Here is a 56,809-nt window from a genome sequence, read left to right as displayed (position 1 = left end):
CGCGCCGCCCGCGGCCTGTCCGTACCGGCGCTGCTGGCGGTCCTGTACGAGCGCGGTGTGCGCTCCGTACTCCTCGAAGGCGGCCCGACCCTGGCCGGCTCCTTCGTCGCCGCGGGCGCCGTCGACCAGGTCGTCGGCTATCTCGCCCCCGTCCTGCTCGGCGCCGGACCCCACGCGCTCGGCGAGGCCGGAATCACCACGATCGGCGACGCGTTGCGACTGCGGATGACGGAGTCCGTACGCGTCGGCGCGGATCTGCGGATCACCGCGACCCCGGCCGACGCCACCGAACCCCACGCCACAACCGCGCGGCCCACAGCCGCGCACGCCACAACCGACCACGCCACGAAGGAGATCTGAGTGTTCACCGGAATCGTCGAAGAGCTGGGTGAGGTCACCGCCGTCGACAACCTCGGCGACTCCTGTCGGTTCCGGCTGCGTGGCCCGTTGGTGACCGACGGCGCGAAACACGGCGACTCGATCGCCGTCAACGGCGTCTGCCTGACCGTCGTGGACCTCGCCGACGGCGAGTTCACCGCCGACGTGATGGCCGAGACCCTGAACCGCTCCAGCCTCGGCGCCCTGACGACCGGCTCCCGGGTCAACCTGGAGCGGCCCATGGCCCTCGGCGGCCGGCTCGGCGGGCACATCGTCCAGGGCCATGTCGACGGCAGGGGCGCCGTCGTGGAGCGCAAGCCCTCCGAGAACTGGGAGATCGTCAAGATCTCGCTCCCCGCCGAACTCACCCGCTACGTCGTGGAGAAGGGCTCCATCACCGTGGACGGCGTCAGCCTCACGGTGGTCGACGCGGGACCCGACTACTTCACCGTCAGCCTCATCCCCACCACCCTCGAAGCGACCACCCTCGGCATCAAGGGGCCCGGCGACCCGGTCAACCTCGAAGTCGACGTCATCGCGAAGTACGTCGAGCGGCTGCTCGGCGACCGAGCCGAGGAGTCCGCCCCGTGAACACCGTCTCGTGGCTGAACAGCGAGGCCTTCACCGCTTTCGGCCAGCACATCCTCTGGTCCGACATGATCGGCAACACCATCGGCCTGATCGCGCTCGCGCTCGGCTGGCGCCGCTCGATCTGGACCTGGCCCGCGCAGTTCGTCTCCGGCGTCATCCTCGTCGCCGCCTACGCCCAGGCCAACCTCAGCGGCGGCATCGGCAAGCAACTCCTCGTCATAGGCGTCGCGCTGTGGGGCTGGCGGCTGTGGCAGCGCGGCAGTCGGCAGGCCCAGGACGGGGCCATCGCCATCCGCTTCGCGAGCTGGCGCGAACGCGGTCTGCTCGCCGGCGGCACGGCCGTGGGCACCCTCGCCGTCGGCGGACTGTTCGTCGCCGTTCCCGAACTGTCCTGGAATCCCTGGCCCGACGCGTACATCTTCGTCGGCACGCTCGCCGCGATGATCGCGCAGGCGCGCGGGCTCGTGGAGTTCTGGTTCGCCTGGCTGCTGGTCGACGTGGTCGGCGTACCGCTCGCGTTCAACAGCGGACTCGCCTTCTCCGGTCTTGTGTACGTGATCTATCTCGCCCTCGTCCTGTGGGGGATGCGCGACTGGTGGCTGCGCTCGCGCCGTAGCACCACCGTGGCTCTGGAAGGAGCAGCAGCATGACCGCACTGCCCACCTGGTATTCCACCGACAACGTCGAGGACCTGGCCCTCGACCCGGTCGAGCAGGCCATCAGGGACATCGCAGCGGGCCGCCCCGTGGTGGTCGTCGACGACGAGGACCGCGAGAACGAGGGAGACCTGGTCATCGCGGCCGAGAAGGCCACCCCCGAGATCGTCGCCTTCATGATGAGCGAGTGCCGCGGACTGATCTGCGCCCCCATGGAGGGCGACGAACTCGACCGGCTCGAACTGCCGCAGATGGTCGACCACAACACCGAGTCCATGCGCACCGCCTTCACGGTCTCCGTCGACGCCGGGTCCGCCCACGGCGTCACCACCGGCATCTCGGCCGCCGACCGGGCCACCACCCTGCGGCTGCTGGCCGGCGGCGCCGCCCAGGCCGGCGACTTCGTCAGGCCGGGCCATGTCTTCCCGCTGCGCGCCCGGCCCGGCGGTGTGCTCGTACGCAACGGACACACCGAGGCGGCCGTCGACCTCGCCCGGCTCGCGGGACTGCGCCCGGCGGGCGCGATCGTGGAGATCGCAGGCGAGGACGGCGTGATGCTGCGCCTGCCCGAACTGATCCCGTTCGCGCGCAAGAACGGCCTGACGATCATCTCCATCGAGGACCTGGTCGCCTACCGCCGCACCTCGGAGCCGACCGTACGGCGCGAGGCGCAGGTCCGGCTGCCCACCGCCTTCGGCGAGTTCACCGCGTACGGCTACCGCTCCACGGTCGACGGCGTCGAGCATGTCGCCCTGGTGCACGGCGACATCGGCGACGGCGAGGACCTGCTCGTACGGGTCCACTCCGAATGCCTGACGGGTGACATCTTCAGCTCCCAGCGCTGCGACTGCGGCCCGCAGTTGCACGCCTCCATGGAGCGCGTCACCGAGGAGGGCCGCGGCGTCGTCGTCTATCTGCGCGGCCACGAAGGGCGTGGCATCGGGCTGCTGTCGAAGCTGCGCGCCTACGAACTCCAGGAGCAGGGCCGCGACACCCTCGACGCCAATCTGGAACTCGGCCTGCCCGCCGACGCACGCGACTACGCGGCGGGCGCGCAGATCCTCGACGACCTCGGCGTGCACAGCCTGCGGCTGATGACCAACAACCCGGAGAAGACGGCGGCGCTCGTCAGCCACGGCCTGACGGTCACCGGGCGCGAGCCGATGCCCGTACAGGCAGGCGAGCACAACCTCCGCTATCTGCGCACCAAGCGGGACCGGATGGGCCACGACCTGCCCTGGCTCGACCCCGCGGGCGCCGCCGCCTGCGGCAACCAGTAAGCACCGCGCGACCACTTACCACCACAGAAGAACCAGTAACCACCACCGAAGACAAGAGCACCGAGGAGAGACGTGAGCGGCAAGGGCGCACCCGAACTGAGTGTGAAGAACTGCGGCGATCTGCGAGTCGCCGTGATCGCTGCGCAGTGGCACGAGAAGGTCATGGACGGCCTCGTGGACGGCGCGCTGCGCGCCCTGCACGAGCTGGGCATCGACGAGCCGACGCTGCTGCGCGTCCCCGGCAGCTTCGAACTCCCCGTCGTGGCCAAGGTGCTGGCCGGCCGGGGGTACGACGCCGTCGTCGCCCTCGGCGTCGTCATCCGGGGCGGCACCCCGCACTTCGAGTACGTGTGCCAGGGCGTCACCCAGGGCCTCACCCAGGTCTCGGTCGACACCGGCGTCCCCATCGGCTTCGGCGTCCTCACCTGCGACACCGAGGAGCAGGCGCTGGACCGCGCCGGTATCGAGGGGTCCCGCGAGGACAAGGGGCACGAGGCGGTCACCGCCGCCGTCGCCACGGCCGCCACGCTGCGTACCGTCGCCGAACCCTGGCGTTAGGTCCCGGCGTCAGGACCTGGCGCCAGGACCCCTCCGTAAGCCGCGTAAAGTAAGCGTCACCATGCCGAAGAAGACGTTCGAGGAGCTCTTCACCGAGCTCCAGCACAAGGCCGCGACCGCCGACCCCGCCACCTCCCGCACCGCGGAGCTGGTGGGCAAAGGCGTACACGCCATCGGGAAGAAGGTCGTCGAAGAGGCGGCCGAGGTGTGGATGGCAGCGGAGTACGAGGGCAACGACGCCGCCGCCGAGGAAATCTCGCAGCTGCTGTACCACGTCCAGGTGATGATGGTCGCGCGCGGGATCTCCCTCGACGACGTCTACGCCCATCTCTGAGCACCGCCGCCACCGCACCCTCCCGCGTCCCCGCCACAGCCCCGTCGCCACCCCTTCGCACCAAAGGAAGCCGATCTCATGCTGCGCATCGCCATTCCCAACAAGGGTTCACTCTCCGGGCCTGCGTCGGCGATGCTCCATGAAGCCGGCTACCAGCAGCGCAAGGAATCCAAGGAACTCGTCCTCGTCGACCCGGAGAACGACGTCGAGTTCTTCTACCTCCGCCCCCGCGACATCGCGATCTACGTCAGCTCGGGCCGGCTCGACATCGGCATCACGGGCCGCGACCTGCTGCTGGACTCCGGCGCCGACGCCGAGGCGATCCTGCCGCTCGGCTTCGCCCGCTCCACCTTCCGCTACGCCGCCAAGCCCGGCACGGCGACCGGCCTCGCCGACTTCGGCGGGATGACCGTCGCGACCTCGTACGAGGGCATCGTCGCCAAGCACCTCGCGGACAACGGGGTGGACGCCGCCGTGATCCACCTCGACGGGGCCGTCGAGACCGCCATCGAGCTGGGCGTCGCGCAGGTCATCGCGGACGTGGTCGAGACCGGTACGTCGATGCGTAACGCCGGACTCGAAGTGATCGGCGAGCCGATCATGACCTCGGAGGCGGTCGTCATCCGCCGCACCGGCGCCGACGGAGACCAGCCCAAGGTGCGCCAGTTCCTGCGCAGGCTCCAGGGCGTCCTGGTGGCCCGCAGCTACGTGATGATGGACTACGACTGCCGCGCCGAGCACCTGGAGCGCGCCGTGGCCCTCACCCCCGGTCTTGAGTCACCGACCGTCTCCCCGCTGCACAACGAGGGCTGGGTCGCCGTCCGCGCGATGGTCCCCGCCAAGGAGGCACAGCGGATCATGGACGATCTGTACGAGCTGGGCGCCCGCGCCATCCTGACCACCGCCATCCACGCCTGCCGCCTGTGATGAGCGACCAGCCGGGGGCGCCCGCCCTGCCCGTCACGTTCCGGCCGACCCGCACCCGGGTCGTGCTGCTGAGCGTCGGTGTCGTCCTGTTCGCCGTGATCACGGCCGTCTCGCTGCTCCTGGACAAGGTGCGCCCCGCGGAACGGCTGAGCTTCATCGTCACGGCCGCGCTGTTCTGCGCCGTGCTCGCCGTGCTCAGCCGGCCCAAGGTCGTCGCCGACGAGACCGGCGTCACTGTCGTGAATCTCACCCGCACCCGGCGCCTCGCCTGGGCCGAGATCCTGCGGGTCAATCTGCGCCAGGGCGACCCGTGGGTCTTCCTCGACCTCAGCGACGGCAGCAGCATGCCGGCGCTGGGGATCCAGCCCGGGATCGCCAGGCAGCACGCCATCAGGGACGCCCGCGCCCTGCGCGCGCTCACCGAATCGCACGGCACGGGAACAGAGACCGGCTGAGCCCCTGACGCCCACGCCGCCGACTTGATTACTCTGTTGGCACGGGCGCCGAAGTGCGCCCCGCCCCGCACCCACGGCCGCGACCGGCCGGCGGGGCACCTGCGACCCGAGGAGTGACTCCCTCCAGCAATGGACGGATCGTCCGGTAGTACCTGCGCCGCCCCCTTCGAAGAGGCGGCGGCATGACCATCCCCCTTCTGCTGCTCGCCGCGGCACTCCTGCTGATCCTCGCCAACGGCTTCTTCGTGGCGGCGGAATTCGGCCTCGTCACCGTGGACCGGCCGGACGCCGAGCGTGCCGCCGCCGCCGGTGACCGGCGCGCCCTGACCGTCGTCAAGGCGCTGCGGGAACTCTCCTTCCAGCTCTCCGGCACCCAGCTGGGCATCACCATCACCTCGCTCGTCGTCGGCATGCTGGCCGAGCCCGCGCTCGCGAGCCTGCTCGACGGACCGCTCACGGCGACCGGGCTGCCCGAAGGGGCGGCGTCCGGGATCGCGGTGGTGATCGGCATGCTGCTCGCCTCCGCCGTGCAGATGGTGATCGGCGAGCTCGTACCCAAGAACTGGGCGGTCTCGCGACCGCTCCAGGTCGCCCGGTTCGTGGCCGGACCGCAGCATGTCTTCACCGCCACGTTCCGGCCGCTGATCTCCCTGCTCAACACGGTGGCCAACCGGCTCGTCCGGATGCTGGGCGTCGAGCCGACGGACGAGCTGGACTCGGCCCGTACGCCCGGCGAACTGGTCTCCCTGGCCCGCCACTCGGCCCAGGCGGGCACCCTCGAACAGGACACCGCCGACCTGTTCGTACGCACCCTCTCGCTCGGCGGGCTCACCGCCCAGCACGTGATGACCCCCCGGGTGAAGGTGAGCGCCCTGCAGTCCGACGCGACGGCGGCGGACGTCCTCAACCTCACCCGGGCCACCGGGCTCTCCCGCTTCCCCGTCTACCGCGAACGCATCGACGAGATCGTGGGCATGGTGCATCTCAAGGACGCGCTCGCCGTACCCGAGACCGAACGGCTGCGGACCCCGGCGGGCCGGATCGCGGTGCCCGCGCTGCTGGTGCCCGAGACACTGCCCGTGCAGCAGCTGCTCGCGCGGCTGCGCAGCGAGCAGCCGATAGCCGTCGTGGTCGACGAGTACGGCGGTACGGCCGGCGTCGTCACGCTGGAGGACATCATCGAGGAGCTGGTCGGCGAGGTGCGCGACGAGCACGACGCCGAGGGCGACGGGCGGCCCGAGCTGGCGCCCGCGCCGTCCGAGGACGGCAGCCCCGCCTGGGAGGCCTCCGGCAGCGCCCGGGTGCCCGTCCTGCGGCGGATCGGCCTCGACGTCCCCGACGGGCCGTACGAGACCCTGGCGGGCCTCGTCGCCGACCTGCTGGGCCGGATCCCCGCCCCCGGGGACCGCGCCGAGCTGCCCGGCTGGCGGCTGTCGGTACGCCAGGTCGACCGGTACCGCGCCGAGCGCGTCCGGCTGGTCCGTATCGGTGACGTGGCGGCCGACGCCCGTACCGAGAACGACGACGTACGCGCCACGGCGGGGAGTGTGCGATGAGCGCCCTGCAACTCCTCTTCGCCGTGCTGCTGGTCCTCGCCAACGGGTTCTTCGTGGGGGCCGAGTTCGCTCTCGTCTCGGTGCGCCGCAGCCAGATCGAGCCGCACGCGGCCCGTGGCTCGGCGCGTGCCCGGCAGGTGCTGCACGGGCTGGAACATCTGCCGCAGATGATGGCGGCGGCCCAGTTCGGCATCACGATCTGCTCCCTGACGCTCGGCGCCGTCGCCGAGCCGACGGTGGCGCGGATGCTGGAGCCGCTGTTCCACGCGGCCCGGCTGCCGGACGGTGTGGTGCACCCGCTGGGCTATGTCATCGCGCTGGCCCTGGTGGTCTCGCTGCATCTGGTCATCGGTGAGATGGTCCCCAAGAACCTCGCCATGGCGGCCCCCGAGAAGACCGCGCTGTGGCTCAGCCCCGGCCTGGTCGGCTTCGCCCGGCTCTGCCGTCCCGTCACCGCCGCGCTGGGCGCCTGCGCCCGGCTGGTGCTGCGGGCCTTCCGGGTCGAGCCGAGGGACGAGGTGGAGGCCGTCTTCACCAGCGAGCAGCTCAACCGGCTCGTCGAGGACTCGGGCCAGGCGGGACTGCTCGAACCTGAGGCGCAGGAACGCCTGGAGGACGCCCTGGAGCTGGGCAGCAGGCCCGTCACCGATGTGCTGCTCACCCGGGCGGGACTGATCACGGTCACCCCCGCGGTCACGCCACGGGAGATCGAGGAGCTGACGGTACGCACCGGCTACTCGCGCTTCCCGGTGTGCGCCGAGGGCAACGGCGCCTTCATGGGCTATCTGCACGTGAAGGACGTCCTGGACCTGGAGGAGCGGGAGCGCGCCGTGCCGCAGCACGTCTGGCGGCCGATGGCGACGCTGCGGGCCGAACTGCCGCTGGACGACGCCCTGACGGTGATGCGCCGCGCCGCCACGCACCTCGCGCAGGTCGCGGACGGCTCGGGCCGGGTGCTCGGCCTGGTCGCCCTGGAGGACGTCCTGGAGATGCTGGTCGGTGAGGTGCGCGACCCGTCGCACCGGGACGGCGAGCCGCAGCAGGCCGTCGTCAGCGAGCAGCGTGCCGACCAGCCCGGGCAGCGCGCCGACCAGAGCGAGCAGGTGCTGGCCGGCTGAGGTCTGGCGCCGTGTGGCCGTGGGTGCCCGCCGGGATCACAGTCCCGGCGGGTCCTGCGGCCGGTTGACCGGGCCGCGCCCGGACAGCACCTCGCCGTACGCCTGCATCAGGTCGGGCAGCCGCAGGGTGGCCAGGTCGTCGCGGGTGGGTGTGCCGGTGTAGCCGGAGAGCCGCAGGTCCCGGTAGGCGCAGCTCTTCTCGTACAGCGTGCGGATGAACCGGCCGTTGCCCAGCTCGTCGATCCAGGCCTGGTCGACGACATGGCCGCTGATGGAGCGCAGCTCGTCCACCGACTCCTCGTCCCACACGTCGCCGTTCTCCGCCGCCAGCACCTCGCCTATCGCGGTCAGTTCGAGCGGCCGGTAGCTGGGGAAGTCGACCCGGCTGGTGAAGCGGGAGGAGAGCCCGGGGTTGGTGGCGAGCAGCCGGTCCATGCCCTCCGGGTAGCCGGCGAGGATCACCACGAGATGGTCCCTGCTGTCCTCGGCGCGCTTGAGCAGCACCTGAAGGGCCTCGTCGCCGTACGCGTCGCCCTTGCTGTAGCCGGAGTTGGAGAGGCTGTACGCCTCGTCGACGAAGAGCACCCCGCCGATCGCCGAGTCGATCAGCTCGTTCGCCTTGACCGCGGTCTGGCCCAGGAACTCGCCGACCAGATCGGCCCGTTGGGCCTCCACCAGATGGTCGCCGCCGAGCAGGCCCAAGGCGTAGAAGACCCGGCCGATGATGCGGGCGACGGTGGTCTTGCCGGTGCCGGAGGGGCCCGAGAAGACAAAGTGACGTTTCGGCGGCTGTACGGGCAGTCCCTCGCCCGCCCGCAGCCGGGCCATGTTCAACTGCGCGGAGAGCGCCTTGACCTGGCGCTTCACCGGTTCGAGTCCGACCATCCGCTCCAGCTCCGCCAGTGCGTCGGCGAGCAGTTCCGGGTCGGTGGGGCCTTCGGGGAACCGTGGGGGAGCGGCGTGCCGGTTCGGCGGGCCCGTCTTCTCGCGTATGTCGTCGGGGGTGACGGCGGTGGGTCCCACGCCGCCGAGCGGGGGCTGGAGCGGCGGCGCCTCACCCCCGAACCGCGTGTCGCCGCCGAGCGGGTTGTCGGTGTCGCTCTGCGCCTCCACCACGTCCTGGCCGAAGCCGGCCAGCGCCACCGAGGCGAGTCCTGCCGGGTCGTCGGGGTCGGCCGGGTCGTACGAGGTCTCGTACCCGTCGGAGTCGTTGATCGCGGCGAGCCGGGCCGCCGTGTCCATGAAGGCGGGATCGAGCCGGTGCACCGCACGGTAGAGGGGTAAGGCCGCGGCGCTGCGGCCGGTGCCCTCATGGGCGCGGGCCAGCCAGTAGCGCAGCTCCTTGCGCTGCGGCTGCTCGCTGCGGCAGCGCATCAGCGCGGTCGCCAGCAGCGGCTCGGCCTGCCCGAACATGTCGAGTCTGACCCGGGCCATCCCGCCGAACAGCCCGGCCTCGGTGCCGAGCAGCGGGTCGTCGACGAGCGGTTCGGTGTGGCGGACCAACTGGTCCCAGTCCTTGACGAGATAGGCCCGGCAGGCGTGCAGGAAGCGCACCTGCGGATCGGCGTCCACGGGCGGCAGCCCGGCCAGCGCCCGGTCCAGCTCGGGGACATGGCGCCCGTCGAGCCAGTGCGACGCGTGGGCGAGCAGCAGGTCGCGCCCGCTCTCCAGCACCGGCTGCACCCACCAGCCGAGCCAGTACCAGGAGTTGAGGGTGCGCCGGTGCCGGGCGCGCTGTTCGCCGAAGCGGTCGCGGTTGCTGTACATGCGCAGCAATGCCGTCGTGGTGTCGACGCGCAGCGCGTGCAGTCCGAGCCAGCCGTCGGCCATCGCCGGATCGAGCCGGACGGCGGTTCTGAACTCTTCCTCCGCCTGCGGGTACGCGCCCATCGTGTACGCGTCCACGCCGCGCATCCAGGCGAGGTCGGCCGGGCCTCCCACGCCCTGCGAGCCGATGTTCATCTGGTCCCCCACCGAAACACCTCTTCGCGGACGGGAATTGACCGCACCGGGATGCATCGTACCTGCGCAGGGGGTGTGCGACTAAGGGAGCGTGGGACCCCGCTGAGCACTCCGGCGGTGACCCAAAGTGATCAGAAAGGAGTGTGTGGCGCCGGAAAAGGGGCGTTGAGGGCAGAACGAAGCCCCCGATCACGGGGGAACAACCGGGGGCTTCGCGTCTGCGGCGGCTCCGAAAAGCCGCACATTGAGAACGTAAGACCTGTCCGGCCCCTCGGTCAAGCGGAGTTGGCGCACTCGCCCGGCTGATTTCCGACTGCTCAGTATGGAGCGAAGGGCTGATCACGTTACGTGATGCCGCTGTGCTCTCCTGGTGTCACATCGGTTCCCGAAGACACCACATATCCCTCTGGTGTCTCCCGTACCAGGGCATCGGCGAAGGATACGGACGGATCGGCCGCGAAATGGCTTGTCTCCGCCCTGATCCAGCCGTCCCAGAAAGCGGACTGCTCGGGTCCGTCCCGGCGCATGCCGCGCTGCCAGGACGCCTGGGCGTCCCGGTCCATCCAGAAAAGACGGGCGAGCAGCGGCCGCAGCGCCCGGCGCCCGGCACCGACCCCCTCGACGAGTATCACCGGCGCGGGCGCCAGGGTGCGTGGGGGGAGGAACCGGCGCGCGGTCCAGTCGTACGGCGCGTACCGCGCGCTCGCGCCCCGCGAGAGCGGGCCCGTCACCTGCTCGGCGAACCGGTCGGTCCAGTCGAAGAGCTGTTCGTGGCTGGCGAGGTCGTCCAGGCGCAGGACAGGGGCGCCGCCGAGGGCGGCCGAGAGGCGGTCGGCGAAGGTGCTCTTCCCCGACCCCGCGTGCCCGTCCACCGCGACGAGCCGCACCGGACCGCAGGACGGCGGCAGGGCGCGCAGGGTGTCGCCCAACCGGGTCAGATCGGTCGGGGCCGGCGCTTCCTTCGGGTCGTCCATTCGGCCTACTTTACGAGGCATCGCAGGTCACGCCAGTGGTCGAGACCAATATTGCTTTTGGTGAGTCGTCGCCTTTCGCTGGCAGAAGACGGCCCCGAGCGGCAATAGTTGAGCACGGCCGAACCGGCGATTGACCAGTTGTCACCCGCCCGCCCGTCACCCTTCCGTCTCCGACCGGGGGTCACATGACCACGCCCACCTCCCGCAGAACCGTCCTCGCCGCCGCGATCGCCACGGTGGCCGCAGCCGCCACCGCCGCCTCCGTCCCCGCGGCCTCCGCCGCCCCCTCGCACAGCGCCGGCGGCGGCCCCGGCCCCCGCCCGCGCGCCAAGGCCCTCGTGGACAACGGATTCTGGACCTCGTACGCCGACTGGCACGCCGGCGCCGCCGACGGCACCCGCGCGGTGGCCGCCGCCCGGCCGGGTCTCGTGCTCTCCACCCCGGCGGGCCGCAGCGACTACGCGGACCCGCACACCGGGAAGACGGCCAGCTGGGAGTACGGCACCTGGACCTCGCCGGTGCACCGCTCGGCCGTGCCCGCGACGGAGGTGATCGCCTCCTGGAACGCCGAGACTCCGGCCGGCACCTGGCTCCAGGTGGAGTTCCAGGGCAGCTACTCCGACCGGACCAAGACCCCGTGGTACGTGCTGGGGCGCTGGACGTCCGGCGACACCGACGCCGACATCCGGCGCACCTCGGTCGACGGGCAGAGCGACGGCCGCAGCAGCATCTGGACCGACACCTTCGCCGTGGACGACGCGACGACGGGGCTGCGCGTCGTGTCGTACCAGCTGCGGCTGACCCTCTACCGCAAGCCCGGCAGCGGGCTCACCCCCACGGTCCACCGCCTCGGCGCGATGGCCTCGGACATCCCCGACCGGTTCACGGTCCCCGCCTCCAGCCCCGGGCTCGTCCGCGAGCTGCCGGTGCCGCGCCTCTCGCAGGACATCCACGCGGGGCAGTATCCGGAGTACGACGGCGGCGGTGAGGCGTGGTGCAGCCCCACCAGCTCGGCGATGATCATTCAGTACTGGGGCCGCGGCCCGTCCGCCAAGGACCTCGCCTGGGTCAATCCGGAGTACGCGGACCCCCAGGTCTGCCACTCGGCGCGCTACACGTTCGACTACCAGTACGACGGCTGTGGCAACTGGCCCTTCAACGCCGCCTACGCCGCCACGTACAAGGACATGAGCTCGGCCGTCACCCGGCTCGGCTCGCTCGGCGACGTCGAGACGCTGGTCGGCGCCGGTATCCCGGTCATAACGTCACAGTCGTTCCTGGAGAAGGAGCTGACCGGGTCGGGCTACGGCACGTCCGGCCATCTGATGACCGTCATCGGCTTCACGGCGGACGGCGACGTGATCGCGAACGACCCGGCGTCGCCGGACGACGACGCGGTGCGCAGGGTCTACCGCCGCCATGAGTGGGAGACGATCTGGCTCAGGACCAAGCGGTACAACGCGGCGGGAGACGTCGTCTCCGGCACCGGCGGTGTCTGTTACGTGTACTGGCCGACGAACCCGACGGCCGCGCAGCGCCGCGCGCTGCGCAAGGTCGGTCTGCTCTGACGGGGACCGGCCGACTTCCGACCCCGTAGGCCGGTGGTCGGCGTGCTCAGGCGCGTCGGCCACCGGCGGGTGTCCGCGGGTAACCCCTTGTGAGCCGTGCCCGGCCTCTCTGCCATACTGCGTTGATTCTGTGGCAGCCCGGAGACCAGGATGCGAATTTGAGTCGTTCTCAACAGCGTGGCGAATCCGCACGATCGCAACTGCGGCGCTCCGAACTGATCGCGACGGGGCGGAAGTTGTTCGCCGACACGTCGTACGACGCGCTGTCGATGGATGACATCGCCCAGCACGCCGGGGTGGCCAAGGGGCTGATCTACTACTACTTCAAGAACAAGCGCGGCTATTACCTGGCCATCGTCGAGCACTCCGTCGGCGAACTCGTGATGCTGGCGGCGAGCGAGCCGGGACTGCCGCGCACCGAGCGGATCCAGCGCACCGTCGAGGCCTACCTCCGCTTCGCGCAGGAGAACGGCGCCGCGTACCGCACCATCATCAACGGCGGTGTCGGCTTCGACACCCAGGTCCAGGCCATCCGCGACGCCGTGCGGACGGAACTGGTCTCGACCCTCGCCGAGGGCGCCTACGGCCACCGTGACATCCCGCCCATCGCCCGGCTCGCGCTGCTCGGCTGGCTCAGCAGTGTCGAGTGGCTCACGCTGGAATGGCTGGGTCACCAGGAGATCGAACTGGCCGTCCCGCGTGATCTGCTGGTGCGGATGCTGCGTCATACGCTCAACACCATCGAGGAGTTCGCGCCGGAGTGCCCCGCACCCCCGCCGGACCTCGCCTGGCGGCCGTACACCGGCCGTGAAGCGGTGCCGGCGGAGGCCGCAGGGGCCGCGGAGGCCGATCCGCCCGGTGCATGACACCGGGCGGGAAGCCGCCTCACGGCTCCCCGCCCGGGTCGGCTGTGCGTGGGTCAGCCGATGGCGTTGATCAGCTCGCCGTTGGCGGTGTCCCCGCTGAGCTCCCAGAGGAACGTGCCCCCCAGGCCCTGCTGGCTCTCGTACTGCAGCTTGCCCGCGATGGTCTCGGGCGTGTCGTAGCTCCACCACTCGTTGCCGCAGAAGGCGTAAGCGGTACCGGCGACCGTGCCGTTGGCCGGGCACCTGTCCTTGAGGACCTTGTAGTCCTCGATACCGGGCTCGTACGTGCCGGGCGCCGCGCCCGTCGCCGTGCCGCCCGGCTCCTTCTGGGTGACCCCGGTCCAGCCGCGGCCGTAGAAACCGATGCCGAGCAGCAGCTTCTCCGACGGGATGCCGAGGCCCTTGAGCTTCGTGATAGCGGCGTCCGAGTTGAAGCCCTCGGTCGGGATGCCCTCGTACGACGTGAGCGGCGAGTGCGGGGCGGTCGGGCCCTGCGCGCTGAAGGCGCCGAAGAAGTCGTACGTCATCGGGTTGTACCAGTCGAGGTACTGGGCCGCGCCCGCGTAGTCGGTGGCGTCGATCTTGCCGCCGTCCGAACCGTCGGCGGTGATGGCGGCCGTCACGAGGTCGGAGCCGAAGGCGCCGCGCAGCGCCGACGCGACGTTCTTGAACGCATCGGGACCGCTGGTGTCGCAGCTCAGCCCGCAGGCGTTGGGGTACTCCCAGTCGATGTCGATGCCGTCGAAGACATCGGCCCAGCGCGGGTCCTCGACCAGGTCGTGGCAGGACTGGGCGAAGGCGGCCGGGTTCTTGGCTGCCTCACCGAAGCCGCCGGACCAGGACCAGCCGCCGAAGGACCAGAGGACCTTGAGCCCGGGGTGCAGCTTCTTCAGCTCGCGCAGCTGGTTGAAGCTGCCGGCCACCGGCTGGTCCCAGGTGTCGGCCGTGCCGTCCACGCTCTGGTCGGCGGTGTACGTCTTCTGGTAGTCGGCGTAGGCGTCACCGATGGCGCACTTGCCGCCGGTCACGTTGCCGAACGCGTAGTTGATGTGGGTGAGCTTGTCGGCGGAGCCCGACGTCTCGATGTTCTTGACGTGGTAATTCCGCTCGTACACGCCCCAGTCGGTGAAGTAACCGACCACCTTGTTGCCGGCGGCTGCGGGCGCGGCCGCCGCAGCCGGTGCGGCGGCGGGGGCGGCGCCGGCGGGCGCGACCTGCGCGGACGCGCTGCCCGCTCCGGAGAGCAGGGCCAGGCCGAGCGCGGCGGTACACGCGGTGGCCAGCAGCGCCCGGCCCCGGGCGCGGGGGCGGATGTGGGGGAATCTCAGCACGGGGTCTCCTCGTGGGGGAGGAAGAAGCACATGACTTGGCATGGGCACGAAAGTTGTTCCGATGGACGTTAGAAGGACTAGACCAGTGAGTCAATGGTTCGGACCAATCCGTTCGCCACTTCCGGCGCGGCCCGCGCGGACGGCCGACCGGTGACGTATGGCGGCCGATCGGGCATACTCGACGCGCCACAGCCGCTGGTCAGCATCTTCCGCGATCCGGGAGGGCAGCATCGGCCGGGGAGAACATCGGCCCGGGGACATCCCCGGGCCCCAGTCGGCGCCGCCGCCCTACCCTGCGCGTGCGGACAGCCGTAGCGTCCCGAACAGGGAGGAGAGCGCAACCATGTCCGACCGCGCACCGCAGCCGGTGGATCGTCAGTTGCCCACCGAGGAGTCCCGCGACCTCGTCACGCTGACCCGCGAGATTGTCCAGCGCGAGATCGCGCCCACGGCGGCCGACGAGGAGGAAGCCGGCCACTTCCCACGCCAACTCTTCACCCTGCTCTCCGAATCGGGACTGCTGGGCCTGCCCTACGACTCCGCCCACGGCGGCGGGGACCAGCCCTACGAGGTCTACCTCCAGGTACTCGAAGAACTCGCCGCCGCCCGGCTCACCGTCGGCCTCGGCGTCAGCGTGCACTCCCTCGCCTGCCACGCCCTCGCCAACTACGGCAGCAAGGAGCAGCAGAGCGAGCATCTGCCCGCGATGCTCGGCGGCGGCCTGCTGGGCGCGTACTGCCTCTCCGAGCCCGCCTCGGGCTCCGACGCGGCCTCGCTGCGCACCAAGGCCGTGCGCGACGGCGACGACTGGGTCATCACCGGCACCAAGGCGTGGATCACCCACGGCGGGATCGCCGACTTCTACACCGTGCTCGCCCGCACCGGCGGCGACGGCGCCCGGGGCATCACGGCCTTCCTGGTGCCGGGCGACGCGGCGGGGCTCGAAGCCGCCCTACCCGAGAAGAAGATGGGGATGAAGGGCTCGCCCACCGCCCAACTCCACTTCGACGGCGTACGGGTGGCCGACAGCCGCCGGATCGGCGACGAGGGCCAGGGATTCGCGATCGCGCTGTCCGCCCTCGACTCGGGCCGGCTCGGCATCGCGGCCGCCGCCGTCGGACTCGCCCAGGCGGCGCTGGACGAGGCCGTCCAATACGCCACGGGGCGTGAGCAGTTCGGCAGACCGATCGCCGACTTCCAGGGGCTGCGCTTCCTGCTCGCCGACATGGCGACCCGCGTCGAGGCCGGACGCTCGCTCTACCTCTCCGCCGCCCGGCTGCGGGACATGGGCCGGCCGTTCTCCCAACAGGCCGCCATGGCCAAGCTGTTCTGCACGGACACGGCGATGCAGGTCACCACGGACGCGGTGCAGGTGCTCGGCGGCTACGGCTACACCACCGACTTCCCGGTGGAGCGCTACATGCGCGAGGCCAAGGTGATGCAGATCGTCGAGGGCACCAACCAGATCCAGCGCATGGTGATCGCCCGTCATCTGGTGGGGCCCGAGACACACTGAAACCACCGACGGCACCCATGTCATGACGAACCGTCATGGCATGGGTGCCACAGGTGTGTTGCCGCCGGAAGAGGCTGAGCCGCAGAGCGGGCTTACGCCGCGCGGGCGATCTTGACGGGCCGGGAGGCCGGGCCGCCGACGTGCGAGAACGGCTGGGTCCGCCAGTCGAGCCCCTGAGGCAGCGTCAACAGCAGTGCCGTGTCCTGCTCCTGGGCGTCGAACGTGTCGTCGGCCGGCCGCGCCTGCGCCGCCGCCGTACCCGTACCGGCACACACCGACAGCACGAACGGGTTCCAGGGGGAGGGGCACAGCGCGTGCTCGGGCAGGGCGTCCTCGTCCGCCAGCAGCGCGATCGGCTGTGCACAGTCCGGGCAGACCACGCGGTACATCTCGAAGGTGTCGTACGAGTCGAACTCGTCCGTTTCGACGAGCTCGACGGGCTCCGGTCCGGTATTTCCGGCGCGGTTCAGCTTCTGCATGGAGACATTCCCCCTCGGGTGGGCCGACCAGGCACTTGTGGTCTCGACCACAGCAAGCACTTCCCTGCGTGCGCGCCGAGTAACCGTGCGGCACCGACGGACCGGTCCCGGGCCCTGTGGTCTTCGTCACATGCCCGTCGCAGGTGCCGGTGGTCGCCGCAGACGACTGTGCCGGAGCACGCCCGGGGGAATAGGTTGATCGGCATGGAGGAGCTGGATCGTCAGATCGTGGAGTTGCTCGTCAAGGACGGCCGGATGAGCTACACCGACCTGGGCAAGGCCACCGGCCTGTCCACGTCGGCGGTGCATCAGCGGGTACGCCGGCTGGAGCAACGCGGAGTGGTCAGGGGATACGCCGCCGTCGTGGACCCCGAGTCGGTCGGGCTGCCGCTGACGGCGTTCATCTCGGTGAAACCGTTCGACCCGAGCGCCCCCGACGACATCGCGGAACGGCTCGCCGGCATCCCCGAGATCGAGGCGTGCCACAGCGTGGCGGGCGACGAGAACTACATCCTCAAGGTCCGGGTCGCCACCCCGCTGGAGCTGGAGGACCTGCTGACCCGCATCCGCACCCTGGCCGGCGTCTCCACCCGCACCACCGTCGTGCTGTCGACGCCGTACGAGGCACGGCCGCCGCACTTCTGACCCACCGGGGCAGCCGCCCCCACCCGGGCGCGAACCACGCCGCCCGAGGCGCGAGACTTGTGCCCATGAACGAGAGCACCGCCCCCCAGAGCGAACACCGCACCGTCCTGCTGCGCGGCGGAGAAGTCCACAGCCCCGCCGACCCCTTCGCCACGGCGATGGTCGTGGAGCGCGGCCATGTCGCCTGGGTCGGCTCCGAGGGCGCGGCCGACGCGTTCGCCACCGGAGTCGACGAGACCGTCGACCTCGAAGGCGCTCTCGTCACCCCGGCGTTCACCGACGCCCACGTACACACCACAGCCACCGGGCTCGCCCTCACCGGGCTCGATCTGTCCGGCGCCGCCACCCTGCCCGAGGCGCTGCGGCTCGTACGGGACCACGCGGCGGCCCGCCCCGGCGACCGGATCCTGCTGGGCCACGGCTGGGACTCGGCCCGCTGGCCCGAGCGGCGTCCGCCGTCCCGCGCCGAGCTGGACGAGGCGACGGGCGGCCGGCCGCTGTATCTGACCCGGATCGACGTCCATTCGGCCGTGGTGACCACGGCGCTGCTCGACCTGGTCCCCGGTGTCAGTGGCCTCACCGGCTACGAGCCGGAAGCGCCGCTGACCGCCGCCGCCCACCACGCGGTACGCGCCGCTGCCTACGGCGCCGTCACCCCGGCCCAGCGCGCGGAGGCCCAGCGGGCCGCGCTGCGCCGGGCGGCCTCGCTCGGTATCGGCTCGCTCCACGAGTGCGCGGGACCCGACATCTCCGACGAGGACGACTTCGCCGCGCTGCTGGCTCTGGCCGCGGGGGAGCCCGGCCCCCGGGTGTCCGGGTACTGGGCCGAGCTGATCAGCGACGAGAAGGGCGCCAGGCGGGTCCGTGAGCTCGGCGCCGTGGGCGCCGCGGGTGATCTCTTCGTGGACGGCTCGCTGGGCTCCCACACGGCCTGTCTGCGCGAGCCGTACGCCGACGCCGCCCACACGGGCAGCGCGCACCTCGACGCGGCCGCCATCGCCGCCCATGTGACCGCGTGCACAGAGGCCGGACTCCAGGCGGGGTTCCACGCCATCGGCGACGCGGCGGTGGACGCCGTGGTCGAAGGGGTACGGGCGGCGGCCGACCGGCTCGGGGTGGCGCGGGTGCGGGCTGCCAGGCACCGGGTGGAGCACGCCGAGATGCTCACAGCGGGGACGATCGCCGGCTTCGCCGACCTCGGCCTGACCGCGTCCGTCCAGCCGGGCTTCGACGCTGCCTGGGGCGGCGAGGACGGCATGTACGTGGAACGGCTCGGCGCGGACCGGGCCCGCACCCTCAACCCGTACGCGGCGCTGCTGCGGGCCGGGGTGCCGCTCGCCCTCGGCTCCGACAGCCCCGTCACCCCGCTGGACCCGTGGGGCACGGTCAGGGCCGCCGCCTTCCACCGCACGCCCGAGCACCGGGTCTCCGTACGCGCGGCCTTCACCGCCCACACCCGCGGCGGCTGGCGCGCCGTCGGCCGCGACGACGCCGGGACGCTCGTCCCCGGCGCCCCCGCGGACTACGCCGTGTGGCGGACGGAGGAGCTGGTGGTCCAGGCGCCCGACGACCGGGTGGCCCGCTGGTCGACCGATCCGCGCTCCGGGACACCGGGTCTGCCGGACCTGACTCCGGGCCGCCCGCTGCCCGAATGTCTGCGGACCGTGGTCGGTGGTCAAACGGTCTTCATGCGACCGAACGAGTGACGTGCGGATATTTCGTACCGCCGACCGATGCTTCCCCGGCCGTGCGAACGCCTCCGGCGCCTCCCCGCTGACCTGCTGATTTAGCCGAACGTCGCAGGTCAAACGGCTGTTGACAGTGAGCGGCCGGAGGCGGGTAGGTTCGGCCAGGTCCACCACCGTACGTCCGTCCGGCAACCTCCACGCAGTCGTCGAACGCCGCTGGGCCATGGGGCGGTGTGCCGCACCGGCGCACCACCACTGGGAGCCAGGTCCAGCACCCGCGCCTCGGGGGCGAGGGAAGGTTTCAGCCGGCCGGCGGGTGTGACCCGGGTGGGGCCCCGGCGTTCAGTAGACAACGGCTTTCGGTTGGCCCGCAGCCAGCGGGCCCCAGGTCGGCCCGAAGGACGCCGGGACCCGATCCGCAGCACGGCTGCCCCGCCCTGCCGGGCGCCGGCCCCGCAACCGCGTCGCGGGCAAGATCACCCTTTCCGTACGACACCGGTCCGATTCGGCCCGCGCCGCACAACACCCGCGCACCGCGTGGGCATCGGGCCTCCCCGCGCTCGCTAAGCTGGTGCATCGGCGTACGGCGACTAAGGGGCAGTAGTGAACGACGGCGGTCAGAGGCGGTTCGGCCCGCTGGGCAAGGCCCTGGTGATCATTCCGACCTACAACGAGGCCGAGAACATCAAGCCGATCGTCGCCCGGGTGCGGGCCGCGGTGCCGGAGGTCGACATCCTCGTCGCCGACGACAACAGCCCCGACGGCACAGGCAAGCTCGCCGACGAACTGGCGGCGGCCGACCAGCAGGTGCACGTGCTGCACCGCAAGGGCAAGGAAGGGCTCGGCGCCGCCTACATGGCGGGCTTCCGCTGGGGCATCGAGCACGGCTACGGCGTCCTGGTCGAGATGGACGCCGACGGCTCGCACCAGCCCGAGGAACTGCCCCGGCTGTTGACCGCGCTCAAGGGCGCCGACCTGGTGCTCGGCTCGCGCTGGATGCCCGGCGGCCGGGTCGTCAACTGGCCCAAGAGCCGGGAGCTCATCTCCCGTGGCGGCAGCACCTACTCGCGCCTCCTGCTGGGTGTCCCGATGCGTGACGTGACCGGGGGCTACCGGGCGTTCCGCGCGGAGACCCTGGCGGGTCTGGGGCTCGACGCCGTCGCGTCGGCGGGTTACTGCTTCCAGGTCGACCTCGCCCGGCGCGCGATCGACGCCGGGTTCCATGTGGTCGAGGTGCCCATCACCTTCGTCGACCGCGAGCTGGGCGACTCCAAGATGAGCCGCGACATCTTCGTCGAGGCGCTCTGGCGGGTCACCGCCTGGGGCGTGGAGTCCAGGGCGAACCGGCTGCTGGGACGTAAGCCTTCCTGATTCCGGTCCGTCCCCGTGCGTTCCCGCCCGTCGCAGGGGCCTCATAACGGCCCTCATACGCCGTCGGGCGGCCAGGCCAGGCACACTGGACGTATGACGACCGCCACGCATCGGACCGCACCCAGGCGCTCGCGCGCCCGTACGCTCGTGCCGCTGGGCATCGCTGTCTGGCTGGCTCTGGAGATCTGGCTGCTGGTGCTGGTCGCCGGCGCGGCCGGCGGGCTGACCGTCTGGCTGCTGATCCTCGCGGAGATCGTGGTCGGGGCCCTGGTGATGAAGCGCGCGGGCCGCCGGGCGTTCCGCAATCTGACCGGGACCCTCCAGCGGCAGCAGCGCAGACAGCAGGGCGAGGACGTGGAGCCCGAGCCTGTGCCCGGCCGTGACCGCAACGGCTTCCTGATGCTCGGCGGGCTGCTGATCATGGTGCCGGGGCTGATCACCGACGTCTTCGGCCTGCTGCTGCTCGTACCCGCTCTGCGCACCCGGCTCGGCGACTACACGGAACGCACGCTGGAGCGGCGGCTCCGGGCGACGGCCGCCGCACAGCCGGGCGGTCTTGGCGAGGCGTTCGAGCAGGCGCGGATGCGGCAGCCGGACGGCAAGGTGGTCCAGGGCGAGGTCATCAAGAACGACGAGCGTGACCAGCGCGGCGGACCGCGCGACGACGGCCCCCGCCCGCCGCTCACCGGCTGAGCAGGCAAAGACCGCAGGCGCCGGAACAGGCAGAAGCCGCGGGCCGCGACACATGATCTGTGTCGCGGCCCGCGGCTTTTGTGTTGTTGTCTTGACTGGCGCTATGCGGTGATTACGCGATCAGGCGGACTTCCGGCTGTCGCGCGGGTGCACTGCGATGTTCATGGCGCCGGAGCGCAGGACGGCCAGCCTCTCGGCCAGCACCTCCTCCAACTCCTCGCGGGTGCGCCGCTCCATGAGCATGTCCCAGTGCGTACGCGCAGGCTTGCCCTTCTTCTCTTCGGGACCATCCCCGTCCACCAGGAGTGCCTGGGCGCCGCACGCCTTGCACTCCCACTCCGGCGGAATTTCCGCCTCTACCGAGAACGGCATCTCAAATCGATGACCGTTCTGGCATGCGTACTCCACCGCCTGGCGCGGGGCCAGATCGATGCCGCGGTCCGTCTCGTAGCTGGTAACCACGAGTCGCGTGCCGCGGAGAGCTCGCTCACTCATGAATCGTGCCTCCCGGGCTTGTCGCCCACAGGACAAATGTCGCTGTCGTCGTCATCCGGTCAACGTCCGGTCGGCGGTAAAGATTCCCGCTCCGGGTCGTGCGTCGTCCGTGTGCCGCCCCTTGTTGTACCCACCAGTGCCCGGTTTGTCACGTCTTGCAGGAGATGTCACCCGTCGTTGTGGCTTCTCAGGCATGCAGGAACGCTCCGGCTGGCAGGCCAAACGCGTACACTACCGCCCTTTGACGTCCCGCGTCTAAATACGCTCAGGCAGCGTGTTCCCCGCGGCGGCCACCGCACGCCTGACCGGCACCCGCGCCAGCAGCACCGAGCCGATGACGAAGAACACCACCAGCGAGATGATGGCGTCCCGGTAGCTGCCGGTGAGCTGGTAGGCGAGCCCGAAGACCAGCGGCCCGAGCCAGCTAAGCCCCCGGTCGCTCATCTCGTACGCGGAGAAGTACTCCGCCTCCTTGCCCGCGGGCACCAGATGCGAGAACAGCGAACGCGACAGCGCCTGGCTGCCGCCCAACACCAGACCGATCGCGGCTGCGAGCCCGAAGAACCAGACCGGCGCCTTCGCCGGCAGGAAGTACCCGGCGACCAGGATCAGCGTCCAGACCGCCAGCGATCCCAGGATGGTGCGCTGCGCGCCGTACGTCCGCGCCATCCGCCCCATGGCCAGCGCACCGGCGACGGCGAGGATCTGCACCAGCAGCACCGCCACGATCAGCGTGGTCTGCCCGAGCCCCAGCTCCTCCGAGCCGTACACGGACGCCTGTGAGATGACCGTCTGGATGCCGTCGTTGTAGACGAGATACGCCAGCAGGAAGGACAGCGTCAGCGGGCGCTTGCGCATGTCCCGCAGCGTGGCCGTCAGCTGCCGCCAGCCGGTCCCGACCGCGCCCTCACCGCTCTGCGGTACCCGCCGGTCCCGCAGTCTGCGTAGCGGTACGAGCGTGAAGGCGCCCCACCACAGCCCGGCCGAGGCCAGACAGATCCGCACGGCCGTCGACTCGCTCACGCCGAACGAGTCGTGGCCCGAGTAGAGGACGAGATTGAGGATGAGGACGAAAGCGCCCGAGGTGTAGCCGAAGGCCCAGCCGCGCGAGGAGACCGCGTCCCGCTCCTCGGGGCCCGCGATCTGCGGCAGATACGCGTTGTAGACCACCGTCGAGACCGACAGCGCCGCGTTCGCCACGATCAGCAGCAGCGCGCCCAGCAGATAGCGGTGGCCGTCCAGGAAGAACATGCCGGTCGTCGCCGCGGCGCCGGTGTAGGCGGCGGCGGCCAGCAGCGGCTTCTTGCGGCCCGTACGGTCGGCCGCAGCGCCGGCCAGCGGCATCAGCAGCACGGCGACGACCACGGAGACCGAGACGGTGTAGGCGAAGACCGACCCGGCGCGCACGGGTATCCCGAGCGGATGGACATAGCCGCGGGCGTCGGCAGCCGCCTTGGCCACGGACGTCAGATAGGGGCCGAGGAAGACGGTGAGGACGCTCGTCGAGTAGACGGAGCAGGCGAAGTCGTAGAAGTACCAGCCGTGCTGCTCGCGTCTGCGCTCCCGCGCCGCGCCGGCGGCCTCGTCCTCGCCGTCACCGTCACCAGGACCTTCCGTCAGGTCCACGGTCTCCGCGGTCACCGCGCCCCCTCGTCAGTGCCAGACTCCCCGCCCGGCGAACACCGCGCGCAGCGTCTCAAGATGATCGGTCATGATGCCATCCACGCCAAGGTCGAGGAGTTCGTTCATCAGGGCGGGCTCGTTGACCGTCCACACATGGACCTGCAGGCCGCGCTCGTGGGCCGTGCGTACGAACCGCTCGTCCACCACCGGGATGCCGTTGTGCGCGGGCGGCACCTGCGCGCACACCGCGCCCGCGCGTACGGGCACCGGGATCCGGTACGAGCGCAGCCGCAGCCCGAGCACCCCGCGGATGCCGTACGAGGTGGCGAGGCGGTCCCCGGCGAGCTGCGCGGCCGCTGCCACCCGCGCCTCGGAGAACGAGCCGACGCACACCCGGTCCCAGCTGTCGGTCGCCCGGATCAGCTCGACCAGCGGCTCCAGCGCGGGAGCCGCCTTGATGTCCACGTTCCAGCGCGCGTCGGGGAACTCCTCCAGCAGTTCCTCGAAGAGCGGCAGCGGCTCCCGGCCGTCGACCCTGGCCCGGCGCACCTGGTGCCACGGCAGGTCCCCGATCCGGCCGGTGCCGTCGGTGACCCGGTCCAGGGTCGCGTCGTGGAAGGCGACGAGCCGCCCGTCGGCGGTGGCGTGCACATCGGTCTCGAAGTACCGGTAGCCGAGCGCGGCCGCCCTGCGGAAGGCGGCTGCCGTGTTCTCGATCCCGTCGGCCGCTCCGCCGCGGTGTGCGAAGGGGATCGGGGTCGGATGGTCGAGGTAGGGGTGACGGTTCACCGCGGCAGTATCGCGCCCTCCGGTGTCCCCGCGGCGACCAGCGCGCTGCCGGTGGGGGCCGTGGGAATGGCGAAGACGCGCAGGAACAGCTGCGCGAGCGGGCCGATGGCGAGCGCGTAGACGACGGTGCCGACGCCCAGCGAACCGCCCAGCGCGAACCCGGTGGCGACGACGGCGACCTCCAGCGCCGTACGGACCAGCCGGATCGAGCGTCCGGTCACCCGGTGCAGCCCGGTCATCAGACCGTCGCGCGGACCAGGGCCGAGCCTGGCCGCGATGTAGAGACCCGTCGCCGCGCCCTGGACGACGATGCCGCCGACCAGCAGCGCGATCCTGGTCGCCGCTCCGTGCCCGTCCGGCACCAGGTCCAGCGTCACGTCCATCGCGATCCCGACGACGAACACGTTGGAGACGGTGCCGAGCCCCGGCCGCTGCCGGAGCGGTATCCACAGCAGCAGGACGGCGGCGCCCACGATGATCGAGACCACCCCCATGGTCAGCCCGGTCAGCTCGGCGAGCCCCTGGTGCAGCACACCCCACGGCTCAAGCCCGAGACCGCCCCTGACCAGCAGCGCCGAGCTGGCCCCGTACAGGGCGAGCCCCACGTACAGCTGGGTCAGCCGGCGGCCGAGCCGCGCTCCGCGCAGACGGGCGGTGATGGCCATGTGGTGCTCCCTGGTGGCGATGGTGGACCGGCTCATGTCACTCTGTGGCTGGTCGGCACTGACCGGCCATGGCCAATTCGGGGAAGGTGGACCGACTTCATGACCCAGTGGACATCGGCGGTGGGCGCCGCCCAGCTCGCCCGCCAGCTCAAGGCACAGCAGTCCCGTCCTGCGGGCCCCGGCACGCGCAAGCCGCCCGCCTACCGTGCGCTGTCCGACGGGATCCGGCTGCTGGTGCTCGAAGGCCGGGTCCCGGTCGCCGCCCGGCTCCCGGCCGAACGGGAGCTGGCGCTGGCCCTTTCGGTGAGCCGTACGACGGTCGCCGCCGCCTACGAGGCGCTGCGCGGCGAGGGCTTCCTCGAGTCCCGCAGGGGCGCCGGCAGCTGGACCGCCGTACCGGCGGGCAATCCGCTGCCCGCGCGGGGCCTCGAACCGCTGCCGCCCGAGTCGCTGGGCTCCATGATCGACCTCGGTACGGCCGCGCTGCCGGCGCCCGAGCCCTGGCTGACCCGTGGGGTGCACGGGGCGCTGGAGGAGCTGCCGCCGTACGCGCACACCCACGGCGACTACCCGGCCGGACTGCCCTCGCTGCGGCGGATGCTCGCCGACCGGTACACCGAGCGCGGCATCCCGACCATGCCGGAGCAGATCATGGTGACCACCGGCGCGATGGGCGCCATGGACGCGATCTGTCATCTCTTCGCCGGCCGCGGCGAGCGCATCGCCGTGGAGTCGCCCTCGTACGCCAACATCCTCCAGCTGATGCGGGAGTCGGGCGCCCGGCTGGTGCCCGTCGCGATGGCCGAGGGGCTGGGCGGCTGGGACCTGCCGCGCTGGCGCCAGGTGCTGCGGGAGGCGGCGCCCCGGCTCGCCTATGTCGTCGCCGACTTCCACAATCCGACCGGCGCCCTGGCCGACGAGGACCAGCGCCGACAGCTCGTGGACGCCGCGCGGTCGGCCGGCACGGTCCTGGTGGTCGACGAGACCATGTCCGAACTGCGGCTGGACCCTGACGTCGAGATGCCCCGGCGGGTGTGCGCCTTCGACCCCGCCGGCAGCACGGTGCTGACGGTCGGCTCGGCGAGCAAGGCGTTCTGGGCCGGCATGCGCATCGGCTGGGTGCGCGCAGCGCCCGATGTGATCAGGTCCCTGGTCTCGGCGCGTGCCTACGCCGACCTCGGCACACCGGTGCTGGAACAGCTCGCCGTCAACTGGCTGATGCGGACCGGCGGCTGGGAGGAGGCGGTCGCGCTGCGCCGCGCCCAGGCGCGGGAGAACCGCGACGCGCTGGTGGCCGCGGTCCGTGAGGCCCTGCCGAGCTGGGAGTTCGAGGTGCCGCGCGGCGGGCTCACGCTGTGGGTGCGCACCGGGGGCCTGTCCGGTTCACGGCTGGCCGAGGCCGGTGAGCGGGTCGGGGTGCGGGTGCCGTCCGGGCCGCGCTTCGGGGTCGACGGCGCGTTCGAGGGGTATGTGCGGCTGCCGTTCACCGTGGGCGGCCCGGTCGCCGTCGAGGCCGCCGCCCGGCTGGCCGCAGCGGCGCGCCTGGTGACGACGGGGGCGAGCAACGGCACGGACGCGCCCCGTACGTTCGTCGCCTGACGAGTACGGCCTGTCGGGTGGAGCGGGGCGTGGAACCCGCCCCACCCGACGGGACGTCAGCCCTCGGCCGGTACCGCGTCGGCGATCGGACCCGGCGTCCGGCCGGCCGGCCGGACGCCGGGCGGTGCGGGTTCCACGACGCGCTCCACGGCCTGGTCCGGGATCTCGTCCGGCAGGTGCTCCTCGGCGGGCGCCTCGTCCAGCGAGGGGTGCCGGTCGGGCAGCAGGTCGAGGACGGCCCTGCGGTGCGCCTCGCTCGTCGCGTCGTCGTACGGGTCGGGGGTGGCCGGCACCTGGAGCCTGAGCACCGGGCCCGTGCCGAGCCGCGCGTAGCCCCTGCCGGGCGGGACGTCCGGGGTGGGGGTGGTGTGCGGCGGCGCCCCGAGCACCCATTCCACCTGGGCGGGGGTGGCGGCGCCGAGGACGACCCGGGCGCGGGTGTGGGTCAGCACGCTCTCGGTCAGATCCTGGACGCCGTCGAACTGGTCGGCGACGACCACCGTCACATTCGCCGCCCTGCCGTGCCGCAGCGGCACCTGGAGCTGTTCCTGCGGGTCGGGCCGCCCTTCCACGGCGGCGAGATGCCCGAAGACGCTCGGCCGGTCCAGCAGGATCCACAGCGGCCGCTTGATGTCGTCCGGCGCGGGATGGCCGGACTGCCTGGCGCGGTTGGCGGCGATCAGCCGCCGCTCCGTCTCACGGGCCGCCCATTCGAGGCTGGAGGCGGCCCCGGCGGGCGCGCACTCCACGGCGAGCACGCCGGTCCGGCCGGTCAGACAGGCGAATTCGCCGTTCCCACTGCCCTCCACGATCAGCACGTCACCGTGCTGGAGAGCTTGCAGGGCGAGGGAGCGCAGCAGGCTCGTGGCGCCGCTGCCGGGCTGGCCGACGATCAGCAGATGGGGCTCGGTCGAGCGCTGGCCCGTGCGCCACACGACCGGCGGCGCGTCACTGGTCTCGTCGCCGGTTGTCACCGGAACCGTACGCTGCACGGCCCCGCCGTCGGTGAAGCCCAGCACCGTCTCGCCGGGGGCGGTGACGAAACGCTGGGCGGCGATGGCGGTGGGGAGCGCCGGCAGCACGGTCATGACCAGGTGGTTGGCTTCGTGGTTCCAGTCGAAGAGGTACTCCCTGCCGCGCCCCGACTTGGCGTGCAGCAGCTGTTCGATCCGGGCGCGGGCCTCGGGCTCGCCGTCCGTGAAGTAAGGGGGGTACGTCAGCTCCAGCCGGCTGAGCCGTCCGTCGGCGTCGAACTCGTGGGCGCCGAAGGCCGCTCCCCATTCGCCGCCGTGGGAGAACAGCGGGCTCGGGTCGTCCGGCACGGAGAAGTACGGCACCAGCGCCTCGTAGAGGGACCGGAGGCGGCCGGTCTGCGCGTCGTCGGGGCCGGCCGGCGCCGGCGTGCGGTCGCGTCCCTTCCAGGCGGCCGCGGCCATCACCGTGATCAGGGCCAGCAGCGGCCCGTACGGGATGAGCGCGACCACCAGGACACAGGCCGCCACGAGGAACAGCGCGGGACCGCGCCGGTCCTTGGGTGTGTCGGCCCACCGCTGGCGCCCTGCGGCGGCCAGCCTCCGCAGACCACGCGTGACCGTGATCAGCGGATGGAGAACATCGGTGGCGCTGTCGGCGGCCGTGCGCGCCATCTCGCGACTGCGAGCGAGCTGGGCGCTGCCGCTGCTCAGAATGCGGGGGAGTGGACGCCGGGCCACATCTGTCTCCTGGAGGTGCGGAAGGGATGAAGAGACGCGGGAATTGTCAGAACTTGATCCCGCCCAGCAGACCGGCGAGGCTCGCGCCGCCGGCCGTGATGCTGGGGGCGATGGCGGTGCCCGCCAGGTAGAAGCCGAAGAGGGCGCTCACCATCGCGTGTGAGGCTTTGAGCCCGTCTTTCCTGAAGAAGAGGAAGACGATGATTCCGAGCAGCACGACGCCTGACATGGACAGGATCATGAGGTTCTCCTGGTTGAGGGGACAGTCACCATGAGTTCTTCCATGCTTACAGAAAGTATCAATGCGACTAAAGGTGCAAATGAGTGAATTGTTGGGTATTTCACCCGACCGGCGTACAGGAACGTCCCGCTCCGGTGGCGGACCTGGGGCAGTACCCTGTCGATTCGTCGGTACGGCACGTACGCGCCGTACCCGTAGCAGGCCAACGACAGGAGAGGCGGTCCACCGATGAGCGAGGTCCCGGACCCCGGTGTGATCGAACTGGCGACGAAGCTCTTCGAGCTGGCCAGGCGTGGTGACACCGAGACACTGGCCGCTTATGTGGACGCCGGAGTCTCGGCGAACCTCACCAACGACAGGGGCGACTCCCTCGTCATGCTCGCCGCCTATCACGGCCACGCCCCCGCGGTCCGCGTCCTGCTGGAGCGCGGCGCCGACGCCGACCGCGCCAACGACCGCGGTCAGACCCCGCTGGCGGGCGCCGTCTTCAAGGGTGAGGACGCGGTGATCGAGGCCCTGCTGACCGGGGGCGCCGATCCTGCGGCCGGTACGCCGTCGGCCGTGGATACGGCGCGGATGTTCGGGAAAGAGCATCTTCTGGAACTGTTCGGGGCCCGGTGAGCCGGGCAGCATGACACCCGTCCCCCTACCGGCCGGTAGGCCGCGCGGTCGAAATGTGGTCGCGTCGGCGAAATGGCTGGGTCATCATGACGGCGGGTCCGCAACGGGCCGCCGACGAGAGGCTGAGAAAGATGGTCTGCACCAAGCGCACGACGACAGCGGGTCTCCCATGTTGCCGCGTGGCCTAGGAACGCTCCCCGGTCGCGTCGACAGCTTGATGTGAGGCTTGCCCATGTTTGATCCAGTCATAGCGCCGAGCGGCACGCTGCTCGGCCTGCTGCAGCGGGGCCGCGGCGACGGCACCCTGCACGCGCTGGCGGCGCCGCGTACAGAGGCGCTCGCCACCCTCAACCACTGCGTACTGAACGACCCGCGCCACGACTGGCAGGTCGAGAACCGTTCGCTGTACTACGCACGCCTCTACCTGGATCTCCACGGCGGGCTCGACGCGATCGACCACCACCTCTTCCGCGCCGAGGACCACTTCGACACCGAGGAGACCAGGACCGGGCTCGCCCTCGCCGTACTGGGCCATCTCGCCTCGTACGACCGGCGCGACGCCCTCGACCTGCTCAGGCGCTACGCGGCGACCGGCGCCAACTGGGCCTGGGCCCTGGACGAACTGGCCCTGCGCGACGACGACACGGGCCTGCGCTCCCTCGCGGTGCCCGTGCTCGCCCGCTTCCCCGCCACCCCCGAGGGCGACGCCGAGCTGGCCTCCGCCGTACGGGACGCCTTCGAACCCCGGCCCTGGCGGCTGTGGGCCGAAGACCCGCGCGCCGCCGTCGGCGGCCGGATCAAGGCCGCAGGCGAACAAGGCTCCTTCGACCGATGGCAACGCCAGATGCGCCCCAGCGGACCGCGCCCCGGCTGGAGCGTCCAGGCGGTGTTCGACTGGGCCCAGCAGGGCATCGAGCGCGGCAGCGAACTCCACGTACCGGCCGCCAGGTGCCTGAGCGCCGTGGCCGGACCCGAGGACAGGCCCGCCATCGTCGAGGCCGCCCGCAGCGGCCCCGAAGGCGCCCGCTGCGCCGCGCTCCACTATCTCGCCCAGATCGCCGACCCCGTCGTGCTCGACCTGATCGAAACGGCGGCCGGCGGCCTGGAACGCACGGTCTCCGACGCGGCCGTCTCCGCGTTCGAGCGGATGTGCGGTGACGAGGCCGTCGACCGGGCCCGTGGCTGGATCCACCGGCCCGACGCACTCGGCGCCTCCGCCGCAGGGGTGCTCGCCTCACGCGGCACCCCCCAGGACGCCCAGCTCGTGCTCGGCGCGCTGCGCGAGACCGTACGGGCCGAGGGCCCCGACGCCCAGCCGCTGTGGACCCTCGTCGACGGGGCGGGCCGGCTCGGCATCGCCTGCGCGGCGCCCGTCCTGCGCCACGTCTACCGCGAGACCGCCTCCTCACATCTGCGCGGCCGCACCGCCAGGGCGCTGGCGGCCACCGACCCCTCGTATGCCACGGGCTTCGCCGTCGAATGCCTGTGGGACTGCGAGGAGACCACCCGCGAGGTCGCGGCCCTGCACGCGGAGACCGGCGACGTACGCGTCGCCGAACGGCTCAGGCGGCTGGCCGCCGACCCCGCGGAGGAGGCCGAGGTGCAGACGGCGGTCCGCAGCAGAATGGGGCCCGACGCGGCGGCGCTGTGAAGATGGCCGACAAGAGACCCTGAGGGGTCGAAGGCGAATGCTCACGGGACGTTCCCCACGCGGAAAGATCCACGTTGGCAGGGACACGTCCCGTGAGACGACAACACGGGTATGCGTGTCGTCATCGTCACCGAGTCCTTCCCGCCAGATGTCAACGGCGTAGCCCACTGCGCCCTGCAGACCGCGCGGCACCTCGCCGCACGCGGCCACGATCCGCTCGTCATCGCCCCCGCCGTGGCCGGCGCCGGGGCGTTCGACGCACCGTGCCCCGTGGTGCGTGTGCCCTCCGTCCCCCTCCCCGGCTACCCGCAGGTGCGGGTGGCTCTCCCCAGCAGGCGGGTGGCGGCGACCATTGCCGCCCACCGCGCCGACCTCGTCCACCTGGCGAGCCCCTTCATCCTCGGCGCCCGCGGCATGACAGCGGCCACCCGGCTGCGCCTGCCCGCCGTCGCCGTCTACCAGACCGACCTCGCGGGTTACGCCCGTACCTACGTCGGCGCCGGCGAGGCGGCGGCCTGGCGCCGGCTGCGCGCCGTCCACTGCGCCGCCGACCTCACGCTCGCCCCGTCCAGCGCCGCCGTCCGTGACCTCACCGAGCACGGCGTCCCGCGCGTACGGCTCTGGCGGCGCGGCGTGGACGCCGTACGGTTCCGGCCGGAGCTGCGGGACGTGGCACTGCGCCGGCGCTTCGCCCCGAACGGCGAGCTGATCGTCGGCTACGTCGGCCGTCTCGCCCCCGAGAAGCAGGTCGAACTCCTCGCCGGAGTCAGCGCACTGCCCGGCGTACGGGTGGTGATCGTCGGGGACGGCCCCAGCGAGACCGCGCTGCGCGGGGTGCTGCCACGGGCCCTGTTCCTCGGCCGCACCACGGGGGACGAACTGGCCCGGGTCTTCGCCTCCTTCGACGTCTTCGCGCACACCGGCCCCTTCGAGACCTTCTGCCAGACCGTGCAGGAGGCCATGGCGAGCGGGGTGCCGGTGATCGCCCCAGCCGCCGGCGGCCCCCTCGACCTCGTCGACCACGGCCGTACCGGACTGCTGGTCACACCGCAGGACGCCGACGCCGTCACCCAGGCGGTACGCGACCTCGCCCACGCCCCCGCGCTGCGCGCCGCCTTCGGCGCCGCGGGCCGCGCCACGGTCGAGAGCAGGACCTGGGCGGCGGTCGGGGACCAGCTCATCGACCACTACGGCGCCGTGGTCGGCGCCCGCACGGCGGTGGTCGCGTGAACGCGCTACGGATCGTACGCATGGCGAACTTCGTCACCCCCTCCTCCGGAGGGCTGCGCACCGCCCTCCAGGAACTCGGCAGCGGCTATCTCGCCGCCGGTCACGAACCCGTCCTGATCGTCCCCGGCGAGCGCGCCTCCGACCGGAACACCGTGCAGGGGCGCGTGATCACCGTCCCGGGCCCGGTACTGCCGGGCACCGGCGGCTACCGGGTGCTGACCGCCCGGCGCGGCGTGCGCGACCTGCTCGAATCACTCGCGCCCGACCGGCTCGAAGTGTCCGACAGGACCACCTTGCGCTGGACGGGGGAGTGGGCACGCCGGCACCGCGTCCCGTCCGTCATGGTCTCCCACGAGACCGCCGACGGCGTCCTGCGCACCTGGGGAGTACCGGGGGCGGCGGCGGGCCGCACGGCCGACCGGATCAACGCGCGCAGCGCCTGGGCGTATTCGCGGATCGTGTGCACCACCGAGTGGTCCGAGCGGGAGTTCCTGCGGATCGGCGCCCGCAACGTGGTCCGCGCGCCGCTCGGCGTCGACCTGGTCCGCTGCCGGCCGGACCGGCGCAGCACCGCGCTGCGCGAGAGGTACGCGCGGGGCGCCGATGTGCTCCTGCTGCTCGGCTCCCGGCTCTCGGTGGAGAAGCGGCCGGGCACGGCCCTCGACGCGCTCGCCGAACTGCGCGCCCGTGGGGTGAGCGCGGTGCTGGTCGTCGCGGGCGACGGACCGCTGCGGCCGGGACTCGTCCGCAGGGCGCGGGCGCAGCGGCTGCCCGCGCTGTTCCTCGGCCACGTCGGGGACCGCGAATCGATGGCCGACCTCCAGGCGTCGGCCGACATCTGTCTGGCGCCTGGCCCCGCCGAGACCTTCGGGCTGTCGGCCCTGGAGGCGCTGGCCTCCGGCACGCCGGTGGTCGCGAGCGCTTCGTCGGCGCTGCCCGAGGTCATCGGGGACGCGGGCCTCGCGGCGGCCGACCAGGGCGCCGCGTTCGCCGACGCCGTACAGGACCTGCTGGAGCGGCCGGAGCGGGCGCGCCGGGAGGCGGCCAGGACCCGCGCGGAGCTGTTCAGCTGGAGCAACGCGGTCAACGCCTTCCTCGCCGCCCACGACACGGCGCCGCTGCGCGCACCGGAGCCCGTCGCGCCGCCGGAGCCGACCGCCCCGGCTGTACGCGCCGTACGCCGCCCGGACGGGGCACCACGATGACCACACCGGCCTCAACGGCGGGGCCCCCGCGCGCCGTACGGTTCGCCGCGCTCGGAGACTCACTGACCTCGGGCGTCGGCGACCCCCTGGCGGACGGCCGCGGACGGGGCTGGGCGGCGCTGCTGTGCGGTGGCGGGGGTTCGTCCTCGGGGCGCCGCCCGCCCTCACGACCGACCGGCCGCCGCCGAGCCGGCTCGCCGCCTGGCGCTGGCTCGCCACGGCAGGCACCGGCTGGGTGGTACGCCGGTGCCGGGACCTGCTGCCGGACCTGCTGCGGCTCGCCGCCGACGAGGTGCGGCACCGGGCGCGCGGCACCGGCGCCCGGCTCGACCGGCGCGCCGAACTGGCGCTCTCCCGCGCGCTGGCCGCCCTGACGCCCCTGCCGGCCGTTCAGCGCCCCACCGGCACGAACCGTACGGGCGTCCCCGGCACGGCCTGTGCCGCACCCGCCAGGTCCGCCGCCCTGACGACGGCGATCACCGGATAGCCGCCGGTGGTCGGCCGGTCGGCGAGGAACACCAGCGGACAGCCGTCGGGCGGTACTTGTACGGCGCCGGTCACCATGCCCTCGCTCGGCAGCTCGTCGTGCACGGCGCGCTCCAGCGAAGGGCCCAGGGTGCGCAGCCCGATGCGGTTGCTGGCCGGGGACACGCGGTACACGTGGGTCGCGAGCGTGCGCAGCGCGCCCTCGGTGAACCAGTCGTCGCGCGGTCCGAGTCCGACCCGCAGCACCAACTCGGCGGGCGGGGCCGGCCAGGGCGCCGCGTCGACCGGCGGCGCCGGGCGGCGCACCGGGCCGAGCGGCAGCACGGCGCCCGCCTCGGCCGGCGCGGGGCCGAGGCCGGACAGCAGGTCGGTCGAGCGGCTGCCGAGCACGGGCGCCACGGCGATCCCGCCGCCGAACGCCACGTAACCGCGTACCCCGGACACGGCGGGTCCGACGTCCAGCAGGGCGCCCGCCGCGACCCGTACCGCCGTACCCCAGGCGACCGGACGGCCGTCCACGGTGACCGGGCACGGCGCACCGCCGACCGCCACGGTGACGGGACGGTCCGGCCGTACCGCGCATCCGGTGACGGTCGTCTCCAGGACCGCCGCGTTCGGGTCGTTCCCCACCAGCCGGTTGACGAGCCGCAGGGCGGGCAGGTCGAGCGCCCCGGAATGTGCCACTCCGAGCTGGGCGTATCCGGGGCGGCCCAGATCCTGCACGGTGGTCAGCGCCCCGGCCCGTACGACGGTCAGACTGCCGTCGGTCCGATCGCGACCGGCCGTCGCGCCGCCGGTCATCGGCCGGCCGCCACGAACCGCACCCGGGTGCCGGGCATCAGCAGCGCGGCCGGCTCACGGTCCGCGTCCCAGAGGACGGCGTCCGTCGTGCCGATCAGCTGCCAACCCCCGGGGGACGAGCGCGGATACACCCCGGTGTACGGGCCCGCGAGGCCCACCGAGCCCGCCGGCACCGAGGTGCGCGGCGTGGCCCTGCGCGGTACGGCGCGGCCCTCCGGCAGACCGGTGAGATAACCGAAGCCGGGCGCGAACCCGCAGAAGGCGACGCGGAATTCGGCCGCCGTATGGATCCGTACGACCTCCTGCGGCGCGACACCCCACAGCGCGGCGACGTCCGCCAGGTCGGGACCGTCGTAGCGGACGGGCAGCTCGACGGCGGGTCCGGCGTGCGGGTCGACGGGCGGCAGTTCCCAGCGGGTCAACAGCGCGCCCAGCGCCGCCGGATCGGCGACGCCGTCGAGCAGTACGGTGCGGGCGGCCGGGACGATCTCCCGTACCTCCGGCAGCGTTCCGTCGTCCCTGCGCCGCAGCAGCTCGGCATGGAGCGCGGCCGTCTGCGCACCGTCGGCCAGCTCCACCAGCAGCGCGTGGTCGCCGAAGGGGAGGGCCCTCATACGAAGGCCTCCACCCGGACGCCGGACGCCTCAAGTTCGGCGCGTACCCGGCGGGCGAGTTCGACGGCGCCGTGCGTGTCGCCGTGCAGGCACAGCGAGCGCGCGGACACGGCGACCGTGTGCCCGTCGAGCGAGGTGACCTCGCCGTCCGCCGCCATCCGTACGGCCCGCGCGACGACTGCGGCCGGGTCGGTGATCACGGCCCCGTCCTGGCGGCGCGGCACCAGCGTCCCCCCGGCGGTGTACGCGCGGTCGGCGAACGCCTCGGCCACGACCGGCAGTCCGGCCGCCGCCGCCTTCGCGTGCAGCACCGAGCCGGGCAGGCCGAGCACCGGCAGCCGCCCGCCGGCCAGCAGCACACCGGCGACGACCGCCTCGGCCTGCTCCTCGTCGTGCATCGCGCGGTTGTAGAGCGCGCCGTGCGGCTTGACGTAACCGACGCCGGCGCCCCCCGCCTTGGCGAACACCTCCAGCGCGCCGATCTGGTAGGCGACCTCGGCGGCCAGCTCGTCCGGCGGCACGTCCATGGAGCGCCGGCCGAATCCGGCGAGATCGCGGTACGAGACCTGGGCGCCGATCCGTACGCCCCGCTCGGCGGCCCAGGAACAGACGCGTCGCATGGTGGCCGGGTCGCCCGCGTGGAAGCCGCACGCCACATTGGCGCTGGTGACCACGGAGAGCAGCGCCTCGTCCTCGGTCAGCTTCCAGCGGCCGAAGCCCTCGCCGAGGTCGGCGTTGAGATCGATGGACGCCCAGGACATGGAGTCACCTTCCGACAGGCACACATGAGAGGTTCGTTGAACGATCCCAGGAACGATCCCAGACGACAGCGCACCGCTCGGCCGCGCCGGCACGGCGAAACGGGCGAACTGACGCGCGGTGCGCCGGTCGTACGGCGGTTCGCCCGCCACCTCGTGGCCTCCCCGCTGCGGCGCGTCGCCGACTCCGGTCGCTTCTGCGCCGTTTCGACCGTTGTCAGTGCGAGGACCTAATCTGTTCAGCGTGACTTCGCCTGCCTCGACGGAACCCGTTCCGCCCCAGCTCAGCGCGGGGCCGCGGCCCGCACAGGGCCCGGCCGCCGACGAAGGGCTCGCGCGGCGGCTGCGCGCGCTCGCCTGCACAGCCCCGCTGCACGACCTGGACACCCGCAAGGCCAATCTGGCCGGTGAGTACTCCATCTACGCGATGGCCGAGGTCGCCCTCTCCGCCATCGATCTGGTCACGCTCAACATGGACTTCGACACCGGCGCGGACCATGAGCAGATAGTGGCCAGACTGCTGCCGCGCGTGGCGGCCCAGGCACCCCGGCGCCCGCAGGCCGAGCATGAGCGGGTGGCCCGCTGGGTGCTGGAGAATCTCATCAACGTGGGCAGCGTCGACCGGGGCTTCCGCGCGGTCTACGGCACGTTCGGCACGGACGGCGTCTACACCCGCAGGGACTACGACTTCAAACTCATCGAGGAAGTGCCGGGCGACGGCGGCAGCGTCTATCTGCGCACCACCGACGAAGCGGTCAACGTGCTGGTCGGCGCCCTCGACACGGACGTCACGAGCGCGCAGATCGCCGCCGAGGTCAAGCTGGAGGTGCTGATCAACCGGGGCCGTCTCGCCGACGCGCAACTCGCCGCGGAACAGGCCAGGTACCGCACCGTCCAGTACGCGGAGACGCTGCGCAGGACGCTCGACGCGACCCGCCGCAACGTCCGCGCGGTCGACTGGCTCAACGCCGTCCCGGACATGATCGACGAAGCCCTGGACCATGTCGCCGACCGGTACCGCCACGAGAACGCGATCCTGAACAACATCCGCAAGGCGCGCGACGAGGCCGAGACCGGCGCCGACCCCAAGACGGCCGAGCACAAGCGGCGCGCCGCCGAGCTGGTCGACATCGTCAAGGACTGCATCCGCCGGCACACCCAGCTCCAGTCCCGGCTGCTGGAGGCCGGTCCGCTGTTCCGCGCCGAGCAGGACCGGCAGTCCTTCGCCGGGCCGAGCGCCCGTACCGGCCTCGATCTGTACGGGCAGTTGCTCGCCCCGCTGCTGCCGCTCCCCGTCGAACAGGCGACGAGAGTCACCGACGCGTTCTTCGCCCGTGGCACCGGACTGCGTACGCCCACGTCCGTGCGCGTCGGCGACCTGATCGACATCCTGCTCACCCCGCCGCTTGAGCGCGAACACCTCGGCGCCGAGATGCCCGAACCCGATCTCATCGCCACCCCGGACGACAGCCGCTTCAGCGAGGAGCAGCTGGCGCACGCGATGGAACTGCTCGATCTCGAACACGACGCGCCACGACGGCTGTCCGGGCTGCTCGCCGAGGCCCGCAGACACGACCCCGACCTGCCGTATCTGGTGGCGCTGCTCGCCGTCCACGCGGCGAGCCCGCCTGTCGGCACCGCCTACCGGCAGGGCGAGAAGCGGCTGTTGTTCGCCGTCGACGACGGCACCCCGCTGGACGACCCCGAGTTCGGCGGCGCCGACCTGATAGTGGGCACGGCGCTCCTCGACGCGGCCGGCATGGCCGCGGACCGTACGGACGCGGCATGACCACCAACCGCCCGTCGGTCCCACCTTTCCCCGCACCGTCCGCCATCGCACTGTCCGCCATCGCACCGTCCGCCACCCCAGGCCGTAAGGAGCAACGCCCGTGAGCGAGCACCACACAGAGCACGCGGCGGCATGGGGCGTCCCCGGCGGCGACAGCTCCGACGCCGCGGCGGCCCCGGCCGTGAGCGCCGCCGTCACGCCCGCCGACACGGCCGACGCCGCGCGGCTCGTCTCCTTCGGCCTGCAGCCCAAACTGCTGCCGGCCCGCGACGCCGAATACACCGAACTGCTGCGCCGCTACCGCGAAGACCCCGCCTTCGCCCGGATCGCCGACGCTGTCGCCACCGGATTCGGCCTCGTCGTCCTGGAGGTCTCCCCGCGTGCCGGGATGGCCGTGACCGCGGGCGAGGACTCCGTCTTCGCCGTCCGTATGGGCGACTACGCCCGCCGCGCCTCCACCGACTCCGCCGACCGGTTCCTGCACGGCCTGGCCCATCTCGCCGTCGCCGCCATGGCCTTCCCCCGCCCGGAAGACCTCGCCGACGACGGCTACATCGGCCGGATCACCGTCAACGGGGTCGACGCGTTCGTCCGGCAGGCCTGCCGCCGTCTGGAGGAACGGGCCGAGGAGCAGGGCGAGAACACCGACCCGCAGACCGACACCCCCGGTCTTGAGGCGTCCTGGCGCATCTACACCCGGCGCAGTGCCACGGGCGCGACGAAGGACGCCCGCAGGCTCGCCGGTTCGACCACCGGCATCGTCGGCAAGGCGGTCGCCTTCCTCACCGAATCGGGCTTCCTCCAGCGCACCGGCGACGACGCGGGCGGCTCGTACCGCACCACCGCCCGCTACCAGCTCCAGGTACGCGACATGGCGGGCCACGCGGCCATGGCCGAACTGCTCGATCTGGGCGTCGTGCCGGTGACCGACGGGTCCGCCACTCTGCTGCCACCCTCCGGCGACGACGACCTCGACCTGGTCGCCGACGCGGGACTGCCGTTCCACTCCTGACCCGGGCCCGGATCCCCGCTCCGGGCCCCGGTCGCACCGCTGCCGCCCTTCCTTCCGCCGCTCTTCCCCACGACGAGAGTCCGCCATGTACGAGCTGTCCCGGGTCCGCCTCTACTCCATCGGGCCTGCCGGTGCGCGCTACGCCGACACCGTGCTCGACCTGCGCGGGGTGGGCGCGCCCGTGCCCAACCCCGCTCCCACCCAGGCGGAGTTCTTCGAGGACGAACCGGTCGGGCCGCCCCGCAGACCCGCCCCCGCGGGCGTGCTCTTCCTGGAGAACGGCGGCGGCAAGTCCGTCCTGCTCAAGCTGATCTTCTCGGTGATGCTGCCGGGCCACCGCAACACGCTCGGCGGCGCCAGCTCCGGGGTGCTGCGCAAGTTCCTCCTCGCCGACGACTGCGGTCATGTCGCGCTGGAGTGGCAGCACACCCTCACCGGCGAACTCGTCGTGGTCGGCAAGGCCAGCGAGTGGCGCGGCCGTCAGGTCTCCAACGACCCGCGGAAGTTCGCCGAGGCCTGGTACTCCTTCCGGCCCGGCCCCGGACTGAGCCTCGACTCGCTGCCCGTCGCCGAATCGTCCGCCGTGCACCGGTCGCCCGAAGGCGCGTCAGGAGCGCGCGGCAGGCGCCGCACGATGAAGGGCTTCCGCGACTCCATCACCGAGGCGGGCAAGGTCTACCCGCACCTCGACATCCACTGGGAAGAGATCCACGACCGCTGGAACGAACATCTCGGCGACCTCGGCCTCGACCCGGAACTCTTCCGCTACCAGCGGGAGATGAACGCCGACGAGGGTGAGGCGGCCGGACTCTTCGCCGTCAAGAAGGACAGCGACTTCACCGACCTGCTGCTGCGCGCCGTCACCGACACCCGCGACACCGACGGGCTCGCCGACCTCGTCGGAGGCTTCGGCAACAAGCTCGGCCGGCGCGCCGAACTGACCGCCGAGCGCGACTTCACAGCGGGCTCCGTCGACCTGCTCGGCCGTATCGTCGAAGCGGCCGAGACCAGGTCCCACGCCCGTGACGTGCACGCGGGCGCCGAGCGCAGGGCCCGTACGCTGGTGCGCCGCATCGCCGCCCGCGCCACCGAGGAGCGCGGCCGTACGGGGGAGCTGGCCCAGCGGGTCACAGCGGCGGCCCACACCGTGACCGAGGCCCAGCAGGGCCGCGCCCACAGCTCCCTGATCGCCGCCGAACTGGCCTACCGGCATGCGTCCCTCGCGCTCACCGTGGCCGAGAAGCGCGCCGCCGCCCAGCGGCGCGAGCTGACCGACGCCCGTACGCTCCACTCGGCCTGGCAGGCGGCGGAGAACGTGCTGCGCCACCGCGCCGCCGCCGACCGTTCGGCGCGGGTCGCCGTCGCGATCCGCGAGGCCGAGCGCGACGCGGCGCCCGCACTCGCCGCGCGGGCCACCGCAGCGGCCGATCTGGTCCGCGCGCTGCACGCGGCGGCGGAGGACGGCGAACGCGTCGCGAACGAGGAAGAGGAACGCTCCGCGGTCCTCCAGGAGACCGGCGAGGCCGCACACCGCGACGCCACGTCCGCCGCCACCGAAGCCCAGCGCGCCCGCAGCGAGGCAGGCCATCTGCGCCAGCGCCTCGCCGAGGTCGGCCAGGAGACGGCCGAGGCGGTACGGGCAGGCTGGCTGGACGACACCGCCCCCGACGCCGACCCGGCGCGCGCGGCGCTCGCCGCCAGCGACGCGGAGAAGTCCGCCGTCGCCGCCTGGGACAGCGCCCGCGAGGCCGCTTCGACCGCTGCCGAACAGGCCAGGGAAGCGGCAGCCGCGGAAGCCCGCGCCGAACTGGCCGCCGCCCGCGCGGCCGACGCGGCGCAGGCCGCCGAGCAGGCGTACGAGGCGGAGCGCAGGGCGGCGGAGTCCATCGCCGAGGACGAGCGCCTCGCCGACCTGCTCAGTCTCCCGCCGAACCCCCCGCAGCCGGGCCTGCCGTCGCAGCGCAACGGCGCGGCCGACCGCAAGCCGGCACCCCCACGCGCCGGGGCTGGACCGCTGACCGCCGAAGAACTCGACCGGTACGCCGACGAGTTGCGCGAGCTGCTGGACCAGGGTGTGGCTTCGGCCGAACGGCAGCTGTTCGACCTGCGCACGGTCTCCGCCGACGACTCCCGCATCCTCGGCGCGCTCGGCGACGGCGGGCTGCTGCCGCCGGGTCCCGACGTCCTCGCCACCGTCGAATACCTCGGCGAGCACGGCATCCCCGCCCTCCCCGGCTGGCGCTATCTCGCCCAGGCCGTCGACCCCGTCGACCACGCCGCCGTCCTGGCCGCACGGCCCGAGCTGGTCGACGGCGTGGTCATCACCGACCCCGCGTCGCACAGCCGCGCCCGCGAAGCCCTCACCGGCGCCGCCCTGCTGCCCCGCTCGGCCGTCGCCGTCGGCACGGCGGCCGCCCTGCTCGCCCCCGTCCCGGCCCCCGCCGACGGCGAGGAGAGCGGCGTCTTCCTCGTACCGCCGAACCCCGCCATGCATGACGAGCACGCGGCGGACGAGGAGCGCCAGGCCCTGCGTACCCGCGCGGCCGAGCGGGACGAGGAGATCAAGACCCTCGCCGCGCGCCTCGCCGCCGACCGCGCCCTCGCGGCCCGGCTCGGCGCCTGGCGCTCCGACTGCCCGGCCGGCATGCTCACCGAACTCGGCGCCGCCGCCCGTACGGCCGCCGAGAGCGCCGAGACCGCGGCGGCCGTGCTCACCGAGGCCCGCACGGCGCGCGCCGAGGCCGACGAGGCCGCCGCCGACACCTCGCGCGTACGCGAAGACCGGCAGGAGGCCGCCCAGCGCGCCCGCCGGGTCGCCGACGCCCTGTCAGGACTCGCCTTCCGGCTGCGCGAGCGGGCCGAATGGCAGGCCAAACTGCGGGAGATGGTCGACGAGGCGGCCGAGAGCGAAGCGCGCGCCGCCGCCTGCCTGGACCGGGCGCGCGCCGCCGACGAGGACCGCAGGGCCGCCCAGCGCGCAGCCGACGACGCCCGCCGCACGGCCAGGGCGCTGCGCGCCGAGCGGGCCGAGATCGCCGGCGCGCCGGAGAGCCTGCCCCAGTCGGAGGAGGGCGCCGACGGGATCAAGCGCGCCTCGTTGCCCGCCCTGCGCGAGGCGTACCGCGCCGCCTCGCAGCTGTACGAGAAGGTCGGCGTCGGCGCCGACCTGCGTGCCGAACAGGCGCGCGCCGAGAGCGACGAGAGCGCGGCCCTCACCGAGCTGGACCGGCTCAGCAACAAGGTCCGTACCCGCGCGGCCCAGCTCCTCGAATCCACCGACGGCGCCGACGGCCCGTCCCGGCAGGCAGCCGCGGCCCGCGCCGAATCCCTGGTCCAGATGCTCGAATCGCGCGCGTCGGCCGCCAGCGAACAGCTCGGCAGGCTGCGCGGCGAGGCCGAGCGCCTCGCCCCGGCCGACGGCAGCGCCCACACCGAGCTGCCCCCGGAGCAGGTCCCCGCCGACGCCGAACAGGCCCAGAGCCTGCTGCGCACCGCCACCGCCGAACTGGCCCTGCGCAGCGACGCCCTGGAGACCGCGCGCGCCGCCCACGACGAACTGCTCCACGCCCACCGCGCCGCGGAGAACGCGGCGGGCGGGTTCGACGAGACAGCGGCCCTCCTGCGGGACCTGCTGCGCGGCGCCCCCGCCGACGACGAACCGGGCGCCGAGCAGCCCGCACCCCCCGAGCCGTACCCGGGCAGCCTGGACGAGGCCCGGCAGTCCGCAGCGGAGGCCCGCCGCTCGCTGCGGGCCTGTGCCACGGAACTGTCCGCGGCGGAGACCGCGGTGCGTGAGGCCAGTGACATCCTCGTACGGCACGCCAACTCGACCCGCTACGAGCAGGTCCGCACCCCGGCCCGCCAGCAGATCCGCGAGCTGCCCGCGGCGGCGCTCCCCGAGCACGCGGCGCGCTGGGCGCAGGCGTTCGCGCCCCGGCTGCGGGTGCTGACGGACGAGCTGGCGCAGCTGGAGCGCAACAGGGAGTCCATCGTGGACCGGCTGCGCGGGCTGGTGGAGTCCGCGCTGACGACACTGCGCTCGGCCCAGCGGCTGTCCCGGCTGCCCGAGGGGTTGGGGGAGTGGTCGGGGCAGGAGTTCCTGCGGATCCGCTTCGAGGACCCGGACCGTACGACCCTCACCGAGCGGCTGGGCGAGGTCATCGACGAAGCCACCCACGCCGCCCTGAAGAAGAACTCCGACCTGCGCAGGGACGGGATGTCCCTGCTGCTGCGGGGCGTTCAGGCGGCGCTCCAGCCCAAGGGCGTCGCCGTCGAGATCCTCAAGCCGGACGCGGTGCTGCGCGCCGAGCGCGTCCCGGTCGGTCAGATGGGGGACGTCTTCTCCGGCGGCCAGCTCCTCACCGCCGCCATCGCCCTCTACTGCACGATGGCGGCCCTGCGGAGCAACGACCGGGGCCGCGACAAGCACCGCCACGCGGGGACGCTCTTCCTCGACAATCCCATCGGCCGCGCCAACGCGACCTATCTGCTGGAGCTCCAGCGCGCGGTGTCGGACGCCCTGGGCGTCCAGCTGCTCTATACGACGGGGCTGTTCGACACGACAGCGCTCGCGGAGTTCCCGCTGGTGATCCGGCTGCGCAACGACGCGGATCTGCGCGCCGGGCTCAAGTACATCAGTGTGGAGGAGCACTTGCGCCCCGGGCTGCCCCAACAGGACCCGGGCACCGAGACGGTGCACGGCGAGATCACGGCCACGCGGATGTTCAAGCGCTCCCAGGAGCAGCCGGCCCCGGCGGCTTCGGAAGTGGCCACATAGCAGCGCCCTCGAACGGAGCGGGTCAGGCGGCCTGAGAGGTCACGCGGACCGAATCACGCGTGGCAGGTCACGCGAAGCGGGCGACGAACCGGGCGATCAGGCGGCCTGGGACACCCGGTGGGAGCCGTGCTCCCGGTCCCGGTCGCGGTCCCGGTCGCGTTCCCGCTCCCGTACGCCGCCGTGCTCCCGCTCCGGTATCCGGCCGGCGTCGCTCCCCGCGCCCCGGCCCGTGCCCCGCGCCGCCCGCCGGGCGTCACCGCGCGCCGTGCGCCGCTCCTTGCGCATCTGCCGGGCCGTACTGCTGGGGACCGACACCACGCCGTTGCGCTGGTTCCACACCTGGCGGGTCACCCACACGTCCAGCACGGCCCAGGTGGCCACCACGGTCGAGGCGACGCTGCTCATCACCATGGGGAACGCCAGCCAGGAGCCGGCGAGCGTGCTGAGGAAGGCGACCATGGCCTCGATCAGTGTCACCGACATGATGATCACGGCGCGTACGGCGGCCTTTCTGACCGCGTCCGGCATGCGGTAGCGCACCGCGGGCTCCTCCACCCAGAGCCGCCGGGAAACCCCGGCGAACCCCTGCGCCGATGCCATGCCTTGCCGCTCTTCCGTCTCCATGGACCCGTCACTCCCCACACCGTCCGACATCAGGACTCACTGCCCGGCTTCCGTCGCTTCACGCCGGCCGAGAGCCGAATGTGATGCGCGAACCGCCCCGCAGTTGCCCAACGTCCCCCTGATCCCCGCACATAAGGACGATTGGCCCGACTGGAAGATTCCCGCAGCCTGTGGCGTTGCGAATAATTCAAGCCACTTGTTTGAGCGGATAAAGCACCGTCCGGCCTGGTCTTATCTCGATCGCCCGGAAGGATCATCTCTCCCGATACCGGGACAACTCATGATCGAGACAACGCCGAGTGGCTGAAAAACATCCGGATGTGTCTTCGAGTTGCAGGTGTGTCAGTAGTAGGCTCGCGCCGTTTGTTGACGGAGTATCTCCCGCACCCGGCGGGGGGCCCGATCTGGGGGAGGCCATGCGCTTTCGCGGGAAGTCCATCCGCCGGAAGATCGTGGCGCTGTTGCTCGTGCCGCTCATCTCGCTCGTGGCGCTCTGGGGCCTGTCCACCACCTTCACCGGTAGTGAAGCGGTCAAGCTGATGAACGCCAACAACGCGGTCAACAAGGTCGGTCACCCCGTCGAGGACGCCGTCGCCCGGCTCCAGCAGGAGCGCCGTCAGACGCTCATCTATCTGGCCGACCCGCGCGCCGCCGACTCGCTCAGCCGACTGCGGGCCCTGCGCGACGACACCGACCGCGCGATCACCCGGGTGCGCAAGGGCGCCGGATCCTCCGGTGTGCGCGGCCAGTTGAAGAACAGCACCTCCCAACAGCTCACGCTCTTCACCGACTCGCTCGGCGGTCTGTCCCGGCTGCGTGCCACCGTCGACAAGGGCACGGCCTCCCGTGCGCAGGCCCTGGACTTCTACAACAGGGCCGTCGACCCCGGTCACAACTTCCTCTCCGACCTGCTCGGCCAGGAGGACGTGGCCCAGGACAACTGGGGCCGCTCCCTGGTCGGCCTTGAGCGGGCCAGGGAGATGTTCTCCCGCGAGGACGCGCTCGTCGTCTCCTCCCTGATCACGGGACAGATCACCCAGGAAGAGATCCGTACGGTCTCCGACCTCGTGGCCAACCGGACGCTGCTCTACCAGACGAATCTGGCCGACCTGCCGGGCCCGGACCGGGCCACCCTCCAGCAGTACTGGAACAGCCCCGCCAACCTGACCCTGCGCGACACCGAGGACCGCCTCATCGCGGCCGGCGCCACCAGGAACCCCAAGACGGTGGACGCCCAGGGCTGGATGCGGATGACCACACCGGTCCTGGTGGACCTCAGCAACGAGAGCGCCCAGACCGACGCCCTCTACCGCAGCCACATGAAGCCCGTACGGCAGAACGTCTTCGTACGCGTCGGCATCGTCGCCGCCCTCGGCCTCATCGCCCTGCTCGTCACCGTGATCGTGTCCGTACGGCTCGGCCGCGAACTGATCCGTGACCTGTCCGGACTGCGCAAGGAGGCCCACGAGGTCTCCGGCGTCCGCCTGCCCAGCGTGATGCGCAGGCTCGCGGCGGGCGAACAGGTCGACGTGGAGACCGAGGCCCCCCGGCTCGACTACGAGAAGGACGAGGTCGGCCAGGTCGGCCAGGCGCTCAACACCCTGCAGCGCGCGGCGGTCGAGGCCGCCGTCAAACAGGCCGACCTCAGGCGCGGCGTCTCCGAGGTGTTCGTCAACCTCGCCCGCCGCAACCAGGTCCTGCTGCACCGTCAGCTCACGCTCCTCGACACCATGGAGCGCCGTACGGAGGACACCGAGGAACTGGCGGACCTCTTCCGCCTCGACCACCTCACCACCCGTATGCGCAGGCACGCCGAGGGCCTGGTGATCCTCTCCGGCGCCGCTCCGTCCCGGCAGTGGCGCAAGCCCGTCCAGCTCATGGACGTGGTGCGCGCCGCGGTCGCCGAGGTCGAGGACTACGAGCGCATCGAGGTCCGCCGGCTCCCGCGGATCGGCGTCGGCGGTCCCGCCGTCGCCGACCTCACCCACCTCATCGCCGAACTCCTGGAGAACGCCACGGTGTTCTCGCCCCCGCACACCGGGGTGCAGGTGCACGGCGAACGCGTCTCCAACGGCTTCACGCTGGAGATCCACGACCGCGGTCTCGGCATGACGCCCGAACTCCTCCTCGACGCCAACCTGCGGCTCGCCGAGACCCCGGAGTTCGAGCTGTCCGACACCGACAGGCTCGGCCTGTTCGTGGTCAGCCGGCTCGCCCAGCGGCAGAACGTCCGCGTCTCGCTCCAGCCGTCCCCGTACGGCGGCACGACCGCCGTCGTCTTCCTCCCGGTCGCGCTCCTCACCGACGCGCCCGAGACCGAGGGCACCGGCTTCCGGCTGGACCGCAAGAGTCCGCGTGACCGGGTGCGCGCCGAAGGCGGCGGCCGGCTCACCGCGCTGGCGCAGATACCCACCGGGCTCGGCAACGGCCCGTCCGTCCTCGACGGCCCGGTCGAACTCGAAGCCCCGGTCGGCGCGCTCGGCCGCGACGACACACCGCTACGTGGCGGAGGTGACGGCATCGCCGATCTGGACGACCTCGACAGCGAGCGCGGGGGGATCTTCCGCGCACGCGAACATCTGCGCGACGCGGGCAGGGACACCGAGCGTGCGCAGCGCACCGGCCGCGACGACCTCCGGCTGCCCGGCGAGCAGCACCAGCAGGCCCCCGACACCCTTCCCGACGGTGCCGAAGCGCCGCTGCGGCTGCCCCGCCGCAGGCCCCCGACGCTCGTCGCCGACCGTGGCAGGCGCGTGGACGAACCGACGGGCCGGGCCCACCCCGCGCCCGACCGGACACCGGCCGAGGATCCGGCCGGACAGGACGGCCTGACAGGCCAGGAACAGGAAGAGAACGAGTCCGCCCTCGGAGGACTGCCCCGCCGCGTCAGGCAGGCCAGCCTCGCCCCCCAGCTGAGGGACACCGCGACCGAGCGGGCCGCGGAACCGCGCCGCGCCGAGGCCCACCAGGACACGGAGCGGGACGCGGACGAGGTCCGCGACCGCATGGCTTCACTCCAACGCGGCTGGCAGCGTGGCCGTCGGCAGAACGACGCCGAGGAGAACGCCGGCTCCGGGACACAAGGAACGACATCTGAGGGGGACGGTCGATGACCGCACCGAACGCCGCAGCACGCAACTCCGCCGACCCCAACGCCGTGGGAGAGCTCAACTGGCTCCTGGACGAGCTGGTCGAGCGGGTCGCCAGCATCCGTAAAGCACTCGTGCTCTCCGGGGACGGACTCGCCACCGGCACGTCCAAGGACCTCACCCGCGAGGACGGTGAGCATCTCGCCGCCGTCGCCTCCGGGTTCCACAGCCTCGCCAAGGGCGTCGGCCGGCACTTCGACGCCGGCCGGGTCCGGCAGACCGTCGTGGAACTCGACGACGCCTTCCTCTTCGTCACAGCGGCGGGCGACGGCAGCTGTCTGGCCGTCCTGTCGGACTCCGACTCGGACGTCGGCCAGGTCGCCTACGAGATGACGCTCATGGTCAAGCGGGTCGGGGCGCATCTGGCGACGGCGCCCCGCTCCGGTCTGCCCGCCGGAGGGTGAGTGGGGACGACAGATGAGTGACGCAGGTCAGGAACCCGAAGCCTGGTTCGACGGCGAAGCCGGACCGGTGGTACGGCCGTACGCGATGACGCGCGGCCGTACCAGCAGCGCGACCCGTCACCGGCTCGACCTGATCGCGGTCGTCATCGTCGAACCCCGCGCATCGGATCCCCGCCGGGACCAGACGCTCTCCCCGGAACACGTGGAGATCGTCGAGCGCTGTGTCGAGCAACCCCAGTCCATCGCCGAACTCGCCGCAGGCCTCGACCTCCCCGTCGGGGTGGTCCGGGTGCTGGTCGGTGACCTCGCCGATGACGAACTGGTCCATGTAACCCGTCCTGTTCCGCCGGCCGAGCTGCCGGACGTGAGCATTCTCCGCGAGGTGATCAATGGTCTTCGGGCGCTCTAGCCGAAGGCAGCGTCCCGCCGATCCGGTGACGCTGAAGATTCTCGTCGCCGGCGGATTTGGTGTCGGCAAGACCACCCTGGTCGGCGCGGTCAGCGAGATCAAGCCGCTCCGTACCGAGGAGGTGCTGAGCGAGGCCGGCCGTCCCGTGGACGACGTCGAGGGGGTCGAGAAGAAGACGACCACCACGGTCGCCATGGACTTCGGCCGCATCACCCTCCGCGACGACCTGGTGCTGTACGTCTTCGGCACGCCGGGCCAGGACCGGTTCTGGTTCCTCTGGGACGAACTGGCCCAGGGCGCGCTGGGCGCCGTCGTACTCGCCGACACCCGCCGTCTCGCCGACTCGTTCGCCGCCGTCGACTACTTCGAGCGGCGCGGCATCCCGTTCACCGTCGCCGTCAACTGCTTCGAAGGCGCGAGCAGGTTCCCGGGCGAGACCGTACGGGCGGCGCTCGACCTCGACCCCGAGGTGCCGCTGGTGATGTGCGACGCGCGGGAACGCGAGTCGGTGAAGGAAGTACTGATCGCCGTCGTCGAACACGCGATGAGCCTCGCGACGCGCGAGCGCGACCACGCCGCCACCCTCACGCCCACCACCTGACCGGCGGCCCGGCACCTCAGACGGCTCACGGCCCGCCCCTCGATCGCCAGGGGACGGGCCGTTCGCCGGTCCGCCGGCCTGCGCGCGCGCCCGGCCCAACGCCTGCCGGCTCCGCGCGCGCCCGGCTCAACGCGGGTGCTCGGCCAGCCACTTCGCCGCCGTCTCGGCCAACTCCCCGTCCCTGCCGGTGAGCATCATCCGGATCATCTCCACATCGCCCCGCAGCGACCAGGCCGGATGCCCGAACGACGCCGGGTTGTTCTTCTCGATCAGGAAGTGCGCCGGCCAGGCCGTCCCGTAACCGATCAGCGGCAGGGCCGCCGCGTACCGCTTCCGGCCACGCGCCAGGCCGTAGACGCTGACCGCGAGTCCGGTCAGGGTGCCCGTCAGATGGACCCAACGGGTCGCCGCCTTGGAGTGCATGGCCACGTAGTACGGCCAGAACTCCTCGTACGAATCGAACGTCTGCTCTGCTGTCTGCTCCGCCATAACCGCACGGTAGTGCCAAGTCCCGCGACGGGAAACACAGTCCGGTACAGTCCGCGCGTGCCCGAGCCCACGAAAGACCCAGCGAACCCCGACGGCCGCCTCCAGCACCCCGAGAAGCCGGTGCGCTTCTCCCACTGCGGCAGCTGCGGCACGCCCTACCGGGCCGACCAGACCAACTGGCCCCGCACCTGCGCCGCCTGCGGCGACACCGCCTACCGCAACCCGCTGCCGGTCGCCATCGCCCTGGTGCCCGCGACGGACGAACAGGGCACAGGGCTCGTCGTCATCACCCGCACCATCGAACCCCAGCTCGGCCAGGTCGCCCTGCCCGGCGGCTTCGTCGACGACAACGAGGACTGGCGGCACGCCGTCGTACGCGAACTGCGCGAGGAGACCGGCATCGAGGCGGCACGCGACGACGTACGCCTCGCCGACGCGCTCAGCTCCCAGGACGGTCATCTGCTGCTCTTCGGGCTCCTCCCGGTACGCCCGGCCGCCCAACTGCCGACCTCCGTCGCGACCGACGAGACGGAAGGCTGGCATCTGCTGCACGCACCGGTCGAGTTGGCGTTCCCGCTGCACACCGAAGCCGTACGGGCCTTCTTCGCCGGAAACTACGGCTGAGCCACCCCCGGCGCCACGCCCCGCACCCGCACCGGCCACCGCGGGGCCACAGGCCCGCCGTCCGTCACCCGCTCCACCCGCACCTCGGTGCCCCGCAACCGCGACGTGTAGCGCTCCACCTCCGCCGGCAGCCAGCCGTCCCCGGGGTCCGGCACCACCAGACCCCCGCCGGTCCGGCCGGGCGACGGCGCCCACGCCTCCAACTCCAGCCTGCCGTCGGCGCCCCGCACCGGAAGCACCGTGCCCGCCCGCGCCAGCACGGGAGTTCGCGACAGCGGCGCGTCCAGCAACACCTGCCCGGGCCCCTCGAAAGCCTCCTCGGTGACCGTGTCGTACCACCGCCCCCTCGGCAGCCGCACCGCCCGCCGGTCCGAACCCCGCTCCAGCACCGGGGCGACCAGCAGCGAATCCCCCAGCAGGAACGCGTCCTCGCAGTCCCGCAGCGCCCGGTCCTCCGGCGCACCCCACCACAACGGCCGTGCGTACGGCGCCCCCGTGAGCTTCGCCAACTGCGCCAGCGTCACGAAGTACGGCCGCAGCCGCTCCCGTTCGACCAGCGCGGCCCGCGCGTGCTCCAGCACCTCGGGCCCGAACTCCCACGGCTCCCTGCGGCCCGCGTCGATCGCCGCGTGCGTACGGAACAGCGGCAGATACGAACCGAGTTGGAACCAGCGCAGATACAGCTCAGGAGTCGGGCTCCCGTCGAAACCCCCCACATCCGGGCCCGAGTACGGCACCCCGCACAGACCGAGCCCCAGCACCAGCGCCAGCGAGGCACGCAGCCCCTGCCAGCTCGTCGCCACATCGCCCGACCAACTGCCGCCGTACCGCTGCAATCCCGCCCAGCCCGAGCGCGAGAAGAGAAACGGCCGCTCGTCGGGGCGCAGCCCGCGCAGCCCGTCGAACGCCGCACGCGCCATCGCGAGACCGTACACATTGTGCGCCTCGCGGTGGTCCCCGCCCCGGCCCTCCAGCCGGTGCCTGGCCGACCTCGGCAGCGTCCGGTCGCCGAACGAGGCGAACGACACCGGTTCGTTCATGTCGTGCCAGAACCCGGCGAACCCCTGCGCGAGCCGCTCCTCGTACCACCCGCCCCACCAGGCGCGCGCCGCCGGAGCCGTGAAGTCGGGGAAGGCACACTCGCCCGGCCAGACCCGGCCGTGCACCTCCCGGCCCCGGGCGTCCCGTACGAAGACATCCGCGGCAGCGCCGCTGTCGTAGACCTCGGTACCCGGCTCCGCCTTCACCGCCGGATCGACGATCGACACCAGCCGTACGCCGTCCTCGCGCAACTCCGAAGCCAGCCCCGGCAGATCGGGGAACCGCTCACGGTCGACCGTGAAGACCTGATGCGCGTCGTAGTGGTCGATATCCAGATGCAGGGCCGACAGCGGCAGCCCCCGCTCCCGGTAACCGGCGACGATCCGCCGCACCTCCCGCTCGCTGCCGAAACCCCACCGGGCGTGCTGCGGCCCCAGCGCCCAGGACGGCGGCGGCGTCGGCGCCCCGGTCAGCGCCGCCCAGCCGTGCAGCACCCGCGCCGGCGTACCCGTCACCACCCAGCAGCGCAGCGGGCCGCCCTCCATCCGCAGCTCACTCGTCCCCGGACGGTCATGGCCCGAACCCGCGCCCTCCTCACCTTCCCGGAGCGTGACCCGCCCCTCCCACGAGTTGTCGTGGAACGCCAGATGCGTCCCCCCGTCCGCCACCACCAGCTGCACCGGCATCGTCAGATACAGCGGATCCTCGTCGCGCCCGAACCCGCCGCCCCGCGGATCGGTGTTCCACAGCCGGTACGTGCCGCTGCGCAGCCGGGGCCCCGAAGCCCGCCCGCCCAGCCCGAAGAACCGCGCGTCCGCCGCCACCTCCGTACGCTGCACCCAGCGCGCCGGACCGCCCGCCACCGGCTCCCACCAGCGCGGCGGCAGCTCCCGGCGCAGCACGACACCCCCCGGCGTACGCACCTCCACACCGCCGTGCCGGGAGATCGCCACCGTCACCCGCTCGGACACCACCCGCCAGCCGCCGTCCGTGTCCGGTTCGAGGCCCGCCCGCGGATCAGGCTCGGGCGCCGCGCCCGCCAGCGCGTACGACGGCAGCGGACGCGCCCCGTCCCACGCCCAGAACACCGCGCCCCCCAGCGAGACACACACATGCAGCTCCGCGCGCGCGAACCGTACGGTCCCGCCGCCCGGCAGCGGCTCGGCGCCGCTCACCGGACCGGGCACCCTGGCCCGCTCAGGACCCCGCGCCGACAGCTCCCCGGCATCGGTACGCCACCGCCGCCACGCCGAAGGAACACCGCGCAGCCCCTGTATCGAGCCGGCCTCTTTCATCGAACGCACCAGTTCACGACGGTCCATGATGATCAGCCTGCCACCTGTCGGGCACAGCAGGTGCTGCGTTCAACTCCCGTTCACCCGTCGTAGGCCCGGCGTAGGGCGGGCCGGCCGCCGACCCGCCGCGTCGCCGCCGCCGAACCGGCCTGGTGCGCGGGACGATCACATGGCATCGTCCGTACCAGCCGTGTCGTGCCAGCCCCGGGAGCCACCCCATGACCACACAGAACAGCCCCGCACCGCTCTGGCAGCCGGGCCCCGAACGCGTGGCGACCGCCGCCGTCACCCGCTTCCAGAGCTGGGCCGCCGAACGGTACGACGCGCCCGCCGACGGCGGCTACGCCGCGCTGCACCGCTGGTCCGTCGACCAACTCGACACGTTCTGGGCGGCGGTGGCCGAGTGGTTCGACATCCGCTTCAGCACCCCCTACGAGCGGGTCATCGGCGAACGCGCCATGCCCGGCGCCCAGTGGTTCCCCGGCGCCACCCTCAACTACGCCGAGCACGCGCTGCGCACCGCCGAAGACCCGGCCCGCGCCGACGACTCCGCGCTGCTGTACGTGGACGAGACACAGGAACAGACCACCGTCAGCTGGTCCGAGCTGCGCCGCCAGGTCGGCGCGCTCGCCGCCCACCTGCGCGACCTCGGCGTACGGCCCGGCGACCGCGTCAGCGGCTACGTACCCAACATCCCGCAGGCCGTCACCGCGCTCCTCGCCACCGCCGCCGTCGGCGCCGTCTGGACCTCCTGCGCGCCCGACTTCGGCGCCCGCAGCGTCCTCGACCGCTTCCAGCAGGTCGAACCCGTCGTGCTGTTCACCGTGGACGGCTACCGCTACGGCGGCAAGCAGCACGACCGCACAGCGACCGTCGCCGAACTCCGCGCCGAACTGCCCACCCTGCGGGCCGTGGTCCACATCCCGCTGCTGGGCACCCCCACCCCCGAGGCCGCCCTCAACTGGGCCGACCTCGTCGCCCCCGGCACAGGACCCGCGCCCGACCCCGTCTTCGAGCAGGTCCCCTTCGACCACCCGCTGTGGGTGCTCTACTCGTCGGGCACCACAGGACTGCCCAAGGCCATCGTCCAGTCCCAGGGCGGCATCCTGCTGGAGCACTTCAAGCAGGTCGGACTCCACCTCGACCTCGGCCCCGAGGACCGGTTCTTCTGGTACACCTCCACCGGCTGGATGATGTGGAACTTCCTGGTCGCCGGGCTGCTCACCGGCACCACGATCGTGCTGTACGACGGCAGCCCCGGCTTCCCCGCCATCGACGCGCAATGGGCCGTCGCCGAACGCACCGGCACCACCCTCTACGGCACGTCAGCCGCCTACGTCATGGCGTCCCGCAAGGCGGGCATCCACCCGGGCCGCGACCACGACCTCTCCCGCGTCCAGTGCGTCGCCACCACCGGATCCCCGCTGCCGCCCGACGGCTTCCGCTGGCTCCACGACGAGATCGCCGAAGACCTCTGGATCGCCTCCGTCAGCGGCGGCACCGACGTCTGCAGCTGCTTCGCCGGCGCCGTACCCACCCTCCCCGTCCACATCGGCGAACTCCAGGCAGCGGGGCTCGGCACCGACCTCCAGGCCTGGAACGCCCAGGGCGAACCCGTCGTCGACGAGGTCGGCGAGCTCGTCGTCACCAACCCCATGCCGTCCATGCCGGTCCGCTTCTGGAACGACCCCGACGGAAGCCGCTACCGCGACAGCTACTTCGAGATGTTCCCCGGCGTCTGGCGGCACGGCGACTGGATCACCATCACCGACCGCGGCACCGTCGTCATCCACGGCCGCTCCGACTCCACCCTCAACCGGCAGGGTGTCCGGATGGGCTCAGCCGACATCTACGAGGCCGTCGAACGGCTCCCGGAGATCCGCGAATCCCTCGTCATCGGCCTCGAAGAGCCCGACGGCGGCTACTGGATGCCGCTCTTCGTCCACCTCGCCGACGGCGCCGTACTCGACGACGACCTGCGGAACCGGATCAAACAGACGATCCGTCAGCAGCTCTCCCCGCGCCATGTCCCGGACGAGATCATCGAGGTCCCCGGCGTCCCGCACACCCTCACGGGCAAGCGCATCGAAGTCCCCGTCAAACGGCTCCTCCAGGGCACGGCACTGGACAAGGCCGTCAACGCGGGATCCGTGGACAACGTGGAACTCCTGCGCTTCTACGAGCGGATCGCGGCCACCCGCCGCTGACCGCCGCCGTGCGCCGGTGACCGTCCGTGCCCGATGTCAGTGGCGACGGTTACGGTGAGTGAGCACTGATCGACAGCGCTCAGGGGGAGACATGGCGCACACCGACCACAGCGAACGGACCGCACAGACCGCCAGGACCGTCCGGCGGCACCTGCGCCGCGAAGTCGCCGGCGTCATCGGCCTGCTGGCCGACGCACACGACTTCGCGGCGATGCGGCCGTACACGACCTTCACCTTCGACGACCACGACATCTATCTACGGCAGCTCGACGCCCTGCTGAGATCCCGCTCCGCCCAAGGCGCACACACCACCGTCGCCCTCTTCGACCCCGAGGAGTTCACGGAATACTGCGAAGACACCGGCCTCGACCCCGACACCGTCGCGGCACGCGGCCAATTCACCGCCAGAGCCGCCGCGTCCGGCGCGGCCGTTCCCTACAGCGGCCAGCCCGTCGACACCCTCGTCCCGCTGCTCATCGACACGGCGGTCCGCCGCGCCACCTGGGAGTACGCGACGACGCTCCTCGCCGACGTCGGCGCCTGCGCCGACTGCGGACAGGACATCGGCGCAGCCGCCTTCGAGCGCGCCTCGCACCTGCTGCTACGGCTGCTCGAAAAGGCCGGCCCCGGCACCCACCACATCGTCTGCAGCGTCCCCGCATCCGGCGAACAACTGCTGGCCGCCGCCCATCTGCACCGGCCGACCGGGGCGGAACCCGTCAGGGCCGACTCCACGGAAGCCACCGAACTCGTCACCGTCCTCGCCGCCGGCATCGCCCTGGAGAGCCCGGCCGGCGTCGTGCTCAGAACGACCGACCCCGAAGCCCCCGACCGGCTCTACGGCTGGCGGCTCGCCCAGGGACTGCTCGTCCCGCTCACCGCGGGCGAGGTCTTCAACGCCTACTGCACCGACGCGGACACCGGAGAACCGCTCTCGCCCGAATCAGGCGTGGACTACCGCGCGGGATTCGAGCTGGGCGCGGACGACACGGGACTCCACCACTGACCGGCCCGGCACAGGGGAGGGGCCCCACACCAGCTTCGGCGTAGGGCCCCTGCCCGAACGAGACGTCAACTACCCGCCCACCAAACGCTATTCGCCGGACAGCACAGCCTGCGCCGCGCTCCGGGCGTCGTCGGCGCTGTCCGTGGCACGCGCGGCGGAGGCAGCACGCTCGCACTGCGCCAGGGTGTACTTCGCGAGTGTCGCCCGCACATACGGAATCGACGCCGCACCCATCGACAAGGAGGTCACGCCAAGACCGGTGAGCACACAGGCGAGCAGCGGATCGGCGGCGGCCTCACCGCACACCCCACAGCTCTTGCCCTCGGCCCTGGCACCGTCGGCGGCCAGCGCGACCAGATCCAGCAGCGCCGGCTGCCAGGGATCCTGCAACCGCGAAACGGCGCCCACCTGACGGTCGGCGGCAAACGTGTACTGCGCGAGGTCATTGGTCCCCAGCGAAAGGAACTCGACCTCCTGAAGGATGGAACGTGACCGCAGAGCGGCCGACGGAATCTCCACCATCGCACCGAACTTCGCGTGCAGCCCGGCCTCACGACAAGCGTCGGCGAACGCCTTGGCGTCAGCCCGGTCCGCCACCATCGGCGCCATCACGTCAAGGTGCACCGGCAGGCCCTCAACGGCGGTCGCCAGCGCGGTCAACTGCGCCCGCAGCACGTCGGGATGGTCGAGCAGCGTCCGCAGACCCCGCACACCCAGAGCGGGATTGGGCTCGTCGGCGGGCGTCAGGAAGTCCAGCGGCTTGTCGGCCCCGGCGTCCAGGACCCGCACGACCACCCGGCCCTCGGGAAACGCCTCCAGCACCGCGCGGTACGCCGCGACCTGCTTCTCCTGCGAAGGAGCCTGCTTGCTGTCGTCGAGGAAAAGGAACTCGGTACGGAACAGCCCGACACCCTCGGCGCCCGCCTCCAGCGCGGCCGGCACATCGGCGGGCCCGCCGACATTGGCCAGCAGCGGCATCTTGTGCCCGTCGGACGTCGCCCCCGGACCGGTGGAAGCGGAAAGCGCGGACGCACGCTCGGCAGCCGCATGCTCAAGCCCGGCACGCTTCTCGGCGCTCGGCTCGACGAACACCTCACCACTGCTGCCGTCAACAGCGACGACCGTCCCCTCGGCCAGCTCACCGGCACCCGCCAGCGCCACCACGGCCGGCACCCCGAGCGCCCGCGCGAGAATCGCGCTGTGACTCGTCGGCCCGCCCTCCTCGGTGACAAAGCCGAGAACGAGCGAGGGATCGAGCAACGCCGTGTCGGCAGGCGCCAGATCACGCGCGATCAGCACATACGGCTCGTCACTGTCCGGCACCCCCGGCATCGGAACGCCGAGCAGCCGGGCGACGATACGGTTCCGCACGTCGTCCAGGTCGGCGACCCGCCCCGCCAGATACTCACCGGCACCCGCGAGCAGCTCCCGGTACGAGGCGAACGCGTCGTACACGCCACGCTCGGCCGTGCTCCCGGCAGTGACACGCCGCTCCACGTCGGCCATCAGCTCAGGGTCCTGCGCCATCATCGCCTGCGCCTCGAGCACCCCCTGCGCCTCACCACCCGCGAGATTGCCCCGGGCGATCAGATCGGCGGCCACGGCGTCGACCGCCTGCTTGGCCCGCGCCTGCTCGCGCTCGGCTTCCTCGGCCGGAATCTGCTTGGCCGGCGGCTCGAGAACGGCGGTCCCCATATGCCGGACCTCGCCGATCGCCACACCATGACTGACTCCGACGCCTCGCAGCGTTGTCTCCATTGCACCTGTCTCCGGTTGGGCGGCTCTCGTGCCGACCGCGATTGATATGCGGGGGGCCTGGGCTTCAGGCACCAGGCCGGGTGGCCTTACTGCCAGTCGAAGAGAGCGTCCCCGGTCCGCACTTCGCCGTCCTCACGCAGCGCGGAGAGCGCGTCGGCCGTGGCCTCAAGCGCGACGACGGGACACAC

Annotated in this window: 51 protein-coding genes (2 of these 51 only partly in view); 33 read left to right on the top strand and 18 right to left on the bottom strand. The window is 72.3% G+C overall.

All coding sequences use genetic code 11. From position 1 onward, the window contains the following. The 10 genes from ribD to OHS57_RS06915 all read left to right on the top strand — a co-directional run. Window positions 1–360, top strand: the final stretch of a protein-coding gene (ribD, locus tag OHS57_RS06960) for a bifunctional diaminohydroxyphosphoribosylaminopyrimidine deaminase/5-amino-6-(5-phosphoribosylamino)uracil reductase RibD (RefSeq protein WP_328581382.1). It extends 798 nt beyond the left edge of the window; the window shows 360 of its 1,158 coding nt (coding positions 799–1,158); its start codon lies off the left edge, out of view; it ends in the stop codon at window positions 358–360. Further along, window positions 361–969: a riboflavin synthase gene (locus OHS57_RS06955; protein ID WP_328581381.1), complete on the top strand. Its 609-nt coding sequence runs from the start codon at window positions 361–363 to the stop codon at window positions 967–969. Beyond that, entirely contained in the window at window positions 966–1,619 is a 654-nt protein-coding gene (locus OHS57_RS06950) for a nicotinamide mononucleotide transporter family protein (RefSeq protein WP_041991717.1), read from the top strand. Before OHS57_RS06955 ends, OHS57_RS06950 begins: the two co-directional genes overlap by 4 nt. Further along, window positions 1,616–2,905, top strand: coding sequence for a bifunctional 3,4-dihydroxy-2-butanone-4-phosphate synthase/GTP cyclohydrolase II (locus OHS57_RS06945; RefSeq protein WP_041991719.1), 1,290 nt, complete (start codon window positions 1,616–1,618; stop codon window positions 2,903–2,905). The genes OHS57_RS06950 and OHS57_RS06945 overlap by 4 nt, the downstream gene beginning before the upstream one ends. 72 nt (window positions 2,906–2,977) lie before the next feature. Continuing rightward, window positions 2,978–3,463 (top strand): 6,7-dimethyl-8-ribityllumazine synthase, encoded by a 486-nt coding sequence (gene ribH / locus OHS57_RS06940; protein WP_041991721.1) that lies wholly within the window; start codon window positions 2,978–2,980, stop codon window positions 3,461–3,463. A 61-nt stretch (window positions 3,464–3,524) separates the two neighbouring features. After that, on the top strand, window positions 3,525–3,797 hold the full coding sequence (locus OHS57_RS06935; RefSeq protein WP_041991725.1) for a phosphoribosyl-ATP diphosphatase: 273 nt from the start codon (window positions 3,525–3,527) through the stop codon (window positions 3,795–3,797). Window positions 3,798–3,875: 78 nt separating this feature from the next. Further along, window positions 3,876–4,724, top strand: a complete 849-nt coding sequence (gene hisG / locus OHS57_RS06930) for an ATP phosphoribosyltransferase (protein ID WP_041991727.1) — start codon at window positions 3,876–3,878, stop codon at window positions 4,722–4,724. Next, a complete protein-coding gene (locus OHS57_RS06925; protein WP_041991729.1) occupies window positions 4,724–5,179 on the top strand; it encodes a PH domain-containing protein in 456 nt (151 codons plus the stop codon). The genes hisG and OHS57_RS06925 overlap by 1 nt, the downstream gene beginning before the upstream one ends. Window positions 5,180–5,361: 182 nt before the next feature. Continuing rightward, window positions 5,362–6,735: a hemolysin family protein gene (locus tag OHS57_RS06920; RefSeq protein ID WP_041991731.1), complete on the top strand. Its 1,374-nt coding sequence runs from the start codon at window positions 5,362–5,364 to the stop codon at window positions 6,733–6,735. After that, a complete protein-coding gene (locus OHS57_RS06915; RefSeq protein WP_041991733.1) occupies window positions 6,732–7,853 on the top strand; it encodes a hemolysin family protein in 1,122 nt (373 codons plus the stop codon). Before OHS57_RS06920 ends, OHS57_RS06915 begins: the two co-directional genes overlap by 4 nt. A gap of 36 nt (window positions 7,854–7,889) precedes the next feature. Here the strand turns inward: OHS57_RS06915 and OHS57_RS06910 are convergent, their stop codons facing one another. Then, window positions 7,890–9,815: an AAA family ATPase gene (locus OHS57_RS06910; RefSeq protein ID WP_328585014.1), complete on the bottom strand. Its 1,926-nt coding sequence runs from the start codon at window positions 9,813–9,815 to the stop codon at window positions 7,890–7,892. Between the two features lie 344 nt (window positions 9,816–10,159). Further along, window positions 10,160–10,789, bottom strand: coding sequence for a uridine kinase family protein (locus OHS57_RS06905; protein ID WP_328581380.1), 630 nt, complete (start codon window positions 10,787–10,789; stop codon window positions 10,160–10,162). 185 nt (window positions 10,790–10,974) lie between these two features. On the opposite strand from OHS57_RS06905, the gene OHS57_RS06900 reads away from it, so the two are divergent. Both OHS57_RS06900 and OHS57_RS06895 read left to right on the top strand, forming a co-directional pair. Further along, a complete protein-coding gene (locus tag OHS57_RS06900) occupies window positions 10,975–12,357 on the top strand; it encodes a peptidase C39 family protein (RefSeq protein ID WP_328581379.1) in 1,383 nt (460 codons plus the stop codon). Between the two features lie 158 nt (window positions 12,358–12,515). Further along, complete coding sequence (locus OHS57_RS06895; RefSeq protein WP_443042848.1) at window positions 12,516–13,223, top strand: TetR/AcrR family transcriptional regulator; 708 nt, start codon at window positions 12,516–12,518, stop codon at window positions 13,221–13,223. 53 nt (window positions 13,224–13,276) lie between these two features. On the opposite strand, the gene OHS57_RS06890 is transcribed toward OHS57_RS06895, so the two are convergent. Continuing rightward, complete coding sequence (locus OHS57_RS06890) at window positions 13,277–14,554, bottom strand: glycoside hydrolase family 18 protein (RefSeq protein ID WP_443042847.1); 1,278 nt, start codon at window positions 14,552–14,554, stop codon at window positions 13,277–13,279. Window positions 14,555–14,897: 343 nt separating this feature from the next. Here OHS57_RS06890 and OHS57_RS06885 point away from each other — a divergent pair, with 343 nt between their 5' ends. Continuing rightward, window positions 14,898–16,070 carry an acyl-CoA dehydrogenase family protein gene (locus OHS57_RS06885; RefSeq protein WP_328581377.1) on the top strand — a complete coding sequence of 391 codons (1,173 nt, stop codon included), beginning with the start codon at window positions 14,898–14,900 and terminating at the stop codon, window positions 16,068–16,070. 92 nt (window positions 16,071–16,162) lie between these two features. Here OHS57_RS06885 and OHS57_RS06880 read toward each other — a convergent pair whose 3' ends face one another. Then, a complete protein-coding gene (locus OHS57_RS06880) occupies window positions 16,163–16,549 on the bottom strand; it encodes a hypothetical protein (protein ID WP_328581376.1) in 387 nt (128 codons plus the stop codon). A gap of 204 nt (window positions 16,550–16,753) precedes the next feature. On the opposite strand from OHS57_RS06880, the gene OHS57_RS06875 reads away from it, so the two are divergent. The 4 genes from OHS57_RS06875 to fxsA all read left to right on the top strand — a co-directional run bounded on the left by OHS57_RS06875 (window position 16,754) and on the right by fxsA (window position 20,946). Next, window positions 16,754–17,194 (top strand): Lrp/AsnC family transcriptional regulator, encoded by a 441-nt coding sequence (locus OHS57_RS06875; protein ID WP_041991745.1) that lies wholly within the window; start codon window positions 16,754–16,756, stop codon window positions 17,192–17,194. Window positions 17,195–17,259: 65 nt separating this feature from the next. Continuing rightward, the gene (locus tag OHS57_RS06870; RefSeq protein WP_328581375.1) at window positions 17,260–18,900 is read left to right on the top strand and encodes an amidohydrolase; all 1,641 of its coding nucleotides are present in this window, start codon (window positions 17,260–17,262) and stop codon (window positions 18,898–18,900) included. Window positions 18,901–19,485: 585 nt separating this feature from the next. After that, window positions 19,486–20,253: a polyprenol monophosphomannose synthase gene (locus OHS57_RS06865; RefSeq protein ID WP_041991748.1), complete on the top strand. Its 768-nt coding sequence runs from the start codon at window positions 19,486–19,488 to the stop codon at window positions 20,251–20,253. A gap of 93 nt (window positions 20,254–20,346) precedes the next feature. Beyond that, window positions 20,347–20,946: an FxsA family membrane protein gene (fxsA, locus tag OHS57_RS06860; protein WP_041991750.1), complete on the top strand. Its 600-nt coding sequence runs from the start codon at window positions 20,347–20,349 to the stop codon at window positions 20,944–20,946. 120 nt (window positions 20,947–21,066) lie between these two features. Here fxsA and OHS57_RS06855 read toward each other — a convergent pair whose 3' ends face one another. The 4 genes from OHS57_RS06855 to yczE form a co-directional block, all read right to left on the bottom strand. After that, window positions 21,067–21,441: an RNA polymerase-binding protein RbpA gene (locus tag OHS57_RS06855; protein WP_003959706.1), complete on the bottom strand. Its 375-nt coding sequence runs from the start codon at window positions 21,439–21,441 to the stop codon at window positions 21,067–21,069. A gap of 255 nt (window positions 21,442–21,696) precedes the next feature. Then, window positions 21,697–23,061 (bottom strand): MFS transporter, encoded by a 1,365-nt coding sequence (locus OHS57_RS06850; RefSeq protein ID WP_328585012.1) that lies wholly within the window; start codon window positions 23,059–23,061, stop codon window positions 21,697–21,699. Window positions 23,062–23,094: 33 nt separating this feature from the next. Continuing rightward, complete coding sequence (locus OHS57_RS06845) at window positions 23,095–23,853, bottom strand: glycerophosphodiester phosphodiesterase family protein (protein ID WP_328581374.1); 759 nt, start codon at window positions 23,851–23,853, stop codon at window positions 23,095–23,097. Then, entirely contained in the window at window positions 23,850–24,518 is a 669-nt protein-coding gene (gene yczE / locus OHS57_RS06840) for a membrane protein YczE (protein WP_041991754.1), read from the bottom strand. Before yczE ends, OHS57_RS06845 begins: the two co-directional genes overlap by 4 nt. Window positions 24,519–24,617: 99 nt before the next feature. Here yczE and OHS57_RS06835 point away from each other — a divergent pair, with 99 nt between their 5' ends. Next, the gene (locus OHS57_RS06835; RefSeq protein WP_328581373.1) at window positions 24,618–26,117 is read left to right on the top strand and encodes an SCO1417 family MocR-like transcription factor; all 1,500 of its coding nucleotides are present in this window, start codon (window positions 24,618–24,620) and stop codon (window positions 26,115–26,117) included. Between the two features lie 56 nt (window positions 26,118–26,173). Here OHS57_RS06835 and OHS57_RS06830 read toward each other — a convergent pair whose 3' ends face one another. Beyond that, window positions 26,174–27,829 (bottom strand): hypothetical protein, encoded by a 1,656-nt coding sequence (locus OHS57_RS06830; protein ID WP_328581372.1) that lies wholly within the window; start codon window positions 27,827–27,829, stop codon window positions 26,174–26,176. Window positions 27,830–27,875: 46 nt separating this feature from the next. Continuing rightward, entirely contained in the window at window positions 27,876–28,070 is a 195-nt protein-coding gene (locus OHS57_RS06825) for a hypothetical protein (RefSeq protein WP_041991757.1), read from the bottom strand. A 228-nt stretch (window positions 28,071–28,298) separates the two neighbouring features. Between OHS57_RS06825 and OHS57_RS06820 the strand changes: the two genes are divergently transcribed. The 5 genes from OHS57_RS06820 (at window position 28,299) to OHS57_RS06800 (ending at window position 33,264) form a co-directional block, all read left to right on the top strand. Next, entirely contained in the window at window positions 28,299–28,691 is a 393-nt protein-coding gene (locus OHS57_RS06820; RefSeq protein WP_041991759.1) for an ankyrin repeat domain-containing protein, read from the top strand. A gap of 232 nt (window positions 28,692–28,923) precedes the next feature. After that, on the top strand, window positions 28,924–30,342 hold the full coding sequence (locus OHS57_RS06815; protein ID WP_328581371.1) for a HEAT repeat domain-containing protein: 1,419 nt from the start codon (window positions 28,924–28,926) through the stop codon (window positions 30,340–30,342). 111 nt (window positions 30,343–30,453) lie between these two features. Further along, window positions 30,454–31,572: a glycosyltransferase family 4 protein gene (locus tag OHS57_RS06810; protein ID WP_328581370.1), complete on the top strand. Its 1,119-nt coding sequence runs from the start codon at window positions 30,454–30,456 to the stop codon at window positions 31,570–31,572. A 20-nt stretch (window positions 31,573–31,592) separates the two neighbouring features. Further along, window positions 31,593–32,777 (top strand): glycosyltransferase, encoded by a 1,185-nt coding sequence (locus OHS57_RS06805; RefSeq protein ID WP_328581369.1) that lies wholly within the window; start codon window positions 31,593–31,595, stop codon window positions 32,775–32,777. 124 nt (window positions 32,778–32,901) lie between these two features. Beyond that, a complete protein-coding gene (locus OHS57_RS06800; protein ID WP_443042846.1) occupies window positions 32,902–33,264 on the top strand; it encodes a hypothetical protein in 363 nt (120 codons plus the stop codon). On the opposite strand, the gene OHS57_RS06795 is transcribed toward OHS57_RS06800, so the two are convergent. From OHS57_RS06795 to OHS57_RS06785, 3 genes are read right to left on the bottom strand one after another with little or no spacing between them, the layout of a single operon-like run. Then, on the bottom strand, window positions 33,168–34,064 hold the full coding sequence (locus OHS57_RS06795) for a biotin-dependent carboxyltransferase family protein (protein WP_328581368.1): 897 nt from the start codon (window positions 34,062–34,064) through the stop codon (window positions 33,168–33,170). The two genes, OHS57_RS06800 and OHS57_RS06795, sit on opposite strands and share 97 nt — an antisense overlap. Then, the gene (pxpB, locus tag OHS57_RS06790; protein ID WP_328581367.1) at window positions 34,061–34,678 is read right to left on the bottom strand and encodes a 5-oxoprolinase subunit PxpB; all 618 of its coding nucleotides are present in this window, start codon (window positions 34,676–34,678) and stop codon (window positions 34,061–34,063) included. Before pxpB ends, OHS57_RS06795 begins: the two co-directional genes overlap by 4 nt. Then, a complete protein-coding gene (locus OHS57_RS06785) occupies window positions 34,675–35,439 on the bottom strand; it encodes a LamB/YcsF family protein (RefSeq protein ID WP_328581366.1) in 765 nt (254 codons plus the stop codon). Before OHS57_RS06785 ends, pxpB begins: the two co-directional genes overlap by 4 nt. Before the next feature lie 241 nt (window positions 35,440–35,680). Here OHS57_RS06785 and OHS57_RS06780 point away from each other — a divergent pair, with 241 nt between their 5' ends. From OHS57_RS06780 to OHS57_RS06770, 3 genes are all read left to right on the top strand, one after another. Continuing rightward, window positions 35,681–37,225, top strand: a complete 1,545-nt coding sequence (locus OHS57_RS06780) for a hypothetical protein (protein ID WP_041991767.1) — start codon at window positions 35,681–35,683, stop codon at window positions 37,223–37,225. Window positions 37,226–37,325: 100 nt separating this feature from the next. After that, window positions 37,326–38,237, top strand: coding sequence for a hypothetical protein (locus tag OHS57_RS06775; RefSeq protein ID WP_041991769.1), 912 nt, complete (start codon window positions 37,326–37,328; stop codon window positions 38,235–38,237). Window positions 38,238–38,322: 85 nt separating this feature from the next. Beyond that, window positions 38,323–43,014 (top strand): hypothetical protein, encoded by a 4,692-nt coding sequence (locus OHS57_RS06770; RefSeq protein ID WP_328581365.1) that lies wholly within the window; start codon window positions 38,323–38,325, stop codon window positions 43,012–43,014. A 96-nt stretch (window positions 43,015–43,110) separates the two neighbouring features. Here OHS57_RS06770 and OHS57_RS06765 read toward each other — a convergent pair whose 3' ends face one another. Then, window positions 43,111–43,614, bottom strand: a complete 504-nt coding sequence (locus OHS57_RS06765) for a hypothetical protein (RefSeq protein ID WP_443043059.1) — start codon at window positions 43,612–43,614, stop codon at window positions 43,111–43,113. A gap of 440 nt (window positions 43,615–44,054) precedes the next feature. Here OHS57_RS06765 and OHS57_RS06760 point away from each other — a divergent pair, with 440 nt between their 5' ends. From OHS57_RS06760 to OHS57_RS06745, 4 genes are read left to right on the top strand one after another with little or no spacing between them, the layout of a single operon-like run. Beyond that, the gene (locus OHS57_RS06760) at window positions 44,055–46,751 is read left to right on the top strand and encodes a sensor histidine kinase (RefSeq protein ID WP_328581363.1); all 2,697 of its coding nucleotides are present in this window, start codon (window positions 44,055–44,057) and stop codon (window positions 46,749–46,751) included. Next, window positions 46,748–47,191: a roadblock/LC7 domain-containing protein gene (locus tag OHS57_RS06755; protein WP_041991777.1), complete on the top strand. Its 444-nt coding sequence runs from the start codon at window positions 46,748–46,750 to the stop codon at window positions 47,189–47,191. The genes OHS57_RS06760 and OHS57_RS06755 overlap by 4 nt, the downstream gene beginning before the upstream one ends. Before the next feature lie 13 nt (window positions 47,192–47,204). Continuing rightward, window positions 47,205–47,600, top strand: coding sequence for a DUF742 domain-containing protein (locus OHS57_RS06750; RefSeq protein ID WP_041991779.1), 396 nt, complete (start codon window positions 47,205–47,207; stop codon window positions 47,598–47,600). Further along, window positions 47,581–48,201: a GTP-binding protein gene (locus tag OHS57_RS06745; RefSeq protein WP_041991781.1), complete on the top strand. Its 621-nt coding sequence runs from the start codon at window positions 47,581–47,583 to the stop codon at window positions 48,199–48,201. The genes OHS57_RS06750 and OHS57_RS06745 overlap by 20 nt, the downstream gene beginning before the upstream one ends. Window positions 48,202–48,327: 126 nt before the next feature. Here the strand turns inward: OHS57_RS06745 and OHS57_RS06740 are convergent, their stop codons facing one another. Then, window positions 48,328–48,690, bottom strand: a complete 363-nt coding sequence (locus OHS57_RS06740) for a DUF962 domain-containing protein (protein ID WP_041991783.1) — start codon at window positions 48,688–48,690, stop codon at window positions 48,328–48,330. Window positions 48,691–48,810: 120 nt separating this feature from the next. On the opposite strand from OHS57_RS06740, the gene OHS57_RS06735 reads away from it, so the two are divergent. After that, window positions 48,811–49,314 (top strand): NUDIX domain-containing protein, encoded by a 504-nt coding sequence (locus OHS57_RS06735; protein ID WP_328585011.1) that lies wholly within the window; start codon window positions 48,811–48,813, stop codon window positions 49,312–49,314. Here OHS57_RS06735 and OHS57_RS06730 read toward each other — a convergent pair. After that, entirely contained in the window at window positions 49,305–51,677 is a 2,373-nt protein-coding gene (locus tag OHS57_RS06730; RefSeq protein ID WP_328581362.1) for a glycoside hydrolase family 31 protein, read from the bottom strand. The two genes, OHS57_RS06735 and OHS57_RS06730, sit on opposite strands and share 10 nt — an antisense overlap. A 191-nt stretch (window positions 51,678–51,868) precedes the next feature. On the opposite strand from OHS57_RS06730, the gene OHS57_RS06725 reads away from it, so the two are divergent. Together OHS57_RS06725 and OHS57_RS06720 are read left to right on the top strand one after the other, a co-directional pair. Beyond that, window positions 51,869–53,857: an acetoacetate--CoA ligase gene (locus OHS57_RS06725; protein ID WP_328581361.1), complete on the top strand. Its 1,989-nt coding sequence runs from the start codon at window positions 51,869–51,871 to the stop codon at window positions 53,855–53,857. A 91-nt stretch (window positions 53,858–53,948) separates the two neighbouring features. Further along, window positions 53,949–54,863, top strand: a complete 915-nt coding sequence (locus OHS57_RS06720) for a hypothetical protein (protein WP_328581360.1) — start codon at window positions 53,949–53,951, stop codon at window positions 54,861–54,863. Between the two features lie 87 nt (window positions 54,864–54,950). On the opposite strand, the gene ptsP is transcribed toward OHS57_RS06720, so the two are convergent. Together ptsP and OHS57_RS06710 are read right to left on the bottom strand one after the other, a co-directional pair. Continuing rightward, window positions 54,951–56,621, bottom strand: coding sequence for a phosphoenolpyruvate--protein phosphotransferase (gene ptsP / locus OHS57_RS06715; protein ID WP_328585010.1), 1,671 nt, complete (start codon window positions 56,619–56,621; stop codon window positions 54,951–54,953). 86 nt (window positions 56,622–56,707) lie between these two features. Next, on the bottom strand, window positions 56,708–56,809 hold the 3' portion of the coding sequence (locus tag OHS57_RS06710; RefSeq protein ID WP_041991793.1) for a PTS sugar transporter subunit IIA. 348 nt of this gene lie beyond the right edge of the window; 102 of the gene's 450 nt are visible here — the last part of the coding sequence; the start codon falls outside the window, past its right edge; the stop codon is at window positions 56,708–56,710.

This window comes from Streptomyces sp. NBC_00370, assembly GCF_036084755.1.
GTDB lineage: Bacteria > Actinomycetota > Actinomycetes > Streptomycetales > Streptomycetaceae > Streptomyces.
Note: the sequence above shows the minus strand (reverse complement) of the source record. Positions and strands in the feature narration are given on the sequence as shown.

Excerpts from the sequence above, each read along its gene's own strand:
- OHS57_RS06945 (WP_041991719.1), top strand. The coding sequence starts at position 1,616 with ATGACCGCACTGCCCACCTGGTATTCCACCGACAACGTCGAGGACCTG.
- OHS57_RS06935 (WP_041991725.1), top strand. The coding sequence starts at position 3,525 with ATGCCGAAGAAGACGTTCGAGGAGCTCTTCACCGAGCTCCAGCACAAG.
- hisG (WP_041991727.1), top strand. The coding sequence starts at position 3,876 with ATGCTGCGCATCGCCATTCCCAACAAGGGTTCACTCTCCGGGCCTGCG.
- OHS57_RS06925 (WP_041991729.1), top strand. The coding sequence starts at position 4,724 with ATGAGCGACCAGCCGGGGGCGCCCGCCCTGCCCGTCACGTTCCGGCCG.
- OHS57_RS06920 (WP_041991731.1), top strand. The coding sequence starts at position 5,362 with ATGACCATCCCCCTTCTGCTGCTCGCCGCGGCACTCCTGCTGATCCTC.
- OHS57_RS06915 (WP_041991733.1), top strand. The coding sequence starts at position 6,732 with ATGAGCGCCCTGCAACTCCTCTTCGCCGTGCTGCTGGTCCTCGCCAAC.
- OHS57_RS06910 (WP_328585014.1), bottom strand. The coding sequence starts at position 9,815 with ATGAACATCGGCTCGCAGGGCGTGGGAGGCCCGGCCGACCTCGCCTGG.
- OHS57_RS06905 (WP_328581380.1), bottom strand. The coding sequence starts at position 10,789 with ATGGACGACCCGAAGGAAGCGCCGGCCCCGACCGATCTGACCCGGTTG.
- OHS57_RS06900 (WP_328581379.1), top strand. The coding sequence starts at position 10,975 with ATGACCACGCCCACCTCCCGCAGAACCGTCCTCGCCGCCGCGATCGCC.
- OHS57_RS06885 (WP_328581377.1), top strand. The coding sequence starts at position 14,898 with ATGTCCGACCGCGCACCGCAGCCGGTGGATCGTCAGTTGCCCACCGAG.
- OHS57_RS06880 (WP_328581376.1), bottom strand. The coding sequence starts at position 16,549 with ATGCAGAAGCTGAACCGCGCCGGAAATACCGGACCGGAGCCCGTCGAG.
- OHS57_RS06875 (WP_041991745.1), top strand. The coding sequence starts at position 16,754 with ATGGAGGAGCTGGATCGTCAGATCGTGGAGTTGCTCGTCAAGGACGGC.
- OHS57_RS06870 (WP_328581375.1), top strand. The coding sequence starts at position 17,260 with ATGAACGAGAGCACCGCCCCCCAGAGCGAACACCGCACCGTCCTGCTG.
- fxsA (WP_041991750.1), top strand. The coding sequence starts at position 20,347 with ATGACGACCGCCACGCATCGGACCGCACCCAGGCGCTCGCGCGCCCGT.
- OHS57_RS06855 (WP_003959706.1), bottom strand. The coding sequence starts at position 21,441 with ATGAGTGAGCGAGCTCTCCGCGGCACGCGACTCGTGGTTACCAGCTAC.
- yczE (WP_041991754.1), bottom strand. The coding sequence starts at position 24,518 with ATGGCCATCACCGCCCGTCTGCGCGGAGCGCGGCTCGGCCGCCGGCTG.
- OHS57_RS06835 (WP_328581373.1), top strand. The coding sequence starts at position 24,618 with ATGACCCAGTGGACATCGGCGGTGGGCGCCGCCCAGCTCGCCCGCCAG.
- OHS57_RS06825 (WP_041991757.1), bottom strand. The coding sequence starts at position 28,070 with ATGATCCTGTCCATGTCAGGCGTCGTGCTGCTCGGAATCATCGTCTTC.
- OHS57_RS06820 (WP_041991759.1), top strand. The coding sequence starts at position 28,299 with ATGAGCGAGGTCCCGGACCCCGGTGTGATCGAACTGGCGACGAAGCTC.
- OHS57_RS06815 (WP_328581371.1), top strand. The coding sequence starts at position 28,924 with ATGTTTGATCCAGTCATAGCGCCGAGCGGCACGCTGCTCGGCCTGCTG.
- OHS57_RS06810 (WP_328581370.1), top strand. The coding sequence starts at position 30,454 with ATGCGTGTCGTCATCGTCACCGAGTCCTTCCCGCCAGATGTCAACGGC.
- OHS57_RS06805 (WP_328581369.1), top strand. The coding sequence starts at position 31,593 with ATGGCGAACTTCGTCACCCCCTCCTCCGGAGGGCTGCGCACCGCCCTC.
- OHS57_RS06795 (WP_328581368.1), bottom strand. The coding sequence starts at position 34,064 with ATGACCGGCGGCGCGACGGCCGGTCGCGATCGGACCGACGGCAGTCTG.
- pxpB (WP_328581367.1), bottom strand. The coding sequence starts at position 34,678 with ATGAGGGCCCTCCCCTTCGGCGACCACGCGCTGCTGGTGGAGCTGGCC.
- OHS57_RS06785 (WP_328581366.1), bottom strand. The coding sequence starts at position 35,439 with ATGTCCTGGGCGTCCATCGATCTCAACGCCGACCTCGGCGAGGGCTTC.
- OHS57_RS06770 (WP_328581365.1), top strand. The coding sequence starts at position 38,323 with ATGTACGAGCTGTCCCGGGTCCGCCTCTACTCCATCGGGCCTGCCGGT.
- OHS57_RS06765 (WP_443043059.1), bottom strand. The coding sequence starts at position 43,614 with ATGGCATCGGCGCAGGGGTTCGCCGGGGTTTCCCGGCGGCTCTGGGTG.
- OHS57_RS06760 (WP_328581363.1), top strand. The coding sequence starts at position 44,055 with ATGCGCTTTCGCGGGAAGTCCATCCGCCGGAAGATCGTGGCGCTGTTG.
- OHS57_RS06755 (WP_041991777.1), top strand. The coding sequence starts at position 46,748 with ATGACCGCACCGAACGCCGCAGCACGCAACTCCGCCGACCCCAACGCC.
- OHS57_RS06750 (WP_041991779.1), top strand. The coding sequence starts at position 47,205 with ATGAGTGACGCAGGTCAGGAACCCGAAGCCTGGTTCGACGGCGAAGCC.
- OHS57_RS06745 (WP_041991781.1), top strand. The coding sequence starts at position 47,581 with ATGGTCTTCGGGCGCTCTAGCCGAAGGCAGCGTCCCGCCGATCCGGTG.
- OHS57_RS06740 (WP_041991783.1), bottom strand. The coding sequence starts at position 48,690 with ATGGCGGAGCAGACAGCAGAGCAGACGTTCGATTCGTACGAGGAGTTC.
- OHS57_RS06730 (WP_328581362.1), bottom strand. The coding sequence starts at position 51,677 with ATGGACCGTCGTGAACTGGTGCGTTCGATGAAAGAGGCCGGCTCGATA.
- OHS57_RS06725 (WP_328581361.1), top strand. The coding sequence starts at position 51,869 with ATGACCACACAGAACAGCCCCGCACCGCTCTGGCAGCCGGGCCCCGAA.
- OHS57_RS06720 (WP_328581360.1), top strand. The coding sequence starts at position 53,949 with ATGGCGCACACCGACCACAGCGAACGGACCGCACAGACCGCCAGGACC.
- ptsP (WP_328585010.1), bottom strand. The coding sequence starts at position 56,621 with ATGGAGACAACGCTGCGAGGCGTCGGAGTCAGTCATGGTGTGGCGATC.